General features: G+C 64.9%; 50 protein-coding genes, 1 tRNA gene and 2 riboswitches (1 of these 53 only partly in view). Of the genes, 30 read left to right on the forward strand and 21 right to left on the reverse strand.

Translation table 11 applies throughout. The annotated features are described in order from the left end of the window. Window positions 1-94 precede the first annotated feature (94 nt). From AB4Y35_RS07220 to flhD, 8 genes are all read right to left on the reverse strand, one after another. Entirely contained in the window at window positions 95-1942 is a 1848-nt protein-coding gene (locus tag AB4Y35_RS07220; protein WP_368703936.1) for a methyl-accepting chemotaxis protein, read from the reverse strand. A 217-nt stretch (window positions 1943-2159) separates the two neighbouring features. After that, the gene (gene cheW / locus AB4Y35_RS07225; RefSeq protein ID WP_028203349.1) at window positions 2160-2696 is read right to left on the reverse strand and encodes a chemotaxis protein CheW; all 537 of its coding nucleotides are present in this window, start codon (window positions 2694-2696) and stop codon (window positions 2160-2162) included. Window positions 2697-2753: 57 nt separating this feature from the next. Further along, a complete protein-coding gene (gene cheA / locus AB4Y35_RS07230) occupies window positions 2754-5030 on the reverse strand; it encodes a chemotaxis protein CheA (RefSeq protein ID WP_368703937.1) in 2277 nt (758 codons plus the stop codon). 57 nt (window positions 5031-5087) lie between these two features. Further along, window positions 5088-5462, reverse strand: coding sequence for a response regulator (locus AB4Y35_RS07235; RefSeq protein ID WP_069264375.1), 375 nt, complete (start codon window positions 5460-5462; stop codon window positions 5088-5090). A gap of 13 nt (window positions 5463-5475) precedes the next feature. Further along, window positions 5476-6552, reverse strand: coding sequence for a flagellar motor protein MotB (gene motB / locus AB4Y35_RS07240; RefSeq protein WP_368703938.1), 1077 nt, complete (start codon window positions 6550-6552; stop codon window positions 5476-5478). Between the two features lie 10 nt (window positions 6553-6562). After that, window positions 6563-7423, reverse strand: coding sequence for a flagellar motor stator protein MotA (gene motA, locus AB4Y35_RS07245; RefSeq protein WP_042265911.1), 861 nt, complete (start codon window positions 7421-7423; stop codon window positions 6563-6565). Between the two features lie 362 nt (window positions 7424-7785). Beyond that, the gene (gene flhC, locus AB4Y35_RS07250; protein ID WP_133183381.1) at window positions 7786-8328 is read right to left on the reverse strand and encodes a flagellar transcriptional regulator FlhC; all 543 of its coding nucleotides are present in this window, start codon (window positions 8326-8328) and stop codon (window positions 7786-7788) included. A 106-nt stretch (window positions 8329-8434) separates the two neighbouring features. Next, on the reverse strand, window positions 8435-8752 hold the full coding sequence (gene flhD, locus AB4Y35_RS07255) for a flagellar transcriptional regulator FlhD (protein ID WP_069264381.1): 318 nt from the start codon (window positions 8750-8752) through the stop codon (window positions 8435-8437). Between the two features lie 606 nt (window positions 8753-9358). Between flhD and AB4Y35_RS07260 the strand changes: the two genes are divergently transcribed. After that, complete coding sequence (locus tag AB4Y35_RS07260) at window positions 9359-10423, forward strand: glycosyltransferase family 4 protein (RefSeq protein WP_368689558.1); 1065 nt, start codon at window positions 9359-9361, stop codon at window positions 10421-10423. Between the two features lie 193 nt (window positions 10424-10616). Here AB4Y35_RS07260 and AB4Y35_RS07265 read toward each other — a convergent pair whose 3' ends face one another. Beyond that, entirely contained in the window at window positions 10617-10913 is a 297-nt protein-coding gene (locus tag AB4Y35_RS07265; RefSeq protein ID WP_028203342.1) for an H-NS family nucleoid-associated regulatory protein, read from the reverse strand. Window positions 10914-11200: 287 nt separating this feature from the next. Between AB4Y35_RS07265 and aqpZ the strand changes: the two genes are divergently transcribed. Both aqpZ and AB4Y35_RS07275 read left to right on the forward strand, forming a co-directional pair. Beyond that, complete coding sequence (gene aqpZ, locus AB4Y35_RS07270) at window positions 11201-11947, forward strand: aquaporin Z (protein ID WP_368703939.1); 747 nt, start codon at window positions 11201-11203, stop codon at window positions 11945-11947. A 219-nt stretch (window positions 11948-12166) separates the two neighbouring features. Further along, a complete protein-coding gene (locus tag AB4Y35_RS07275) occupies window positions 12167-12883 on the forward strand; it encodes a histidine phosphatase family protein (protein WP_368703940.1) in 717 nt (238 codons plus the stop codon). A gap of 70 nt (window positions 12884-12953) precedes the next feature. On the opposite strand, the gene AB4Y35_RS07280 is transcribed toward AB4Y35_RS07275, so the two are convergent. Both AB4Y35_RS07280 and AB4Y35_RS07285 read right to left on the reverse strand, forming a co-directional pair. Beyond that, complete coding sequence (locus AB4Y35_RS07280) at window positions 12954-13775, reverse strand: Cof-type HAD-IIB family hydrolase (RefSeq protein ID WP_368703941.1); 822 nt, start codon at window positions 13773-13775, stop codon at window positions 12954-12956. Between the two features lie 93 nt (window positions 13776-13868). Next, window positions 13869-14765, reverse strand: coding sequence for a BadF/BadG/BcrA/BcrD ATPase family protein (locus tag AB4Y35_RS07285; protein WP_368703942.1), 897 nt, complete (start codon window positions 14763-14765; stop codon window positions 13869-13871). 179 nt (window positions 14766-14944) lie between these two features. Here AB4Y35_RS07285 and AB4Y35_RS07290 point away from each other — a divergent pair, with 179 nt between their 5' ends. Both AB4Y35_RS07290 and AB4Y35_RS07295 read left to right on the forward strand, forming a co-directional pair. Beyond that, the gene (locus AB4Y35_RS07290) at window positions 14945-15541 is read left to right on the forward strand and encodes a DNA-3-methyladenine glycosylase I (RefSeq protein WP_368703943.1); all 597 of its coding nucleotides are present in this window, start codon (window positions 14945-14947) and stop codon (window positions 15539-15541) included. Window positions 15542-15832: 291 nt separating this feature from the next. Further along, on the forward strand, window positions 15833-16291 hold the full coding sequence (locus AB4Y35_RS07295; protein WP_368703944.1) for a hypothetical protein: 459 nt from the start codon (window positions 15833-15835) through the stop codon (window positions 16289-16291). A gap of 136 nt (window positions 16292-16427) precedes the next feature. Here the strand turns inward: AB4Y35_RS07295 and rpsU are convergent, their stop codons facing one another. Together rpsU and AB4Y35_RS07305 are read right to left on the reverse strand one after the other, a co-directional pair. Next, window positions 16428-16640, reverse strand: coding sequence for a 30S ribosomal protein S21 (gene rpsU, locus AB4Y35_RS07300; RefSeq protein ID WP_004198205.1), 213 nt, complete (start codon window positions 16638-16640; stop codon window positions 16428-16430). 381 nt (window positions 16641-17021) lie between these two features. Then, on the reverse strand, window positions 17022-17963 hold the full coding sequence (locus tag AB4Y35_RS07305) for an aldo/keto reductase (RefSeq protein WP_368703945.1): 942 nt from the start codon (window positions 17961-17963) through the stop codon (window positions 17022-17024). A 372-nt stretch (window positions 17964-18335) separates the two neighbouring features. Here AB4Y35_RS07305 and AB4Y35_RS07310 point away from each other — a divergent pair, with 372 nt between their 5' ends. The 4 genes from AB4Y35_RS07310 to AB4Y35_RS07325 all read left to right on the forward strand — a co-directional run bounded on the left by AB4Y35_RS07310 (window position 18336) and on the right by AB4Y35_RS07325 (window position 24949). Further along, complete coding sequence (locus AB4Y35_RS07310) at window positions 18336-19511, forward strand: flagellin (protein ID WP_368689549.1); 1176 nt, start codon at window positions 18336-18338, stop codon at window positions 19509-19511. Between the two features lie 145 nt (window positions 19512-19656). Next, complete coding sequence (gene fliD, locus AB4Y35_RS07315; protein WP_368703946.1) at window positions 19657-21234, forward strand: flagellar filament capping protein FliD; 1578 nt, start codon at window positions 19657-19659, stop codon at window positions 21232-21234. 23 nt (window positions 21235-21257) lie between these two features. Then, window positions 21258-21557, forward strand: a complete 300-nt coding sequence (fliT, locus tag AB4Y35_RS07320; protein WP_324142778.1) for a flagellar protein FliT — start codon at window positions 21258-21260, stop codon at window positions 21555-21557. A 278-nt stretch (window positions 21558-21835) separates the two neighbouring features. After that, window positions 21836-24949 carry a tetratricopeptide repeat protein gene (locus AB4Y35_RS07325; RefSeq protein WP_368703947.1) on the forward strand — a complete coding sequence of 1038 codons (3114 nt, stop codon included), beginning with the start codon at window positions 21836-21838 and terminating at the stop codon, window positions 24947-24949. 401 nt (window positions 24950-25350) lie between these two features. Here AB4Y35_RS07325 and AB4Y35_RS07330 read toward each other — a convergent pair whose 3' ends face one another. From AB4Y35_RS07330 to AB4Y35_RS07340, 3 genes are all read right to left on the reverse strand, one after another. Continuing rightward, window positions 25351-26091: a hypothetical protein gene (locus tag AB4Y35_RS07330; RefSeq protein WP_368703948.1), complete on the reverse strand. Its 741-nt coding sequence runs from the start codon at window positions 26089-26091 to the stop codon at window positions 25351-25353. Between the two features lie 12 nt (window positions 26092-26103). Beyond that, entirely contained in the window at window positions 26104-27342 is a 1239-nt protein-coding gene (locus AB4Y35_RS07335) for a class I SAM-dependent methyltransferase (RefSeq protein WP_368689545.1), read from the reverse strand. A 65-nt stretch (window positions 27343-27407) separates the two neighbouring features. Continuing rightward, window positions 27408-28193: a hypothetical protein gene (locus AB4Y35_RS07340; protein ID WP_368689544.1), complete on the reverse strand. Its 786-nt coding sequence runs from the start codon at window positions 28191-28193 to the stop codon at window positions 27408-27410. A gap of 567 nt (window positions 28194-28760) precedes the next feature. Here AB4Y35_RS07340 and AB4Y35_RS07345 point away from each other — a divergent pair. The 12 genes from AB4Y35_RS07345 to AB4Y35_RS07400 all read left to right on the forward strand — a co-directional run bounded on the left by AB4Y35_RS07345 (window position 28761) and on the right by AB4Y35_RS07400 (window position 37852). Next, window positions 28761-29912: a tyrosine-type recombinase/integrase gene (locus tag AB4Y35_RS07345; RefSeq protein ID WP_368703949.1), complete on the forward strand. Its 1152-nt coding sequence runs from the start codon at window positions 28761-28763 to the stop codon at window positions 29910-29912. Further along, the gene (locus AB4Y35_RS07350) at window positions 29909-30397 is read left to right on the forward strand and encodes a hypothetical protein (RefSeq protein WP_368703950.1); all 489 of its coding nucleotides are present in this window, start codon (window positions 29909-29911) and stop codon (window positions 30395-30397) included. Before AB4Y35_RS07345 ends, AB4Y35_RS07350 begins: the two co-directional genes overlap by 4 nt. A 143-nt stretch (window positions 30398-30540) precedes the next feature. Continuing rightward, window positions 30541-30747: a helix-turn-helix transcriptional regulator gene (locus tag AB4Y35_RS07355; RefSeq protein WP_368703951.1), complete on the forward strand. Its 207-nt coding sequence runs from the start codon at window positions 30541-30543 to the stop codon at window positions 30745-30747. Beyond that, window positions 30744-31121 (forward strand): hypothetical protein, encoded by a 378-nt coding sequence (locus AB4Y35_RS07360; protein ID WP_368703952.1) that lies wholly within the window; start codon window positions 30744-30746, stop codon window positions 31119-31121. The genes AB4Y35_RS07355 and AB4Y35_RS07360 overlap by 4 nt, the downstream gene beginning before the upstream one ends. Next, entirely contained in the window at window positions 31121-33400 is a 2280-nt protein-coding gene (locus tag AB4Y35_RS07365; protein ID WP_368703953.1) for a VapE domain-containing protein, read from the forward strand. The genes AB4Y35_RS07360 and AB4Y35_RS07365 overlap by 1 nt, the downstream gene beginning before the upstream one ends. A 168-nt stretch (window positions 33401-33568) precedes the next feature. Further along, window positions 33569-34279 (forward strand): hypothetical protein, encoded by a 711-nt coding sequence (locus AB4Y35_RS07370; RefSeq protein WP_368703954.1) that lies wholly within the window; start codon window positions 33569-33571, stop codon window positions 34277-34279. 2 nt (window positions 34280-34281) lie between these two features. Next, the gene (locus AB4Y35_RS07375) at window positions 34282-34542 is read left to right on the forward strand and encodes a hypothetical protein (protein WP_368703955.1); all 261 of its coding nucleotides are present in this window, start codon (window positions 34282-34284) and stop codon (window positions 34540-34542) included. Window positions 34543-34764: 222 nt separating this feature from the next. Next, on the forward strand, window positions 34765-35634 hold the full coding sequence (locus AB4Y35_RS07380; protein WP_368703956.1) for a phage major capsid protein: 870 nt from the start codon (window positions 34765-34767) through the stop codon (window positions 35632-35634). 12 nt (window positions 35635-35646) lie between these two features. Continuing rightward, on the forward strand, window positions 35647-36270 hold the full coding sequence (locus tag AB4Y35_RS07385; RefSeq protein WP_368703957.1) for an HK97 family phage prohead protease: 624 nt from the start codon (window positions 35647-35649) through the stop codon (window positions 36268-36270). A gap of 110 nt (window positions 36271-36380) precedes the next feature. Beyond that, the gene (locus tag AB4Y35_RS07390; protein WP_368703958.1) at window positions 36381-36758 is read left to right on the forward strand and encodes a hypothetical protein; all 378 of its coding nucleotides are present in this window, start codon (window positions 36381-36383) and stop codon (window positions 36756-36758) included. Window positions 36759-36874: 116 nt separating this feature from the next. Then, window positions 36875-37078, forward strand: coding sequence for a hypothetical protein (locus AB4Y35_RS07395; protein WP_368703959.1), 204 nt, complete (start codon window positions 36875-36877; stop codon window positions 37076-37078). A 141-nt stretch (window positions 37079-37219) separates the two neighbouring features. Then, window positions 37220-37852, forward strand: a complete 633-nt coding sequence (locus tag AB4Y35_RS07400) for a P27 family phage terminase small subunit (protein ID WP_368703960.1) — start codon at window positions 37220-37222, stop codon at window positions 37850-37852. Window positions 37853-37999: 147 nt separating this feature from the next. Here AB4Y35_RS07400 and AB4Y35_RS07405 read toward each other — a convergent pair. After that, window positions 38000-38075, reverse strand: a tRNA-Arg gene (locus AB4Y35_RS07405). Window positions 38076-38392: 317 nt separating this feature from the next. Here AB4Y35_RS07405 and AB4Y35_RS07410 point away from each other — a divergent pair. Then, entirely contained in the window at window positions 38393-39316 is a 924-nt protein-coding gene (locus AB4Y35_RS07410; RefSeq protein WP_368703961.1) for a cytochrome c5 family protein, read from the forward strand. A gap of 93 nt (window positions 39317-39409) precedes the next feature. Here the strand turns inward: AB4Y35_RS07410 and AB4Y35_RS07415 are convergent, their stop codons facing one another. Continuing rightward, window positions 39410-39991, reverse strand: a complete 582-nt coding sequence (locus AB4Y35_RS07415) for a hypothetical protein (protein WP_368703962.1) — start codon at window positions 39989-39991, stop codon at window positions 39410-39412. A gap of 84 nt (window positions 39992-40075) precedes the next feature. Then, the gene (locus AB4Y35_RS07420) at window positions 40076-42166 is read right to left on the reverse strand and encodes a UvrD-helicase domain-containing protein (RefSeq protein ID WP_254319173.1); all 2091 of its coding nucleotides are present in this window, start codon (window positions 42164-42166) and stop codon (window positions 40076-40078) included. Window positions 42167-42442: 276 nt separating this feature from the next. Here AB4Y35_RS07420 and AB4Y35_RS07425 point away from each other — a divergent pair, with 276 nt between their 5' ends. From AB4Y35_RS07425 to AB4Y35_RS07460, 8 genes are all read left to right on the forward strand, one after another. Further along, entirely contained in the window at window positions 42443-43498 is a 1056-nt protein-coding gene (locus AB4Y35_RS07425; RefSeq protein WP_368703963.1) for an oxidoreductase, read from the forward strand. 180 nt (window positions 43499-43678) lie between these two features. After that, window positions 43679-44053: a hypothetical protein gene (locus AB4Y35_RS07430; RefSeq protein WP_342920324.1), complete on the forward strand. Its 375-nt coding sequence runs from the start codon at window positions 43679-43681 to the stop codon at window positions 44051-44053. Window positions 44054-44268: 215 nt separating this feature from the next. After that, window positions 44269-44379, forward strand: a riboswitch (glycine riboswitch). Between the two features lie 57 nt (window positions 44380-44436). Next, window positions 44437-44574, forward strand: a riboswitch (glycine riboswitch). 89 nt (window positions 44575-44663) lie between these two features. Next, window positions 44664-45782, forward strand: a complete 1119-nt coding sequence (gcvT, locus tag AB4Y35_RS07435; RefSeq protein WP_368703964.1) for a glycine cleavage system aminomethyltransferase GcvT — start codon at window positions 44664-44666, stop codon at window positions 45780-45782. A gap of 75 nt (window positions 45783-45857) precedes the next feature. Further along, window positions 45858-46238 carry a glycine cleavage system protein GcvH gene (gcvH, locus tag AB4Y35_RS07440; RefSeq protein WP_028203325.1) on the forward strand — a complete coding sequence of 127 codons (381 nt, stop codon included), beginning with the start codon at window positions 45858-45860 and terminating at the stop codon, window positions 46236-46238. 72 nt (window positions 46239-46310) lie between these two features. Then, the gene (gcvP, locus tag AB4Y35_RS07445; protein ID WP_368703965.1) at window positions 46311-49274 is read left to right on the forward strand and encodes an aminomethyl-transferring glycine dehydrogenase; all 2964 of its coding nucleotides are present in this window, start codon (window positions 46311-46313) and stop codon (window positions 49272-49274) included. A gap of 118 nt (window positions 49275-49392) precedes the next feature. Continuing rightward, entirely contained in the window at window positions 49393-50577 is a 1185-nt protein-coding gene (locus AB4Y35_RS07450; RefSeq protein WP_368703966.1) for an alginate lyase family protein, read from the forward strand. Window positions 50578-50673: 96 nt separating this feature from the next. Beyond that, window positions 50674-52062, forward strand: coding sequence for an L-serine ammonia-lyase (locus AB4Y35_RS07455; RefSeq protein ID WP_368703967.1), 1389 nt, complete (start codon window positions 50674-50676; stop codon window positions 52060-52062). Window positions 52063-52136: 74 nt separating this feature from the next. Continuing rightward, on the forward strand, window positions 52137-53855 hold the full coding sequence (locus tag AB4Y35_RS07460; RefSeq protein ID WP_368703968.1) for a thiamine pyrophosphate-binding protein: 1719 nt from the start codon (window positions 52137-52139) through the stop codon (window positions 53853-53855). Window positions 53856-53966: 111 nt separating this feature from the next. Here AB4Y35_RS07460 and AB4Y35_RS07465 read toward each other — a convergent pair whose 3' ends face one another. Together AB4Y35_RS07465 and putA are read right to left on the reverse strand one after the other, a co-directional pair. Next, window positions 53967-55115 (reverse strand): branched-chain amino acid ABC transporter substrate-binding protein, encoded by a 1149-nt coding sequence (locus AB4Y35_RS07465; protein WP_368703969.1) that lies wholly within the window; start codon window positions 55113-55115, stop codon window positions 53967-53969. 97 nt (window positions 55116-55212) lie between these two features. Further along, window positions 55213-57445, reverse strand: partial view of a trifunctional transcriptional regulator/proline dehydrogenase/L-glutamate gamma-semialdehyde dehydrogenase gene (gene putA, locus AB4Y35_RS07470; protein ID WP_368703970.1) — the 3' portion only. The gene runs 1715 nt beyond the window's last position; the window shows 2233 of its 3948 coding nt (coding positions 1716-3948); its start codon lies beyond the right edge, outside the window — the gene reads right to left on this strand; its stop codon occupies window positions 55213-55215.

Here is a 57445-nt window from a genome sequence, read left to right on the forward strand (position 1 = left end):
CCGGCGCGGCAGGTCTTGCCGTTGTGTAGCGCTCATGTGCATTGCAGTTGCTCGTCGTGTTCAGTACTTCACTACTCTTCTATGCCGCGTTCGATCAGAACGTTTCCCAGTCCGAATCGTCCGAAGCGGATGCCGCCGTGCTCACGTACGTCTCGGCGCGCGCAGGCGCGGCCGGTTTCGCTGCGGGCTTTGCCGACACCTTTGCTGCCGGTTGTGCCGCGGGCTTTGCCGCAGCCTTCGCAGTGTCCGCAGGTGCCACTGACGCCGCCGACGTTGCCGCCACCGCGGCCTTCGTTCCCGCCGAAGCCGAAGACGGCGTCGTGCGTTTCGCGGCAACCGGCGCGGTCGGCGTGCCGCGTGCAGGACCTGCACCCACGCTGCGCGCCGCTGCGCCGCCCGTCGTCCACGTGCCGAGCACGTTCTGCAGCTGGCGCGTCTGCTCTTCGAGCGACGCCGCCGCGGCGGCCGCCTGCTCCACCAGCGCCGCGTTCTGCTGCGTGACGGTGTCCATCTGCGTGACGGCGCGATTGACCTGCTCGATGCCGCCCGACTGCTCCTCGGACGCCGCGCTGATCTCACCCATGATGTCGGTCACGCGACGCACGGCCTGAAGGATTTCTTCCATCGTCGTGCCTGCGCGGCCCACGAGCTGCGAGCCGCTTTGCACTTTCTCGGCCGAGTCGTTGATGAGTTCCTTGATTTCCTTCGCCGCGCTGGCGCTGCGCTGCGCGAGGCTGCGCACTTCGCCGGCCACCACCGCGAAGCCGCGGCCCTGCTCGCCCGCGCGCGCCGCTTCCACGGCCGCATTGAGCGCGAGAATGTTGGTCTGGAACGCGATGCCTTCGATCACGCTGATGATGTCGACGACCTTCGCGGAACTCGCCGCGATGCCCTGCATCGTGTTCACGACTTCGCCGACCACCTCGCCGCCGCGCGTCGCGATATCGGAGGCGTTGACGGCCAGCTGGCTCGCCTGGCGCGCGTTCTCGGCGTTCTGGCGCACGGTGCCGGTGAGCTGCTCCATGCTCGACGCCGTTTCCTGCAGCGAGGCGGCCTGCTGCTCGGTACGTTGCGAGAGATCGGTGTTGCCCATGGCGATCTCGCGCGCGCCCACGTCGATCGAGCTTGCGCCCGTATGCACCGCGCTCACCAGCGTGACGAGGCTTTCCTGCATGCGCTTGATGCCGCCGAACAGACGCCCGATCTCGTTGTCGCTGTAGACCGTGACCGGCTGCGAGAGATCGCCGTGGGCGATGCGCTCGAAGCACGACACCGCGTCCTCGAGCGGCTGCACGATGAGGCCGCGCATGGCGAAGCGGATCGCCACCACGAGCACGAGCGCCACGGCGATCACCACGCCGATCGCGATGCGCATCACGGCGATCTTGTCGTGGGCGCCGACCTCGCGCGCCTGTGCGCTGTCTTCCAGCGCTTGCGCGAGCGGCCCGGCGACGTTGTCGTAGTCGACGAACATCGGGCTGATCTTCGTGTCGGCGATGGCGTGATAGGCCGGTTGATCGTTTGCGCGCAGGGCCGCGAATTCGGGCTGCACGCCGTCCTGCATGAGCGTGGCGCGTTTGGCCGCGAGCGCGTCGAGCGTGGCGGCGTCGAGGCCGCTCTTCGGCGCGTTCTGGAAGGCCTGCCAGGCTTCGTTGGATTTGCCGAGCAATTCCTGGGCGCGATCGATCACCTTCTTCGCATCGTCGGCCTGGCCTGCTGCCGTGAGCGCGCTGGCGCGGTCGATCGCGACGCGCGTGCGCAGCAGATACGACGACGCGTCGTTCAGCGCATGCATCGCCACGAGATCGCCTCGCACGATTTCGGTGAACGCATCGCTCGCACGCCCGAGCGCGACGAGCCCGAGTGCGCCGACCAGCACGGTCAGCGCAACCAGAATGACCCCGACGCCCGTGAGCGTCGTGCGGATCGACCATCTTTGCATCTCGTTTGCTCCTGTCCTGTGCGAATCGGGGCGGGCTATGTGGGCGGGCGCGGGCAGCCAGCAAGGCGCGGCCAGCTACGGCCGGCAAGACGCGGCGACACCCTGGACCCGGTACGAAGCGCGCGCGAAAACGAAGGCGGCTTGCCGCTTCTTGGCGGCGGCTTTTCCGCTCTCTCTCACGCTGGCCTCGCGGCCCCCCGGTTTAACTTTCGGCGCGTTAGACCAGCGCCTCGATCAGAGCCATTTCGCGGCTCGTCATCAGTTTTTCGATGTCCATCAGGATCAGCATGCGGCCTTCGACGGTGCCGAGGCCCGTGAGGTACTCGGTCGTGAGCGTCGCGCCGAATTCGGGCGCCGGCATGATCTGCTCCATCTGCAGCGTGAGCACGTCCGAGACGCCGTCCACCACCATGCCGACCACGCGATGCGCGACGTTCAGGATGATGACGACCGTCTGGTGGTCATACTCGACGCGGCCCAGATGGAACTTGATGCGCATGTCGACGATCGGCACGATGATGCCGCGCAGGTTGATCACACCCTTGATGAAATCGGGTGCGTTGGCGATGCGCGTCACGCTGTCGTAGCCGCGGATTTCCTGCACCTTCAGGATGTCGATGCCGTACTCTTCCGCGCCGAGGGTGAAGACGAGGAACTCCTGGCCACCTGCGTCGGCCTGCAGCGCGTCGCGGCGTTGCGCGCCGGCAATCGCGCCGTGCGCGCCGTTGCCTTGAATCGATTGGACTTCTGCCACGTTAGCCCCTGAACGGTTGGGAGATGATTGGTTGAGTGCGTCCGGACTTCATCACGATTACGCGAATTCGGCGAACGCACCCGAATTTGCGCTGGCGCTTACGCCGTGTGTGGCGCGCGTCTCGCGATTGAGCGCGGCCACGTCGACGATCAGCGCGACGCTGCCGTCGCCGAGAATGGTCGCCGCCGAAATGCCGTGCACCTTGCGGTAGTTCGTTTCGAGGTTCTTCACCACGACCTGCTGCTGGCCGACCAGCTCGTCGATCAGCATGGCGAAGCGACGGCCCTCGGTTTCCATGATCGTGACGATGCCCTGGGTCGGGTCCGTGCGCGCGCCTTCGACGTTGAACGCCTGGTGCAGCGCCACGAGCGGGAGATACTCGCCGCGCACGCGCACCACGCGGTCGCCGTTGGTGACCGTGTAGATGTCTTCGTGGCGCGGCTGCAGCGACTCCATCACGAAGTTCAGCGGCAGGATGAAGATCTCGCTGCCCACCTTCACTGACATGCCGTCGAGAATCGCCAGCGTGAGCGGCAGCACGATGCGCGTGGTGCTGCCCTTGCCCGCGTGCGAGGTGATTTCCACGTGGCCACCCATCGCCTGGATGTTGCGCTTGACCACGTCCATGCCCACGCCGCGGCCCGACACGTCGGTCACCTGCTCGGCGGTCGAGAAACCCGGCAGGAAGATGAGGTTCCACACTTCGTCGTCGGACATGCTGTCGCTCACCTGCATGCCCTGCTTGATCGCCTTGGCGAGAATCTTGTCGCGGCGCAGGCCCGCGCCGTCGTCGCTCACCTCGATCACGATGTTGCCGCCGTGGTGCGCGGCGGACAGCACGAGCTGGCCCGTGGCGTCCTTGCCCGCGGCGCGGCGCGCTTCCACGGTTTCGATGCCGTGGTCGAGCGAGTTGCGCACGAGGTGGGTGAGCGGGTCGATGATGCGCTCGATCAGGCTCTTGTCGAGTTCGGTCGCCTGACCGAAGGTGACAAGCTCGACTTCCTTTCCGAGCTTCGCCGCGAGATCGCGCACGAGGCGCGGGAAGCGGCTGAAGACGTAGTCCATCGGCATCATGCGGATCGACATCACCGCTTCCTGCAGATCGCGCGCGTTGCGCTCGAGCTGCGCCATGCCGTTGTAGAGGCGGTCGTGCAGCGCCGGGTCGAACGTGCTGGTGGTTTCCGCCAGCATGGCCTGCGTGATGACGAGTTCGCCCACGAGGTTGATCAACTGGTCGACCTTTTCGACGCCCACGCGAATCGAGCTGCCTTCCGCCGATGCAGCGGCGGCGGCCGGACGCGCCTTGCGCTCGCCTTCGGCTTGCGCGGGCGCCGGGGCGCTCGCGGGCGGGCGCGGCATGTCGTGTTCGGCGAGCGCCGCGGGCGGCGCGGCCGGAATCACGGCGCTCGCCGCCGGGGCCGCTGCCACCGGTGCAGCGGGAGGCGCGGCCGGTGCAGCCGCAGGTGCTGCGGCCGGTGCGGCGGCAGCCGGTTGCGCGTCGCCCTGCGGCGCGGCGCCACGGCCGATCGAAATCTGTTTCTCGTCGATCACGAAGCAGCACACCGCGATGATGTCGTCGGAGGTCACATCGGTTTCGAGCCATAGCGTGAGGTCGTCGCCGGTCTTCACCTGGCCGAGAATGCGGCCGAGGTTGCCGAGCTCTTCGACGAGCAGCTCCTGGTCCTTCGCGTCGACGGCGCGCAGCGTGACGCGCAGGTGCGGACCTTCCGCTGCGGCGGCGGCGCCGGCGGCGGGCGCCGCGCCTGCCGCATCGATCGCCTCGCTCACGACGTGCTCGGGCGCGCCCGCGCCTGCCGCCGCCAGCGTGCTGTGCATTTCGAACGCGGCTTCGAGATCTTCTTCCGAATCGCCGGCGCTCGCCTGCGGCGCCGGTGCGGGCGCGGGGGCCGGCGCCGGTGCGGGTTCGGGCGCGGGTACGCCGCGGCTTTCCGCATAGAGGCGCTCGAGCTTGGTGCGCACGGCGGCAGCCGCCTGCGCGTCGGGCTCGGCGCTCGCGCGGTAGGCGCCGAGCTGGTCGGAAAGCACGTCCTTCGTTTCGAGGAACGTGTCGATCATGTCCTTGCGCAGCACCAGCTCGTTGTTGCGAGCGCGGTCGAGCAGCGATTCGAGAATGTGGGTCGTCTCGGTCAAGGCCGTGAAGCCGAACGTCGCCGCGCCACCCTTGATCGAGTGCGCCGCGCGGAAGATCGCGGCCAGATCCTCGGGATCCGGGCGACCGACGTTCAGGTTCAGGAGAAGCTGCTCCATCTGCGCGAGCAGCTCGTCCGCCTCGTCGAAAAACGTCTGATAGAACTGAGTGATGTCGAGAGTCATTGCTCTTTCACCGCGTTAATTGCCTGGGGGGTGCCTGGTCGTTCGCCGCACGGCACCTCAAGGGTGGGCCTCGCCGAGTGCGCTCGCCAGATCGACGAGCAGCTCGGGGTCCACCGGTTTTTCGATCCAGCCAGTCGCGCCTGCGTCGCGTACGGCTGCCTTGAAGCCTTCGTCCGATTCCGTGGTCAGCACGAGGATGGGCGTTTCGAAGTACGAAGGATTCGCCCTCAACTGCTTGATCAGGTCGAGCCCGCCCATGCGCGGCATGTAAAGGTCGGTGAGCACGAGATCGAAGCGCTGGGCGAGCGCATGCTCGAGCCCTTCTTCGCCGTCGCTCGCCACCGTCACCTCGTAGCCTGCCGAGCCGAGCGCCGCCTGCAGGATCTCCCGCATGGACACCGAATCGTCGATCGCCAGAATGTTCCTGATCATCCGTTCCTCGTTGTCATTGCGCTGCCGGCGCGACGGCTGGGGCAACGGCCGGCCCCGCCGGCGCCACCGTGGTTGCCACCTTCGGCGCGATCGCGACCGGCGCCGGCGCCGCCCGGCCCATGCCGGCGTCCGGCGTGAGCGCGGGCAGGCTCTTGCCCGAACCCGCTGCGTCGTCGGAGAGCGTGGTGGTGGTCGAGTCGTCGTGCATGAGCGCGTCTTCGGACTTCTTGTTCAATACGATGATGCTGATGCGGCGGTTCTCCGGGTCGAGCGGATCGGCCTTGTTCAGGTTCTGCGTGGAAGCGAGGCCGAGCACGCGCAACACCTTCGAATCGTCCATGCCGCCCGCGATCAGCTCGCGCCGCGAAGCGTTCGCGCGGTCGGCGGAAAGCTCCCAGTTGCTATAGCCCTTCTCGCCGCCGGCGTACGGCACGGCGTCGGTGTGCCCTTGCACGACGATGCGGTTGGGCACGTCGTTGAGTGTCTTGCCGATCGCCTGCAGGATGTCGCGCATGTACGGCTCGACCACGTCGCGCGCGGTCGCGAACATCGGGCGCTTCTGCGAGTCGACGATCTCGATGCGCAGGCCCTGCAGCGTGGAGTCGATGCGGATCTGCTGCTTGAACTGGCGCAGCACCGGGTTCGCCTCGATCGCCGCCATCAGCTTCACCTGCAGGTCGTGCAGGCGCACCTGCTCCTTGCGTTCGAGCGAGCCTTCGAGCTGCTTCGTGGCGTCGTCGTCGTTGTGCTTCGACTGGTTGCGCTCCGAGCGCTCGGTCGCGCCGTCGCTGCGGCGCGTAACGCCCTGGTCTTGCGACGAGATGTCACGGCCGCCGCCCTTCAGGATGCTCGAGTCTTCCGCACTGCGATCGCCGCCCCAGAGCGTGATCTTCATCGGCTGGTTGAAGTAGTCGGCGATGCCCTTCAACTGCACCGTCGAAGCCGACGACAACAGCCACATCAGCAGGAAGAACGCCATCATCGCGGTCATGAAGTCCGCGTACGCGAGCTTCCATGCGCCGCCATGGTGGCCGGCCTTCTTCGGCGCGGCGCGCTTGACAACGATTGCGCGGTCCTTGTTGTTGCTCATGGGCCGTCCCTTACTTCGCCTTCACGCGGCGCACGTGCTCTTCGAGTTCCGTGAACGACGGACGCTCGGTCGAGAACAGCACCTTGCGGCCGAACTCCACGGCAATCGCCGGCGCGTAGCCGTTCAGGCTCGCGAGGATCGTCACCTTGATGCACTGGAACATCTTGGTCGACTCGGTCACGCGCTGCTCCGCAAGGCTCGAGAGCGGTCCGATCAGGCCGTACGAAAGCAGAATGCCGAGGAAGGTGCCGACCAGCGCCTGGGCGATCATCTCGCCGAGCACCGCGGGCGGCTTGTCGGCGGACGCCATGGTGTGAACCACGCCCATCACCGCCGCGACGATACCGAACGCCGGCATCGCGTCGCCCACCTTCGCGAGCGCATGAGCGGGCGCCTCGCCTTCGGCGTGGTGCGTTTCGATTTCCTCGTCCATGAGGCTTTCGATCTCGAAGGCGTTCATGTTGCCGCCCACCATGAGACGCAGATAGTCGGTGAGGAATTCGACGATGTGGTGATCGGCCAGGATCTTCGGATACTGCGTGAAGATCGGGCTCTTCTGCGGATCGTCGATATCCGCTTCGAGCGTGAGCGTGCCTTCCTTTCGCGCCTTCGCGAGCAGGACATAGAGCAGCGCGAGCAGCTCCATGTACACGTCCTTGTTGTATTTGGCGCCCTTGAACAGCGTGGGAAGCACGCGCAAGGTGGCCTTGATGGTCTTGATGCCGTTGCCGAGGATGAACGCGCCGACGCCAGCACCACCGATCATGAGCAGTTCCATCGGCTGCATGAGCGCGGCCAGATGGCCGCCCTCGAGTGCATAGCCGCCGAAGACGCAAAGGATCGTCAAGAGGGTTCCAACGATAATCAGCACTGCCGGGTCCTCACTAGAAATGCGCCGCGAACCGCCGTCGGCCCGCGCCCTTAGCTGGGTTTACGGCAACGGCGCGAAAAACTTTGGGTTTGAATGGGCGCGGATCGCAAGCCGGCCGGGCATCTGCCGTCTGCCTGGCATCGGCATGACGGAGGAATCTGGGGCCGGTTCGCAAAGCCGCGCGGGAAGCGGTTGCAGTCCGTGCCTGCGGCTGCGTGTGACGATGCGGCCCCGCTGCGGCAGGCGCCATCCGGCGGAGCCGCGCGGCCGCTGCGCCGGGACGGGCCGGGTTTATCCGGAGTCCCGGCCTGCATGGACGGCAGCAAGCCGCATCGATCGAGGTCAAGCCGGGTTGATCTGCCTCAAGCGGCGATCTGCGAGGCAAGCGCGCTGCGCCGCGTGCGCCCCGCCCGCGACGGCGGCTGGCACAGCCCGCAGACGAAGCCGCGCTGCGGGTCGTGCGCATGCGCCACGTAGCGGCCGCCGCAACGGCTGCACGGCGTCATCTGCAGCAGGCCCGAGGTGAAATAGCGCACGAGCGTCCAGGCGCGCGTGAGGCTCAGCGCGGGCGTTTCGTCGTGCAGCCGCAAGTGCTCGAGATAGAGCCGGTAGCTCTTCACGATCGCGTGGATCGGCTCGCAGCGCGCGTGGCGGCTCATGAACATGAACGTGTTGTAGAACAGCGAGGAATGGACGTTGGGCTGCCAGGTCATGAACCAGTCGGTCGAAAACGGCAGCATGCCCTTGGGCGGCGACTCGCCCTTCACTTCCTTGTAAAGCCGGATGAGCCGGTCGCGCGAGAGCGAGGTCTCCGCTTCGAGCAGTTGCAGACGCGCGCCCAGTTCGATCAACTCGATCGCGAGCGCGATCTCTTTTACCTCCTGCACCACACTCTTTGTCGCCATAGACACCCGTTGGAAGCCGCAATGGAATGCGCCTGGCGCCTGCCGCCGTTCACGGGCAGCAAGGGCGCAATGCGCGGCCGCGCACGGCGGCGCGGGGCGAAGCGGTTCAGCCGATCTGCTCGACGTCCTGGCCCGCCATGATGATCGCCGAGTGCGTCAGCGCGGTTTTGCCCTTGTCGGCAAGCGCGCTCAGGATGGCGTGGTCGTCGAACCGGAAGCGGCAAAGCAGCTGGTTCGATGCGGCAAGGCGTACGGTCTGCGCGAAAGTGAGATTGGCGAGCACCTCGGCAGACTGCTCGGAGATGCCCATGCGGAACATACCCGTCGGCTTGTCTTCGCGCAAAAGACGTTGCGCGAGCAACAGGTACGACAGATTCACTTCCTTGATCTCATTGAGCATGTCGCTGTGCGTCGTCGCGCTCATGGATTCCCCCGAATCAAATCGCGGTGGCTGGTCAGACCGCCCGCGGAAAACGTTTGCTCGCCCAGATGCAACCCGAGTGCATCCGAACGGCCTGTTTATGGTCGTGGGTCCATTGTGGCTGGGGCGGGAACAAATGGAAATCGGACGGATGCCGCGACGCGTTGCGAGAAAAAGTTTCGCAAACGTGTAGGAATTTTTCTGACAAAGAGGCGGGAGCAGCGGCGGGAGGCGGGGCGCGCCATGTCATGCGCATAAGCCGCGAAATTATCTGTCGATTATAGGCTTTTTCATGGATGCGTCACGCGTGCGTGCTAATTAGCGCGCGCTCGACCGACTCACCCGGGCCTTTTGACCCTTGTTCGGGCGTCCGGGCACGCGGCTTGCGCAGTGCGCGCGCAAGCCGCGTCACGCTTTGCAATGGCCTCTTACACCTGCTGTATCCCGCTGTAACAACTTTAAGCGTTTGCAAAACCGCGTGTATCGGGCCGCGAAATGGCCATAATCGGTCTCAGGGATAACCCGATACCGTTGTACCGCCGCAGTGCCGCATCACCGAGTTCGTTGCACACGCGGCCTTTTTGGGCTTTTTGCCCAGGAGATCGAACAATGCGAATCGCACAAATTGCGCCACTTTATGAAGCCGTTCCGCCCAAGCTTTATGGCGGCACCGAGCGCGTCGTGTCCTACCTGACCGAAGCGCTGGTCGACCTCGGCCACGACGTGACGCTGTTCGCCAGCGGCGATTCGGTCACCTCGGCAAACCTCGAAGCCGCCTGGCCGCGCGCGCTGCGTCTGGACCCGACGATCCGCGACGCGCTGGCCCCGCACATGGTGCTGCTCGAGCGCGTGCGCCGCGTCGCGCACGAATTCGACGTGCTGCACTTCCACCTCGACTATCTGCCGTTCCCGCTTTTCACGACCATGGACACGCCGTTCGTCACGACGCTCCACGGCCGTCTCGACCTGCCGGAACTGCAACCGGTGTTCGAGCAGTTCCCGAACGCACCGGTGATCTCGATTTCGGACTCGCAGCGCCAGCCGTTGTCGCAGGCCGCGTGGCAGAACACGATCTATCACGGACTGCCAAAGAACCTGCTCACGCCGCAAGCCGACCGCAAGCCCGAGTACCTCGCGTTCCTCGGCCGGATCTGCCCGGAAAAGCGCGTAGATACGGCGATCAAGATCGCCGCGCTCTCCGGCCTGCCGCTGAAGATCGCCGCCAAGGTCGACAAGGTCGACCAGGACTACTTCAAGACCGAGATCGAGCCGCTGCTTTCGCAGGCCCACGTGGAGTTCGTCGGCGAGATCAACGAAGAGCAGAAGCCCGCGTTTCTTTCTGGGGCGAAGGCGCTGCTGTTCCCGATCGACTGGTCCGAGCCGTTCGGCCTCGTGATGATCGAGGCGATGGCATGCGGCACGCCGGTGATCGCCTTCAATCGCGGTTCGGTGCCGGAGGTGATCGACCCGGGCGTCACGGGCTATGTCGTCGAGGACGTGCAAGGCGCCGTGGCCGCGCTGCAGAATATCGATTCGCTTTCGCGCGTGGCGATTCGCAACCAGTTCGAACACCGCTTCACGTCGCACATCATGGCGGGGAATTATGTCGACACTTATACGGCGCTGATCGAAGCCGCACAGCGTCCGGTACTGCGTCGCGTCGCCGCCGGCTGAGTGCGAAGCATTCCGGCTTTCGCGATAAATCCAGACGAATGCACGACGTGAATCGTTTGCGAGTCGTCGAATAGCGCCATTACGCGCTGATTACAGAAGACGCACAAAAAAGAGCCGCATGAAACATGCGGCTCTTTTATTGCATTTGCGGTTACGCCGGTATGGCGGCCGGGCTGTTCTCCGGCGGCATGCGTCAGGCGATCAGGTAGCGTTCGCGATTCTTGCCCGCGATCCACTTGGGCGGCTTGCCGCGCCCGCTCCAGGTCGCGCCCGACTTGGGGTCCTGATAGCGCGCGGGCAGCGGCGCCTTTTTCGGCGGGCGTCCGCGGCGCGCGGCCTCGGCAAAGCCCAGGTCCTGGGCGGAAAGGCCATACTCGGCGATCTTTTCCCGGATCGTGGCGATGACGTCCGCGATCTCGGTGCGCCGCGCCTCTTCGGCCTGAGCCTGGAGTTTTGCGATCTGCGCCTTGATTTCTGTATATTGCGACATTTCTATTCCCCCTTCATTGCTCTTGAAACCGGCTCGATCGGAGATTAGACGCAAATAACGGAATTCGCAATCGCTATTAATACTGTTTTTTCACGCTATTCTTCGACTTAACGATCGACCGGCTCCAGCGCAATTGCGCACACATCGATCGCAATAATTCGATCAATTACGTCGAAATTGACAATCCTTGACAGCATCGAAAAGGGCGAATGCCTAGAATCTGGCATTTCCCGGTGCCGGTGCTTTACGCGGCCCCTTCAAAAATCGACTTTTCGAGGTGTCACGCAATGCACTTATCCAGGCGGCTCATCGCCGAACTGATCGGCACTTTCTGGCTCGTTCTGGGCGGCTGCGGCAGCGCGGTGCTCGCGGCCAACTTCGCCGGGCCGGTTCACGGACTCGGGATCGGGTTCGTGGGCGTGTCGCTCTCCTTTGGCCTGACCGTGCTCACCATGGCCTACGCCATCGGCCACATTTCGGGCTGCCATCTGAATCCCGCCGTGAGCGTGGGCCTGACCGTGGCGGGCCGCTTCCCGGCGCGCGACCTCGTGCCCTATATCGCCGCACAGGTGGTGGGCGCGGTGATCGGCGCTTTCGTGCTTGCGCTCATCGCGACGGGCAAGCCCGGCTTCGACCTCGTCGCGAGCGGCTTCGCGACCAACGGTTACGGCGAGCAGTCGCCGGGCCACTACGCCATGGGCGCCGCGTTCGTGTGCGAAGCCGTCATGACCGCGTTCTTCCTGTTCGTCATTCTCGGCGCAACCGACAAGCGCGCACCCGCAGGCTTCGCGCCGATCGCCATCGGCCTGTGCCTCACGCTGATTCATCTGATCTCGATTCCCGTCACCAATACCTCGGTGAATCCGGCTCGCTCGACCGGCCCCGCGCTGCTCGTGGGCGGCGAGGCGATCTCGCAGCTGTGGCTGTTCTGGGTCGCGCCGATCGTCGGCGCAGTGATCGCAGGCATCGTGTACCCGGCGGTGGCGGGGCGGCGCGAAGCGGTGGCGGCGGTCGCCGTGCGCGAGACGGCTTGACGGCCTCTGACGCGCGCTGACACGTCCGCGCGGCCCGAGCCGCGCCGCATTGCGACACGTTCTCCGTGCAGCTGCTGTTGCAAACGGGCGCTTCGGCGCCCGTTTGTCTTGCTGGCCGCGGCGCGCTCCGGGTGCGCTGCTGGCCGGGCCCGTGATGGCTGCGCTGCTAGAATCGGGCGACCTTCCCATTGTCTTGCGACCTGGAGCATCACGCCCAGCATGAAGCGCTCACGCCCCCGGCCAGGCCGGATCGCCTCGACGCTCGCCACCGCGCTGAGCGCACTGCTATGCGCCTGTGCGCCGCTGCCGCACGCCAACGGACCCGCAAACGCCGGCGAGACAGCGCAAACTAATGCGAGCAGCGCGCCAACTACGCGCAATGTCGAAACACTCATCTTCGTGAGGCACGGCGAAAAACCGCCAGAGGGACTCGGCCAGCTCAACTGCAAGGGGCTGAACCGCGCGCTTGCGCTGCCAGCCGTGATCGCGGCCAAGTACGGCAAGCCCGACGCCATCTATGCGCCCGACCCCGGCGAGCAAAAGGAAGACAACGGGCATTCCTACTACTACGTGCGCCCGCTCGCGACGATCGAGCCGACTGCGATCCAGTTCGGCATGCCGATCCAGACGCCGTATGGCTACTCGAAGATAGACGCGCTGCAAACCACGCTCGTCGATCCGCAGTGGCGCGGCCGCACCGTGCTCGTTGCGTGGGAACACCGGGAAATCGAGACGCTCGTGCGCCGCATCGTCGCCGCGCACGGCGGCAGCGCGAACGATGTGCCGCGCTGGGAGAGCGCGGACTTCGACAGCATCTATGTGGTGCGCATCGACTGGAGCGGCGGCGCCGCGCGTGCGCGTTTCTCCCACGAGCGCGAAGGGCTCGACGCACGTGCGGACGACTGCCCGTGCGCGCAATTGCCCGCCGCGCAGTAACCGTCCCGCGGTAACCGTTCGCATGGAAGCGCGAGAGCGGTGGCGGCGCTAGCGACCGCGACCGCGTGAATTACGACGCGAGTTCGTCGTCGAGCGCGAACAGCTTGCGAAGATGATGCGCGACACCGGCTTCGAAGTTGTTGCCGATGCGCGGCACCCGAGGCAGCCGCTTGATGAGATCGGGATTGGCGTTGTTCATCATGAACGGATGGCCCGCTGTTTCGAGCAGGTCGATGTCGTTCATGTTGTCGCCGAACGCGACGCAACCCGCCGCGTCCACGCCGAGCCGGTCGAGCACGACGCGCAGCGCGCGGCCCTTCGAAACGCCGGCCACCATCACTTCGAGACAATCGGGCAGGGAGTAGGTGACGTAGAGCGCGTCGCCGAACTCGCGCGCGAGATTTTGCGCGACGTGTGCGAGATCTGCCGGATCGCCGATATAGAGCGCCTTGGCAATGCCGGCGCCCGCGTAGTCACGCAGATCCGCCACGCGGTACTCGAAGCCCGAGTCCTGGTGATATGCGAGCAGTTCGGGCGCATCGCGGTCGATGAGCCAGGCGTCGTCGGTGTAGATGCTCACGATCACGCGGCCATGCTCGCCCACGGTGTCGGCAGCCACGAGACGCTCGACCATGGGCGCGCCCAGATTGCTCGCGTGGATCAGCGTGTCGTCGGGTGCGTGCACGCGCGCGCCGTTCGCGGTGATGAGATACGGCCGGATGCCGAGCACGTCGCGAATGCCGGCCACGTCGCAATAGTGGCGGCCGGTCGCAATCACGAACGGCAGCCCTTGCGCATCGAGCGCGCCCAGCGTGGCAACCGTGAACGGATCGACCTGATGGTCGCTATTGAGCAGCGTTCCGTCGAGATCGGTTGCAATGACCTTGTACATGGTGATCACACAGCTAGCGGGAAACCTCGAATCGTAGCATCTGCGGCATGGCTATGCCGTTGACCTACGTTCGTGCCCCTTCTCACATGCCACTCAGCTGTCCGCGGCGGCGCTTGCCAGCCGCTGGGCCTCCATCTGCGCGAGCCGCAGCGCACCGGTGGTGGAATCGGCGAGCGGCGCGCGCAGGCGATCGCGCACCGCTTGCGGCACCCATTCGCGCAGCGGCTGCCCAAGGCCGCCCGAGAGCGCGGCCGGCAGCTTGCCCGAAGGATCGAGCGCGATGATGAGTTTCGCAATTTCCACGCCGGCTTCGGCGAGCAGCCTGGCGACGAACGGATGTTCGCGATGCGCGAGGACGACCGGCGCGAGGCTGGCATACGCCGTCTGGTTGGCCGCGCACTGCCACACAATGAGACTGTCTCGATCGGTGGCGCACGCGTGTGCGAGCAGGGCCCGTGCGAAGTCGTCCATGGGCACGCGGGCATCGAGCGCCTGCTGCGCCCAGACGATCGCACGCAGGCCGAACCAGGCGCCACTCGCTTCGTCGCCCGAGGGAAAGCCGAAACCGCCCGCAATGCGGCACTGACCGTCCTCACCGAGAACCGCCGCGATGCTGCCCGTGCCGAGGGCGACCACCACGCCCGGCGCGCCGCCGTGCGCGCCCAGCAGTGTCGTGTAGGCGTCGCTTTCCACCGCAAGCCCGGCCACCGGGGGCGCGGCAGCGAGAAACGGCGCCAGCCAGTCGGGGTTGTTCACGCCTGCGAGCCCGCAGCCAAGCACGCATTGCGACCAGTCGAACGCGAGCCCCGCCTGTGCAAACGCCGCGCGGCAGCCTTCCTCGATCGATTGCCAGGCCCGTTCGATACCGAGCCCGAGCCCTGACGGCCCCGCAGCCGCGCGCGCGAGTTCGACGCCGTTCGTGTCGCCAAGCGCGATGCGCGTGCCCGTGCCGCCGCCGTCCACGCCAATCAACCAGGTGTATTTCTGCATGATGTCCGCCGCGCCGCGCGCGCCTGAGAGTCCGGTTCGAAAGCCAAAATTTTTGTCGTGCCGCAGAGACTAACGGCTTCCCAGGCTTCGCACAATCGGCCATCCGGCCAGGGTGGCGGCGCGGCACCGATCCGCTATGCTTGCGTGGCTCGAACGACGTCTCGCAAGGAGAACTCACCGTGACACACCGCTGCAACTGGGTATCGGCCGGCGCGTCGCCGCAGTATGTGCAATACCACGACGAGGAGTGGGGCGTGCCGTCGCGGGACGACCAGCATCTGTTCGAAATGATCGTGCTCGAAGGCGCGCAGGCAGGACTCTCGTGGTCCACGATACTCAACAAGCGCGAAGGCTATCGCCGCGCCTTCGCCAACTTCGACATCGCCAAGGTTGCGCGCTTTACGCCCAACCACGTCGAAACGCTCATGCAGGACGCCTCGATCGTGCGCAACCGGGCCAAGATCGAGGCCGCCATCGCCAACGCGCGCGCCGTGCAGCAGATCCAGGCCGATCACGGCTCGCTCGCGAAATTTGTCTGGTCGTTCGTGGACGACACGCCCATCCAGAACGACCTCGCCTCGTATCGCGACGCACCGGCCTCTACCGAAGTCTCGGACGCGCTTAGCAAGGCGCTCAAAAAATACGGCTGCAAATTCGTTGGTACGACGATCTGTTACGCGTTCATGCAGGCTGTCGGCATGGTCAACGACCACGAGCGCGACTGCATGCGCCGCAAGGCCTGCGCAGCGCTTGGCAAAAAGAAGCGTCGCGCCTGAGCGCAGCGAAGCTCGTGCGACTCGGGTAACTCCCGAGCGGAGCGGGACGCCGTGCAAACTCTTGTCCCGCATGGCTTTGTGACACGCCAGAGCGACTGCGCCCGGCGCCGGCCAGCCTGTTTTTTGATCGCTACCGTGCGCCGCCCCACGGTTTTCCACTGGCGTGCCGTTATAACGGGAAGTGAATGCAGGCGCGTCAGGGGAACGGGTAGTGATGCCGGCTGGGAGGCCGGCGGCGCCGCATTAGAAGGGAATTAACCTGTGCCTGGCACCTGGGCAACAGGGGGTGAAATGAAAAACGTCCACTTCCTGAGTCATCAGGAGATCTTCGACCGCGCAGTGGCCCATCTGTTTGGCCAGGGGCGCGCGGCACTTCTTCCACGCGGCGGCGGCGCCTATCGGGGCGGTGGCTGTGGCGGCGGCTCCGGCAGCGCGCACTGCTACGGCGGATGTCCGGTCGGCAGCTTCATCCGGCCACGCGACTACATGAGCGCCATGGAAGGCATACCCGTGCGCTTCATCGGCCGTGAAACGAACGACGTGCCGCTCTATATGGACGTGGGCGTTGCCGCGCTGAAAAAGGCGCTGCTGCGCGCCCATATCAACATATACGACCCCGCTACGACCAATCTGCTGAGTTGCCTGCAGAACGTGCACGACGTGTTTGGCGTGTGGGAATGGCGCGAACGCCTTTGCTCGATTGCCGCGCAGTTCGGCTTGTCGCCCGAGCAGCTGAAGGACGCCGCCTGAAATCGGCCGGCGCGCACAACGCGCGCCGCGCTTCGACGCGTAGTGCTACGCACGAACACGCGCAAACGCAAACGGCGGCGCAGCTTCTTGCGAAGCATGCGCCGCCGTCTGGCGGAACACCGAAAAGCGAAAAAGCTTAGTGGAGCTTCTTCGGCAGCATCTGGCTGCGCAGGCGCTTGTGCAGGCGCTTCACAGCAGCTGCCTTCTTGCGCTTGCGAACTGCCGTCGGCTTTTCGTAAGCTTGACGCTCACGCAGCTCGGCGATCAGGCCGTTCTTTTCGATTGCACGGCGGAAGCGGCGAATCGCCACTTCGAACGGCTCGTTTTCCTTCAGAAGAATCGTCGTCATGTATTTCCTAACTCAAATCGCTTAATACGGTTCAAAGGCGCGAGCGTCAAAGCCGCTCACGCGCCGGCCCTCCGGTCGTTCGCCACGCTGGGGCTAAACGAGAGGCAAGGCGGCCACGGAGGCCGGAAAAGAGAAGTAGGGGGTTCACAGCGGAACGCGATCAGGTCGACCTTGCTGCAACACACCTGACCGCCGGTTTGCGGCCGCCAACAGTAACGAACACGGCAACAAAACAGGCAAAGATCTCAATTCACTCCCAATGATATCAGGAAAAGATCCGCCTGACCAGGGTTTCTTGATTCTACTCAGGGACTTGCGCGGCTTGCCACGGCCGCCGCGCCCGCCCTGTCAATTAGGACACCTGGGTTAATGCCTTTGCCGTCAGGCGCTCGCGTCGTTGAGCGCCTGGATGTCGGCTGGATCGAGCTTCAGCCGTACCGCGGCAGCCAGGCTCTCCAGCTGATCCAGCGAGGTCGCGCTCGCGATCGGCGCGGTAATGCTCGGGCGCGCGATCAGCCACGCCAGCGCAACCGCCGCGAGCGTGCTGCCGTGGCGCTCGGCCACGTAATCGAGCGCCGCGAGGATCCGGATACCGCGGTGATCGAGGTACTTCTCGACGCGCGAGCCGCGCGTGCTCTTTGCGAGATCCTCGCGCGAGCGGTACTTGCCCGAGAGAAAGCCGCTCGCGAGGCTGTAATAGGGCACGACCGCGAGCTTCTGCGCCATCGCCACCGGTTCGAGATCGGCCTCGTAGCGGGCGCGGTCGTACAGGTTGTATTCGGGCTGGATGATCTGGTACGCGGGCAGGCCGGACCTCGTCGAAACCGCGAGCGCTTCCTCGACGCGCGCGCCCGTGTAGTTCGACGCGCCGATCACACGCACCTTGCCGGCCTCGATCAGCCGCTGGTAGACACCGAGCGTTTCCTCGAGCGGGACCTTCTGGTCGTCCTCGTGCGAGAAGTACACATCGATGTAATCGGTCTGCAGACGACGCAGCGAATCTTCCACGGCAGCCGCGATGTTGGCGGCGGAAAGTCCCGGGCGGCGCGCATCTTTTGCGACCTTCGTTGCGATCACCACCTTGTCGCGCTTGCCGCTTTTCGCGATCCACTTGCCGATGATCGTCTCCGACTCGCCGCCCTGGTTGCCGGGCACCCACGCGGAATACACATCGGCGGTGTCGATGAAGTTGAGGCCGGCGTCGGTGAAGGCGTCGAGGATCGAGAACGAGGTGGCTTCGTCAGCGGTCCAGCCGAAGACGTTGCCGCCGAACATGAGCGGGGCGACCTGCAACGAGGAAGTGCCGATCCTGCGTAGTTCCATGGGGCCTCCAGAAAAAAGGGCGGACGGGGAACCGCTGAGCATACGCCGCCTCGCGGGGCGCTGCAGCGGGCACGGGCACGCGGCCGCGGAAGTGCCCTGGCGGCGCTGCACTAAACCACGCGCGATACCTGCCGTAAACACGCTTGCAAACTGCAGGACGCAGGAATGCGTGAGGGAAGCGGGAAGCACGGAGCGCGGCGCAACAGGACTTTTTATGCACCGCGCAAATGAGGTCTCGATTGTCGGTGCTTCCCCTCAAGTTTTTTTTACCCACGCCGACAACCTTCACTGAGGCGGCCAGCAATGAAAGATTGCACCCGCCGCGGCCATAGTGGCTTGTAACGGGCTTTCAGCCCGCTTAGGAGAATTTCCATGCTCGGAATTAACAGCAACATCAACTCGCTCGTCGCGCAACAGAACCTGACGGGCTCGGGCAGCGCGCTGTCGCAAGCGATCACGCGCCTGTCGTCGGGTAAGCGCATCAACAGCGCAGCTGACGATGCAGCAGGCCTCGCGATCTCGAACATCATGCAGACCCAGATCAACGGTCTGAACCAGGGTGTGTCGAACTCGAACGATGGCGTTTCGCTGGTTCAAACGGCATCGAGCGGTCTGTCGTCGCTGACGAGCAGCCTGCAGCGTATCCGCCAGCTGGCCACGCAAGCGGCCAACGGCTCGATGACCGCAGACGACCGCGCAGCACTGCAGCAGGAAGTGAACCAGCAAGTTTCGGAAATCAACCGTATCGCGTCGCAAACGACGTACAACGGCATGAACGTGCTGAACGGTTCGCTCGGTACCGTGTCGTTCCAGGTCGGTGCAAACGTCGGTCAGACGATCAGCCTGAGCCTGTCGCAAAACATGTCGGCAGCCTCGATCGGCAGCGGCGTGCCGCAAGCCGGCCAGACGCTCGGCACGTTCAGCGGCCTGAGCCTGAGCTCGGCTGGCGCTTCGGTCGCCGCCTCGGCAGCAACCGTCACGTCGATCAATGTGGTTTCCGACGGCAGCGGCGGCTTCACGTTCACGGACCAGAACAACCAGGCACTGAGCAGCGGTGCGGTCGGTACGCTGTTCACGGCCACGGGCGCTTCGGGCACCAGCGGCAACGCCATCCAGGGCTCGGGCGGTGCGGTCTCGCTCAGCATTGCCGCAGCCTTCAATACGGCTGTCGGCTCGGCCGGCTCCGCTGCTGTCGCTTCTGTGGACGCTCAGGTCAACTCCTACAACGTGCCGACGGACGTTGCTAACGTCGACATCAGCACGGCAAGCGGCGCAAGCATGGCCATGGAGTCGATCGACAACGCGCTGAACACGCTGAACAACCTGCAGGCAACGCTCGGCGCAGCACAGAACCGCTTCACGGCAATCGGCACGACGCAGCAAGCTCAGTCGACCGACCTGTCGACCGCCCAGTCGTCGATCCAGGACGCCAACTTCGCAGAAGAAACGGCAAACCTGAGCAAGGCGCAAGTGCTGCAGCAAGCTGGTATCTCGGTGCTGGCACAAGCGAACTCGCAGCCGCAGCAGATCCTGAAGCTCCTCCAGTAATACGAGCTTCTCTAGCCCAAGCGTTGCGCGCCCGGCCGCCATACCCGTGAGCGCAACGCAAGCCAATCGGGAGGATCGCCTCCCGATTGGCGTTTTCCAGACTTGAACCGATTCAAACTGCAACGCCGACGCACGGAGCCCCTTCATGTCCACCGTAACCAGTTCGACAGCCAGCACGATCGCAAGTAGCGTCGCCGCTACGACCGCAGCGAGCAACGCCGCTCTGCAGCAAGCAGCCCAGTCGATCGTCAGCGGCTCGACCGGCAACTCGTCGATGGACGTGAATTCGCTCGTCACGGCGCTCGTCAACTCCAAGATCGCCGGCCAGGCCGCCACGATCAGCGCCGAGCAGACGCAGGACAACACCGAAATCTCCGCGTACGGCGCGCTTTCCGCCGCGCTCTCCGCACTCCAGGCAGGCCTCTCGCCGCTCTCGGACGGCACAACCCTCAGTGCGTTCAGCACGACGCTCAGCGGCACCGGCCTTACGGCCACTGCAGGCAGCGGCGCGGCAGCAGGGACGTATTCGCTCGACGTCAAGCAAGTGGCACAAGCTCAGGTGCTCACCTCGACCGGCTACGGCGCAACAACGGCACTCGCCTCGGGCTCGTCCACGATGACGCTGACGGTCAACGGCGCCAGCACCACGATCTCGCTCGACAGCACCAACAGCACCGTCGCGGGCATTGCATCGGCGATCAACTCGGCCACCAACAATCCGGGCGTGACGGCAACGGTCGTCAACGGCGCCGACGGCGCGCACCTCGTGCTGCACGCCACCTCGACCGGCGCATCGAACGGCATCAGCATCGCGATCAACGACTCGAATTCCAGCGATGCCTTGAACAACCTCGCCGTGACGACCACGGCGGGCACGGCGATCACGAGCGCAAGCGCGACTTCCGCCAACCTCACCGCCAACCAGTCGACGATCTCCAACACGACCAACTGGACACAGTCCACGGCCGCACAGGACGCCTATTTCACGATCGACGGCACGGGCGCGACCAGCACGACGAACACCGTAAAAACCGCGCTGTCTGGCGTCACGCTGACCCTCACCGCAGCGGCAGTCGACACGTCGAGCACGGGCAGCGGCGCACAAACGCTCACGGTTTCGCAGAACACCAGCGCCGAATCCAGCGCGATCAACAATTTCGTCACGCTCTACAACACGCTCGTGACGACGATGTCGACGCTCACGTCGTTCAGCTCGACCTCGACGTCGCAAGGCGTGCTGCTCGGCGACTCGACGCTGAACATGATTCAGAACCAGCTGGCGACGATCGTGGCAACCGGCGTGAAGAGCGGCAATACGACGACCAGCCTGGCATCGATTGGCGTCACACTGAATTCGGACGGCTCGCTCTCGGTCGACAGCGACACGCTGAATACGGCACTGCAAAACAATCAGTCGACCGTGGCAGCGCTGTTCAATTCGACCAACGGCGTCGCCGCCCAGTTGAATAACAACATCACGAGCTATTCGTCGAGCACGGGCGTCATCACGACGCGTACCAACTCGATCCAGACTGACCTGACGAACCTCTCGACGCAGCAGTCGAATCTCGCGGAATACCAGTCGCAGCTCACCAGCATGTACACCGCGCAATTCACCGCGCTCAACACGCTGATGGCGACGATGAACAACAACCAGCAATACCTCACGCAGCTCTTCGGCGGTACGAACAGCGCAGGCGCGCTGGCCACCAACAAGAGCTGAGCGCATCCAGCAGGAGAGACGACATGGAATTCGCAGCGCCCATCGATCGCATCTGGCAGATCACGAAAGACATCGAACAGGCGGCGGCCGTCGGCGAATGGGAAAAGGCGGCCGCGCTCGCCAACGAGCGCTCGCCGTTGCTCATGTCGCTCTCCGCGAAGCAAACGGACGCCGCGCTCGACGTGCTCAAGCAGGTTCACGCGATCGACGCGCGCATCGCCGCAACGGCAGGTTCGGCACAGTCGGCGCTGAGCGCCGAATACCGTTCCGCCATGCAGGCCACGCGCAACGTGAACCAGTATCAGCGCGTCGCGCAGTTCTGAAGTACGGACTTTGCAGCGCGTACAGGAATAACAAACAACCATTGCGCCCTCGAGGGCGCATTCGCGTACCTCGGCCCGCCTCGTGCGGGCTTTTCTTTGTGCGCCCTCATTGCGCACGGCCATGGCCGCAACGGCCAACTACCCCGACCCCATCTCCGCCCTTCGTTCGCACCACCGAATTGGCGGGCGTTTTGACGTCAACTCGGCAATTCGTCCCGACTGGGCGCCCTCGATAATTGCCCTACTTCTGCTACTTGCGGCGCAAGCACGCCTTCGTCATGACCGCTTTCCAAACTCCGACCGACATCACCGCGCTCGTCCCCCAATCGCAAATGGGGAACGACATCCAGCTCGTCATGGAAGCCGGGATCGAACATCATCGCAAGCAGGAATACAGCGAAGCCGAAGCGCTCTACGCCATTGTGCTGGAAGCGGATAGCGATCATGTCGACGCCAATTACCATATGGGCGTGCTGTACATGCAAACGGACCGGCCAGCCGAGGCCGTGCCGCACTTCGAGGCGGTGCTCGGCCATACGCCGAACTTCGCGCAACTCTGGGTCTACTACTTCAACGCCCTGACCGCGAGCAACCAGTTCGAAGCCGCACGGATGGCGCTCGACGTGGCGCGGCAATGCGGTGTTCCCGCAGACGCCATCGAGACGTTGAAGGCTCGGCTGCCGCAGCCTGACGCCGCGGCGGCATCGGCGCCCTCGCCTGAACCTATGCGCGCGGCCGCGGAAGCCACGCCGCAGCAGAAGACTTCGGACACGCCCGCAGCGATAGCCGACCTGCGTCGCGCCAGCATGACGGATCTGCGCCAGTTTGCCGATCTGTTCAACGGCGGAAAAACTGAGGCCGCGCTGAAGCTTGCCCGTCGCTTGACGGAGCAAAACCCGGCGCACGGCGAATGCTGGCTGACGCTCACGCACGCCCTGCAGCGCGCAGGCAAGTATGCGGAATCCGTGATGTCGGCCGAGCGGGCCACCGGCCTGCTGCCCAACAGTCTCCCCGCGCAGTCTATGCTGGCCGACGCGCTGCATATCACGCGCCAGCATCAGCGAGCCATCGCGCACTGCACCCAGGCGCTCGAAAAACATCCCGAGAGTGCAGCACTGCATCGCACATTGGGTGCCGCCCTTCAGGCGACCGGCCGCGCCGGCGAGGGCATCGCCCAGATGCGCCGCGCCGTTGAACTGGAGCCGAACAATGCTCTCGAGCTCGACGCGCTGGCTAACGCACTGAACGAGGATGGCCAGTACGACGAAGCGGAAAGCGCCTTTCGCAAGGCGCTCGCACTCGCGCCCATGCAGGCGGCCACGCACAGCAACCTGCTGTTCTGCCTGATGCACAAGACCGACCTCGATGCAGAAAGCGCCTTCGCGGAGTTCAGCGAGTACGGGAAGCGCCAGGAAGCCTCCCTGCGTCCACACTGGCCGCAGCACACGAACGATCGCAACCCATCGCGGCGCCTGCGGATCGGCTTCGTTTCCGGCGACCTGATCAATCACCCGGTCGCCTACTTCTTCCAGTCGATCGTGGAGCATCTGGCCCGCGACTCAAGCCTGTCACTGCACGTTTACTCGAACTACGTGGTCACCGACGCGTTCACGAAGACGATCCGGGAGCACGCGCAAGAGTGGCACGAAATCTTCGGCATGACCGACGCCGCGGTCGCGCAAAAAATGCGCGACGACGGCATCGATATCATGATCGATCTGTCCGGCCATACCGGCCGTAACCGTCTCGTGGCCCTCGCGCACAAGCCCGCGCCCATCCAGGTGAGCTGGATCGGCAATCCGGCCACGACCGGCCTGACGGCCATCGACTATTACATGTCGGACCGGTTCGTTACACCGCTCGAACAGTTCTCCAGCCGTTTCTCGGAAAAGCTCGTGTTCCTGCCGGCTCTCGCGCCGTTCAAGCCGTACGCGCAAGCGCCGGAGGTGAACGAGCTGCCCGCCTTGAAAAACGGCTACCTGACCTTCGGCAGCTTCAGCCGTCTGGTCAAGATCGGGCCGGAAGTCGTGGCGCTCTGGGCGCGCGTGCTGCGCGAGATACCGACTTCGCGCATGCTCATTGGCGCGATCACGTCAATCGAACAGATGAACAGAGTGGCCAAACTGTTCGCGAGCGAAGGCGTGGACGTGAGCCGCATCAGCTTCATGCAGCGCAAGGGCACCGATGTCTACCTGCAACAGCACCAGCAGGTCGACGTCTGTCTCGACGCGTTCCCATTCGCCGGTTCGACCACGACCATGCACGCCCTCTGGATGGGCGTTCCCACCATGACGCTGCCCGGCGTTTCGATGGCGAGCCGGGGCAGCACGGGATGGCTCTCGCACCTCGGGCTCGACGAGGCGTTCGTCGCAAACGACAAGGACGACTTCGTGAGCAAGTGCGTCGCGCTCGCCAGCGACATCGAGGCACTCGCAACGGTGCGCCGCGAGTTGCGCCAGCACTGCATGCAGTCGCCCATCATCAGCGCAAGCACGATCGCCAACGCCGTATCGCGTGCGCTGCGAACCATGTGGCAGCGCTGGTGCGACGGACTTGCGCCGGAGCATTTCGAGGTCCTGGCGCAGCCGCAGGATGCTTCGGCGGAACCGGTTGCGGAACCGGTGCGCGAGCCGCAACAACCGGGTATTGCGCCAACAGCCGGCTCGATCACGTCGATCGACGCGGTGACCGGCATCCCCGCAGCGACGAAACCGATCCGTATCATCTGCGGCACCCGCCGCACCCGTGAGCAGTTCTCGAATGAAACGGCGCTTGGCCAGTCGCTAAAGCTCTACGCCCAACTGCCTAACATCGAACTCCAGCTGTTCGACAACAACACGCGCGGGCTGTCCAGCATCTACAACGCGGCGATCGAAGAGGCGAAGCAGCGTCCGGCGATCCTCGTATTCGTTCACGACGACGTCTGGCTCAACGACTTCTTCTGGACCGAGCGCATCCGCGAATCCCTCGCCCGTTTCGAGGTGGTGGGGCTCGCCGGCAACCTGCGCCGCGCGCCGCGCCAGCCCGCATGGGCCTTCGCGACGCCCGATCTGCAGTGGGACGAGCGCAAGTATCTGAGCGGAACCGTCGGCCACGGCAAGGGCTTTCCGTGCAACATCGCGTCGACCTTCGGGCCTTCCGGACAGGAATGCAAGCTTCTCGACGGTCTGCTGCTGATTGCGGATAGCGAAGTGCTCGCGAAGAGCGGCCTGCATTTCGACGAGCAGTTCAAGTTCCACTTCTACGACATGGACTTCTGTCGCCAGGCGGAACTCAAGGGGCTGCGCATGGGCACCTGGCCGATTTCGGTGGTGCACGAAAGCGGCGGCGCGTTCGGCACGCCGAGCTGGCGCGAAGGCTACGAAAACTATCTGCGCAAATACGGCGATTGAGGCCGTTCTCCCAACAGCCAGGCGACGCTCCGGCGTCGCCTGCTGGCAGTCAATAAACGGTTCGTCGGGCAGCGGTCCAGCCCTGACGGCGGCCATATCGGCGCAGCGCCCGTCTCGCGTTGCACGTTCCTCTTCCGGTAGATCGAATGGCGCTCAATGAGACGCTGTTGACCCGGCCTGTCATGGCTTGCCGATTCGCCAAACACACGTAACGAAGACAGTCCGAACAGGCGTCGAGCAATTGCGGCGGGGCGCCTCCGGGTTGTCATTCTGTCCAGCGGTCGTGTCATGGACACGACCTGCCTGCCGCGCCGTCCGCGCACCCTGCTCACATCGCTTCGAACAAAAAAAGCCTGCTCACGGGATAGTCCCGGAGCAGGCTTTGACTCGTCCCGTGACACTCAGGTCACAGCGAACAGAATGTCCTGCGGTAACAGCGGTGACTTGTCGATCGCCTGCAGCGCGCGAATCCTTTCACGCGAGACGACCTGCGGATCGACCCACCAATCCTCGAACGGAATCGGATGCGGCGAAACGGGCGGGAACAGCACGGACACGTCTCGCCCGACGAGTTCATAGCCGTGGCGAAGCAGAATATCGCGACTCTCGCTGCGGGCGCGAAAATCGCCCGAATACGCATCGGTTTCGAATGTGATCACTGAGAACCGGTAGCGATCCAGCGGCAACTTCTTCAGGACCTGCAGCGTGTTGTAGCTCGGATCGATGTCGAGTTGCAGATAATCGATTCGCTGCGTGTCTTGACCGAACCATACGGGCAACGCCTTCGCGTAATCGAGTGCGAGCGCGTCTGCGAGCACGAGCGTATGGTCGGGCCGGTCCTTGAGCCAGCTGCCGAAAAATGCCGGATCGAACTCGATCGACACGCCTTGCCAGCTGTAAAGGAGCGCCAGCAACGCAGTGTTGTTGTTCGACAGCGGATAATTCGCGCCGACTTCCAGATAGCGGCCGTTCGTACGGCCCTCCAGCATCGACAGCACGAAGATGTCCTGCCATGCCTGCGAAGCGTTGCGATTGAGCGTGCCAGCACCCGCGAACGGGAAGCGCAAATGCTGCTGCATCTGCGGCTGCCACGTCCACGCTTGCTGCAATGACTGAATATCCATAGAGATGGCGTCTTGCATGCGAATCCCGGCTTAGACGATTTCGATTTCCGGGAACGGGAAAATCAGTCGCCCGCCACTCTTCAGATACTCGCTTTCACGGCGCAGGATGCCGTTCTTGAAGTGCCACGGCAGGACGAGGAAATAGTCCGGCTTCATTGCACGCGCCTTCGCTTCGGAGATGATGGGGATATGCGTGCCCGGCGTCACGCGGCCGAATTTCTCCTCGTTCACTTCGGCGATGGCCGGAATGTCTGCCGCAGTGAATCCGCAGAACTGCAGCACGACGTTACCCTTCGTCGAAGCACCGTAACCGAGCACCTTCTTGCCGTCCGCATTCAGCGCGCGGATCAGTCGCGTCAGGTCGTCGCGATGGCGGAACACGCGCTCCTCGAATTCGCGATAAGGACGCGGCGTATTCAGGCCCATCCGGTCTTCCTGCTCGAGCAGCCAGTCGATCACCGGATGATTGACCTTGATCGAATGGTCGCCGGCTTTCGCGGCCGTCACGGCGAAGCTGCCGCCGTTGACGGCATTCATCACGACGTCCACCAGCTTGAGGCCGGCCGCTTCCAGAATGATCTTCACGACGGCGAGCGAATAGTACTCGAGGTGCTCGTGGCAGATCGTGTCGTACGAATTCAGACGCAGCATCGACGGCATGTAGCTTTGCTCGAAATGCCAGACACCGTCATCGGCGAGAATCGATTCGATCTGTTTCGCGAATTCAATCGGCGCTTCGAGGTCGTAGAACATCGCGATCGACGTGACGATCTTCGCCGGGCGACTTTCGACCGAGCGGTAAGCGTCGGCGGAAAAGAAGTCGGGGACGAGGCGCACGTCTTCCGGATAGTATTCACGGAACTTGTTGCCCGTCGGATCGATGCCGATCCGGCGCAGACCGTTGGTGCGGTAAGCCCTCAGCGTCGTGGAGTCGTTGCTGCCGATGTCGAGCACGACGTCGCCGGCCGAGAGCGGCTTCAGGCGTTCGAGGTACGCGATCTTGTCGGTCAGGTGATCGACCATCGACTGGTTCAGCCCCGATCGATAGCCGTAATTGTCGCCATACATCTCCGACGGCTCGTACGAATGCGCGAGCTGCAACAAGCCGCTGCCCGGCGACCACACGAGCTCGAGCGGGCCCTGCGTGACCGGCTCGTCAGCCGATTTCGGAAAAACGCCGGTAAGTGCCTGGTGGCCGAGATTGAGCACCGGGATCTGATGCGTGCTGCCGCTCACACGGCAACCGGGAATGGCACGATATGAATTCATGGATGGCTCCGGAACGAAGCGATTTCGGTGGTAAACGATTTCGGTGGTAAACGGATGGAATGGAGTCACTGCACGCGATCTGCCGTGTGCGTGGCGACCGCCGAATCCGAGATCAACATGTTGTGGCCGAACACACCGGCGTTCCTGAAGTGTTCGACGATCAGATAGCTGTGCAGACGTTCGAGCAGGAAGCCGACCGAGCGCCGTTGATAACCGTCGCGCGCAACGAAGCGCGGCGAGTTCATGAACTCCGAGGCGCGCTCGAGCACCGCGAAGATCGAGCGGAACAAATCGACGTGGTAGAGACCGATGCTGCAGGAGGGCACGAAGTGCTGCTGGCTGATGAATTTAAGCGCGTCCGAGGAATCGAACAGCTTCTCGCCCATCATGTACTGCGTGAAGCTCAGGAAATCCTCGAGTACGTGGGCGCCCTGGTATTGCGCAATGACGCCCGCCGCACCGAGGGTGATCGGCGTATTGAAGCAGCTGTTCGTACGCTGACGCTCGAAGCAATATGCGTAATTGCCCAGCTCCGCTTCCTGAACCACGGAAGCCCACGGCAGATTGCTTGCTTTCGGCGCATTGACTGGCGTGGGCGAAATGAACCGGCGGTACTGAAAGATATTCAGATACTCGTAGCCCGACGCGATCGAGTCGAGATTGCGAAACAGCCAGAAAAGCTGCGCGTATTCCGACAACGCGTGCCCGTGCTCGCCGTACAACTCATCAGGCACGATTGCCTTTCTCCGGATGTTGCCCGGCACGGCATTCGGCGAAATCAACAGATCGACGAAATGCGCGTGCTCGGCCGGAAACGGCACGTGCCCGATGCACACATTCAACGTATTCATTTTGACGGGCCCACAAAGCCTTTTGCGAAGCTAAAGGCTAACGGCTGTGCCTTCCCGTCAATCGGGCGAACAGACCGCGGTTAGCGGTGCAATTCTTTGGATGCGCTGTTGGCACTGGCGCTTCGTCGTGCACACCCGGGCAGGCGCGGTCAGGAGCACGATCGAAGGCATCGAGTTCCAGATGGACATCCTTACGGATTGCCTGGTATCGGGCGCATGCAACGCATTGAGCGTGTCAAGCCACGCTCGACAGCGGAGGACACGAACGCCTTGCGGAGGTCATGGAGCCAGAGGTGTGACGGGATATGACGCTGATGTGTCGAGTTCTGAAGGCGTCCCGCGGCAGGACTCTCGACTTTGCAGTGGTGAGAATTTTTGGCGCGCCCGGCTGGGATCGAACCAGCAACCCCTGCCTTCGGAGAGAAGAATAATCTCTCTAACACCCTCCACCATTGTCTATAAATAACTGATTTTATTGAAATATCGATTCCCACAGAGGCAACTAGAGACCCCTGTTTTCTAGTATAGTTACGTATTGGTTACGTACTTTCTGGAGGGCACGGGGCCATGACAGCAGCCGACATCACGACCAAAAAGGGACGCGCGGCGCTCGCGACCCGGCGTGATCCCCACTGGTACAAACTCGGTGAGGGCGTCCATCTCGGGTTTCGCAAGATGACGACGGACTCGGGGACGTGGATCGCTCGCCGTCGCCACGACGACAAGGGTTACGACTTTCGCTCGCTCGGTGAACAATCTTCGTTCGATGAGGCGAAGCGCGCCGCCGAAGAGTGGGCGCTCGGCGTAAATCAGGGCGCGAGCGCGAAACCCACGACCGTCAAGGAGGCTTGTGCGCTCTACGTCACCGACATTACGCATCGCAAGAGCGCTACGACGGGCAAGGACGCCGCCGGCAGGTTCCGTCGACTCGTTGATGACGTGCCGATTGGCCGGGTCGCGCTCGACAAGCTGCGCACTTCGCACGTCGAGACGTGGCTCCACGCTCAGGTCGACGATATTGAGGCTGACGACCCCGACGCATTGCGTCGCGCGAAAGCGTCAGCCAATCGAAACCTCGCAACGTTGAAGGCAGCGCTTAACAAGGCGCTGAAGGATCGACTGGTCGCAACCGACGCGGGCTGGAAAACGGTCGCAAAGTACAAGGGCGTCGGCAGGCGGCGAGAGACCATTCTGACGCCCGCCGAGTCGGCTCGCCTGCTCTCGGCGATGTCCGATGCGGCGCGCCCCTTCATGACGGCAATCGCGCTTATCCCGTCGCGACCCGGCGAGATTGCCGCGCTGCGCGTTCGCGACTTCAACGCGAAGGCGGGGACGCTCGCGCTCGACGGCAAGACCGGTCGGCGCGTCGTGCCAATCTCAACGGATGCCATCGCGTTCCTGGGTGGCGAGGTTAAGGACAAACTTCCGGGTGCGCTCATCTTCGCGCAAACCAACGGCGTACAGTGGACGCGCTTCGAGTGGCGCGACGCGTTTCGTGAGGCGGCGACCGCTGCTAGCTTCGGACCGGATGTTGTGACCTACACGTTGCGGCATACCGCGATAACCAACCTGCTAGCCGCTGGTATGGATTCGGTGCTTGTTGCGCGTCTCGCCGGTACTTCGGTCGAGATGATCGCGAAGCACTACGAGCATGCCGACTCGGGTACGCTGCGCGCGATGCTCGACGCCGTGCCTTCGCTTGTGCGGGGGACCGCATGAGGGACATTGCCGATCTGATGCGGCAGTTCGAGCAGGCATACGCGCGCGTGCGGGGTGACGGCGGCACGTGGGGCACGGTCGATAAGGACATGGGCGAGACGGCTGCAGAAATCGCCGCGTGGATCGGCACAAACCGGCTCCCCGCCGATGACGCGTCAATCGAGACGCGCGTGCTGTGGGTGCTCGGGCGCTGGCTTGTCTCGCCCGCCGTGGACGCATACGAGCGCAAGCATGGTGTGCGTTGTCTGCCCTACGTGGGCGAGGCTGACGGACTTTTAACTGATGTGCAGCGGCGCAACTGGTCGGCGCTCTGTGAGGTAGTGGAGCGCGTTCTCGACGGTGCAACGGTGGACGCCGCGTGCGCCCTAATGGACGAGCGGCACGGCATGAGTCCCGGCTTTTTCCGCGCCCGGTACTATAGCAAGGAATATCGCGCTGATCTGGCGGAATACGAGGCGCTATTAAAGGCCGAAGGCGAGCAGTAACGTTTTTTCAAAAGCCTGTACTGCGGGTAATCGAGCGATACAGGTTTCCTGAAAACCTGCGCTTACGGAACACGCGCGCACTCTCAATACTCCTCTCAACCGCTCTATTAATCACGAGCGGGGTCAATCTACAGAGAGGGAGTATGAATACTCAATTTATCGGGCAGTACTTCACGATCCCTGAAACAGCGCAGCGTGCCCGCGTCTCTGTTGCTCATCTTCATAACCTGTGGGCGGCAGGCAAAGGTCCGGCACGCACGCGCATCGGTCGACGCGTTTTTGTGACCGAAGAAGCCCTGCGCGCCTGGGTCGCGAGCATGACGGAACCCGCCGACAGGGAGGTTGCATGATGGACGCCCTCGAAAGCGGACCGGAATTCAATCTCACGCCCCCGCCGCAAGTCGTGCCGCGCGATGCGCGCATGCGGGACATCGCCGACTACCTCGAAACGCGCTATCGCCAGGGCGACAAAATGGCAGGCAACTGCATCGACCTCGTGCACGAACTGCTGGACGGGCGCGGCAACCTGCGCGCGAACGTTGATGCGCTCGCCATGGCCGCGAAACGCGTGGCGTTCAACCTGCGTGCGCTCGAATGCGGTGACGAGCAACCGCGCCGAAATGAGGCCACATTCGCTGCACTCGCCGGGCTGCTCGAAGAGGCACTCGATCTCATGGACGGTGACGGGGGCGCGCAATGCGACGCGCCAGCAGGGGTGAAGTGATGCGCGCGCTCAACGCCATCGACCCGGACTGCTCGCGGCCCGAATGGTTACGGGTAGTGTTCGCGTTGCACGCGCTCGGCATGCACGGCGAGGCCCGCGAGTGGTCGGAGCGCGGCGCCAAATTCAACGGGCGGGATTTTGAAACGACATGGAGGAACGCCGACGAAGGCGGCAACTACGCGGGGGTGGTGACAACCCGCACGCTCTTTTTCATCGCGCGCGACTACGGCTACACGGCGCCGAAAAAAGTGGCACGGGTTCGACCTGTGCCCCGTGCCGCCTCACTTCCAGTGGAGGTACATGCAATGGAAAACGATAGTACATGCAAGCCGGGATTCATACCCGATCCACCAACGCCAATGTTGCGCTATGTGCACGGCACGAGCGCGGACGGGCATCCGTACATTGCGCGCAAGATGATGCAGGGCGCAGGCAACGTGCAACTCGCCGAGTGGGACGATGGTGAACTGCGCGCCGTGTTCCTGCTGCTGTCCATCGCGGACGGCTCGCCGGTGACGTTGCAGGCAGTCAGCGGCAACGGGGACAAGCTCAACCTTGAAGGGGTACAACTGCGCGACAGCGCATGGCGTGCGGACTCGCGCTCGACCTCGATGCAGGCGGACGGTGCCAGGGGGGTGATTGTCTGCGAGGGGTTTGCGAGTGCCTGGGCGACGGCGTGCGCCACACGTCACGAGTACATGGTGCTCGCTGCCACGAGCAAGGTACGGCTTGGCGCCGTCGTGAGAGCGGCGTGCGCGAAGTGGCCGGGCCTGCCGCTGCTCGTGCTGCCGGATCGCGACGCGCTCGCCGAAGGGCGCAAGGCATGCAGGGGCGGTGCGAAGCTCGTGGCGCTGCCTGCCGACATCGAGCCGGAAAACGTGGGCTTCGATCCGTGGGACTGCTGGACGTGGCCGTTGCGCGGCGCCGCGCTCGCGGGCGTGGCGAACGCCGAAGCGCTCAACGATACGGGCGGCGCGCGCATGCTGCGCGAGGCGATTGACGCCGCGCACGAGCCGGGCAACGGCACGGACGCCGCACAACCCGCACAACCGCAGGAGCCGGAAACCGATCCGCGCGAGCAGAAAATGCTTGACGTGTTCGACAAGATCACGATGTTCGAGCATCGCCTGCCGTTCGGATTCGATGGCATGCGCCAGCGCATCGTGTGGACGGGCGAGCGTCCGTGGAACCTCGGGCACCTGCCGGACACGTGGCAGGACTGCGACACCACGGGCCTGATCCTGTTCCTCGAAAAGCAGATTGGTCTGAGTGCAGGCGTCGAGACGGTCGAAAAGGCGGTCGAGTATTACGCACGGCAGCATGCTTTTCACCCATTGCACGACTGGCTCGATGCGCTCGAATGGGATGGTGTGTGCCGCGTCGATACGTTTTTCTCGGCCTACATGGGCGCCGTGGACACGCCCTATAACCGCGAAGTCGCGCGCGTGCTGCTGCTCTCGATGGTGGCGCGCGTGATCGGGCCGGGCTGCAAGGTGGACACCATGCCGATCCTCGAAGGGGCGCAGGGTGTTGGCAAATCGATGTCCCTGCGCGCCCTCGCGAGCGACGCCTATTTTACGGACTGCCTGCCTAATCCGGGCGACGTGAAGGAAGCCGCCGAAGTGCTACCGGGCACCTGGCTCGTGGAGGTGCCGGAACTACACGCGATCCGCAAGGTGGAGGCGCCCGCCCTCAAGTCCTTTCTCTCGCGGCAGGTGGACACCGCACGCGTGGCCTACGGTCGCACGAAAAGCGACATCGCCCGGCAGTGTGTGTTTGTGGGCACAACCAACGAGCGCGCTGGCTACCTGCTCGACACGACCGGCAACCGGCGATTCCTGCCGGTGTGCGTTGGCAGGTGCCGCCCGGATGTGATTGACCTCGAACGGGGCGACCTGTTCGCCGAAGCCATGCACCGCTTCAGGCAGGGCGAGGCATGGTGGACGGGTGATGAAACACTGATCGGCCTGACTGTGGCCGAACAGGGCGCACGAGCCGCAGAGAATCCGTGGATGGATCGCGTGGCGCGCGTGGTGCGCTTCAAGAAGCCAGGTGACGTGCTCACGGTCGCGGGCCTGTATTCCCATATCACGGACTCACACTACACCCGGAAAAACACGCCGGACGCTCACGACATTGCCGATGCACTGCGCCTGCTCGGCTGCACGGTCACGAAATCCCATAACGCGAGCCGGTTCCTCGTGACGGCAGGGGTAATTGCTGAAGCTACCTCATTTTCTGAAGTTACCCTCGGCGAAGCAGGCGCGGCAAGGGTTTGATAAGAGCGTAACTAGGACTAACTGGACTACTACTAACTGCTACAAATACAGGAGTACATAGGAATACAGGATTACAGGAGGTACATAGGCGACATGTCCCCCGTATCCCCCGGACCTGGCGCCTCAAAGCTTGATGAACACGCCCATGAACGGGCATAGGAAATAGCCATGAAAGCCAGAAAGCCAGACTACACCCCACCGCCGGAGGGCACCTACCTCACCGCGCTCGTGCAGGCGGTGTTCTGTGGACGCTCGCAGAGGTTCCCCGATAACGAGAGCGGTGACATTGCACAGCAGTTCGAACTGCGCGCCCTCGACGGGCAGCCCTCACTCGATGACAACGGACGTGGCAAGCCGCCGCTCGTCTGGATCATGCCGTGGACGTTCAGTCTGTATTACAAGGCGAAATTCGCGCAGCTATGGGCTGGCGCGCTCTCGTGCGACGTGGCGGACCTCGCAGACGAACTCGATCTCGAAGATTATCTCGGCACGTGGTTCCGTTGCGAGGTGCGGCACAGCGTGAGCGATAAAACCGGGCGCACGTATCTGAACATCGCCCGGCTCATGCCGCTCGAAAAGGGCGACACCATCGGTCTGCCGCGCCACTGCTACAACAAGCCGCAAGCGTATGAAATCGCGGATGGGCGCGGCAAGGTGTTCGACAGCCTGCCAGGCTGGCTGCAGGAACGTCTGATGGACAGTCCCGACTGGCCGGACGCGGGCAACGTCACCGAAGCGGCAAAAGCGAAGCATTCCGACGCGAAACGCAAGGTGAAGCCCCATCCGGTGCAGCGTGTTGCACAGGTTGACAAGGCCGGACGCACGGCCCCGGCAGGCGGCACCGGGTTTGATGACATGAACGAGGACGTGCCGTTCTGAGCATGGAATCATGCGAGGCCATCGAAGCGCGGTTACGCACGTGGTGCGTCGAACACGACCGCCTGATAACACCAGTGGGCGACGTGGACGAAGCCACCGCTGCCGCCCTGCTCGGTGTGGCCGATTGCACGCTGCGCGCATGGATTCGCGAAGGGCGCTCACCCGTGCAGCCTTCGCGCATGATCGCCGGGCGGCGCAGGTATGCGCTGCGTGAGATTGTGCAGTATCTCTGCGATTCCCAGCATTTCGAGTATCCACCGTAGCTCCAGTTTGCAGCCGGAACGAATCCGCCCTATCCCTCTAACGGGGCAAGGCGGGTTGCTTTTGACTGGGGGTGAACCATGCTCGAACAGGACATCGCGGCGGCACGCGCCGCGCGCTGCCTCGCGGTGTGCCGGGGTGAACCGGTGGCGGCACGGCAGTATTGCGTTGCACAGTATGGTGCAAAGGCGCTGGCCGCGACGCTGCTCGAACGCATCATGACGATGGACACCATGCCGGACGGCGATGCAACCATTGATTACGGCGCGCGCATCGTGACCATGATCGAGCGGCGTTCCGTCGTGGGCCTCGTGAACGCCATCCATGCGTTCTATCGTATCGGTGCGCTCGAACCAATTCTCACGGCAAGCCCTAACGCGGTGGCGCAATGGGTGGCCGAAGGTGCACAAAAGCCGGTGGTGAACGGTCCGACACTGGACGCACTGCGCGTTCCGGCTCGCAAGGTGACCGTGACCGTTCCGTACAGCGTCGAATTCTTGCGTCTTACCCATGCCCGCGTGGACCTCGCGGTTAACGCCGATATGACTCATGCGCTGCGCGTCGCGGAAGATTCCGCATTCTGCGACGCTGCACCGGGCGATGCAGCCCGCCCTGCGTCAATTTTCTACGAGCACGTGATAACGGGCACCGGTGACCCGCAAACCGATTTCGCAGCGCTGATCGCCCGCATTCCCGAGGAATATCTGGCCGATGTTGTGCTGCTGCTCAATGCAGCCGACTGTGTGGCGCTGCTCACCGCTGGGCTCGCGGACAATCAAACCCTGAGCGTTGCCAGTGGTGGCCTCGTGGCGGGGCTGCCCGCCGTGGTGAGTGGCGGCGTGCCACGCGGCGCAATCGGCTGGTGCGTGCCGCGCCTGATCGCGCTCGTGGACGAAGGAAGCCGGATTACCAGTTCGGACGAAGCGACGCTCGAAATGACGGACGGCACGCTCGTAAGTCTGTGGGAATCCGATCTGGCGGCGTTGCGCGGTGAGCGCTGGATTGCCTGGGCACCACTCGCGAATAACGTAGCGGGCATGATGACAGGCGTCCTTGCCTCGAACCTCGCGCCGACGAAGCGCGCGAAAGCATAGGAGGGTGGAACAATGGAACCGATCATGGATCGCGGTCGTGTGGTTGACGTGGTGCGCGGTTCGACACTGTTGCAGATTGACAGAGCAATTGAGGAAGCGCGCGAAATTTCCGGTGTTGCAAGCACGCCCGCCCCGGATCGTTACGGCGACGTTGTCAACCCGCTCGGCGTGCGGTTCAGGACCCCGCTGCCGCTGCTTGTAGGACATGACCATCAAAAGACTGTGGGTTCAGTGATACTCGGCAAGCCTTCACAATATGGCATTGCGTTCCGGGCAGTAATTGCAAAGATCGCGCAGGACGGCCCGCTCAAAACGCTCTGTGACGATGCGTGGCAAGCGGTGAAAGCGGGACTGCTGCGCTCGGTATCAATTGGCTTTCGCCCTCTGGAATCTGAACCTATCGATGGCGGTAGCGTGCGCTACACGAAATGGGAATGGTTGGAACTATCTCTGGTTAGCATTCCTGCGAACGTCGATGCCGCAATCACCGAAATGAAATCGCTCACGCTGGCGGAACAGGTTGTCGAACGGCAACTCGCGCAGTGGCGCGCAGAGAACCCGCGACCGCAGCGCAAGCCGTGCGTCGTGGTACGGCTCGCGGATCCGCCCGGCGCTTCGCGTATTCGGCAAGGTTAAGGGATACGCCCACAGCCCGGTACGTGCAGCAAATCGAGGATGGACGGCCTTGCCCGCACTAGCCGCGTGTCCGAAATTTCATCCTTTCGGACGACCTATCTGCGTTTGGGTTGAACTATCCTCGTCGAATAACGGCTGTCGCGAGCCTGCTGGGGGAAATGGCGATGGGCGGTATCAGGACCAACATCGGACCAAGCGATTACCTTGTCCTGGCCACCGCACTGCGGCGGCGGGCGATGGAATGCCTGCCTGAGGATCGAGGTGCCCTGCTTGAAGAAATCACGCAGTTCGTTGAATTTGTGGCACCGGCTGTATCCGAGCACAGATACTTCGAAACCCATACAGCCTTGGCTCGCTCGCTGATTTTGATACACGATCCGATATCGGCTCTCGACCATATCGATGCGTTGCTCGTGAGTTGTGGTGCAGTTCGGACACGACCGCCGCGCCTTTTACTTGTCACCAGTGTGTCCGCGCCGCTACCGTGAACCCAGGCGCGCGCGAACAGCACGGCAGGTAGATGGTGAGGTGCCCTGGTCCGTGCCGGTTTGGCGCCCGCGTTCTTTTCTATACTGATGGCACACGTACGCAACGGAGGTGTGCCGTGGCCTCAATCCCTGCTATCGCGTGGATATCGGACGATACCGCGCGTCGCGTCGATGAACTGCTGCCGATGTATGGCGGTGTGCGCGAGAGGTTGCTAGGCACGCTGATTGAAAAGGGATTGACGGTGCATTCGCGCGGCGCACCTCGCGACACGGTGATGAAGGCGGCGACGGTAACGCGAAAGGCGTCGCGCGAAGATTGACCGACATCATTAGTGGGGCGGGATCATTTGGATTCTGGCGCTCGACCCGGAAACCGCCCGTAGTCATTCGCTTGCCCGCAGACCCCCAACCTTCCATACCGCCACCCGCTTCACACCCCGGCAAAACCCAACGCGCACACCATGGAACGACAGAAACCCGACGATGCCACCCGCGACGCCACGGGGCGACTGCTGCCGCCTGCCACGCTCGACGCTCGCGCGAAAGAGATTTTCAACTCGATTGTTGGCTCGTGGCCGGGTGCCAAGTTCAAGCGAAGCGACTTGCTGACGCTCACCGCGCTCGTGCATGCGCACGTACTGCATGCGGACATGGTGGTGACGATTGCGCGCGAGGGTGCCATGCTCAAGGGGCGAGGCGGCGGACCGCGCGAGCATCCCGCCTGCCGCACGCAACGGCGTGCAGCGTCAACCATTGCAAACCTGACCTCACGGCTCGGACTGAGTGGCGCGACCGACCATCGCAAAAGGGATGCAGCCCGGCGTGACGATCCGGTGGACGTGCTGCGCGATGACCTGCACCATGAAGGAATTGACCTCGACGCCCTGCCGCGCGACGGCCTCACCGGTGGGCTGCTGGTCACGGCGGAACTCGGCGCACTGGCGAAGCGGCACCCCGGACTGTACTTCGTGACAGCCAGTGACTTGAGCGAGGATATACGTGGCCCGGTGGAATCGTGGCCGCAAAAACGCAGGCGGCTCGAACGCGAGATGAAACGCACCGTGGCCCGCGTCGGACACGACGGCGCTGGGTGACCGGTGTCAACACATGGGCGGCGGTGCCGCGCGGTCACGTTCAGTTAGTACGGAAAAGTTCGTCGAAGAATTTCCGTGCAGTTACGTACTCGTTACGTACTTTGCTGCGTTGCGTACTCGGAAAATCCCGGGAACCCTTGTCAGACCTGGCGCGCCCGGCTGGGATCGAACCAGCAACCCCTGCCTTCGGAGGGCAGTACTCTATCCATTGAGCTACGGGCGCGTTGACTTGCTGGCGCCGCCGACTGACCGAAGAATACGGAAAAGGCAGCGCCGAAGAGAGACCGAGAGAATAACCGGTTTCGGTTAAACCGTCCACCGCACAGGTTATTAAGGGTCGCATCTCCACGAGGCACAACCCAGGCGAAACAGCGCAGGCCGCCACCGGTCCGCTCCGGGTAAACGCCCGCTGAACTCCCTCCGCGCCCACCCACCAGCCGCAAACCCTTCCGTCTATAATCGTCGGTGTTTGATCTGCCGCATGGCCATTGCCGTCCTGCTGTACCGCTCACCATAAAACCAACGGGAGTCGAGACAAGCATGAGCGAAGCACCCCACGGAGCCCCGATCAAAACGCCCGGCCAGCTGATCGCCGCTGTCATCGCCGGGTTTGCCGTCCCCATCGTCATCATCATTCTGCTCGCCTATTACGTCGACAACACGACGCGCACCGGCGCGGGCACCGACGAACTCTCCACCCAGCAGGTCGCCGCGCGCATCGCGCCGGTCGCGCAGGTCAACGTGCGCGACGCCAATGCGCCGCGCGTCTACAAGACCGGCGAGCAGGTCTTCCAGGCCGTCTGCTCGGCGTGTCACGCCTCGGGCGCCGCCGGCGCGCCGAAGTTCGGCAACTCGGGCGACTGGGCACCGCGCATCGCGCAGGGCTTCGACACGCTCTGGAAAACGGCGCTCTCGGGCAAGGGCGCGATGCCCCCGCGCGGCGGCACGAGCCCCGACGACTACAGCGACTACGAAATCGGCCTCGCCGTCGCCTATATGGCGAACCACGCCGGCGCGAACTTCCAGGATCCGCCCAAGCCCGCGCCAGGTGCGGCCAACGCCGCCAACGCGGCGTCGGGCGCGGCGGCCGCTGCACCGGCCTCGGGTGCAGCGGCCGCCGATACGAACGCCGCCCAGGCGCAAGCCGCCGCGGAGGCGATCGCGGCCATCCCGCAGGCTTCGACCGCTCCCGCGGCCGGTGGCGGCTCGCAAAGCGCCGACGCCTCGCAAGCGGGCAAGGCGCTCTATCAGCAGGTTTGCCAGGCGTGTCACGCCGCGGGCGTGCTGGGCGCGCCGAAATTCGGCAACAAGGCCGACTGGGCGCCGCGCCTCAAGGACTCGATGGACACCGTCTACAACTATGCGCTGCACGGCAAGGGCCAGATGCCGCCCAAAGGTGGCTCGACCGCCTCCGACGCCGACGTGAAGGCCGCCGTCGATTACATGGTTAGCGCGGCGAAGTAAGCGCCGAAGGTGCGCCAAAGCGCAAAACGATCCCCGCCCGTAGCGATACGGCGCGGGGATTTTTATATCCGTCGATGAAACAGCGGTCGCGCGTCAGCGCACGGGACGCGCAAATTCGCGGGCAAAGGCGAACGCACCCGAATCGTCACCGGCAAGCGCGCCGTAGCGCGCAGCCAGTTCGGCGGCAGCGAGCCACGGATAGCTCAAGCCCTGTTGCAGGCGCTCGAGCCGCGTACCGTCCGGGTCGTCGATCACGTCCATCCGGGCAATGTGAATGTGGAGTGCCGCAACACGCGGCGCGATGTCGTTCGCATCGAAAGTCCAGCGATACGTGCCGTGACCGATGCGCAGCGCGCCCGCCGCGTCCTCGCGCATCACGACGAGCCAGGGCAGCGCGTCGATCGTGCGCTCGCGCACCACGAGCGCAGCGGCCTCGCAAAGGTAGTAGGTGCGGCAGCGCGAATAGCGCTCACCGAAATCGCTCACCAGCGTCTTCGCGATCGCCTCGGCGCCGACGCTGCGCGCCGGAAACGCGATGTTGGGTGTGGCCAGCGAGAACGTCAGTTCGGCGTCCGGCGCGAACGCTTCTTGAATCCGTGCGGGCTTCGTGTTGTCCTTCGCGTCGATATACGTTTCGAGCGCGTGACGGTAATGCGGCAGTAATGGATCTTCCATCGGCGGCAGCGAGCAGGACAGGGGCGTTCACTCTACTGCCGCCCGCGTCCCAAACAAGCAAACACCCGCTGCACGCCAGGGTCATCACCCCTTCTGCAACAACGCCTTCAAACTCGCCAGCCGGTCCTTCGGCGTCATCGGCGCTTCTTCGGCGGTCGGCGGCGGCGCATCGTCGAGGCCCATCTCCGGAATGAAGCGCGACGCCTCGCACACCACCGTCTCGCGCGCCCGCTTGCGCTTCTTGCACCAGTTCAGATGCAGGCTGCGCTGCGCGCGCGTGATCGCCACGTACATGAGGCGGCGCTCTTCCTCGATGCGCCCTTCGTCGATCACATCGTCTTCCGAGCCGCCGCGGTGCGGCATGATCCCCTCTTCCACGCCCACCAGGAACACGTGCGGATACTCCAGCCCCTTCGACGCATGCACGGTCGAAAGCCGCACGGCGTCCGGGTCCTCTTCCTTGCCTTCGAGCATCGACATCAGCGCGACGGTTTGAATGAGGCCCATGAGGTTCTTGCCGGTATCGGCGAGGCCGTCGGCGTTGTCATAACCGGTGGCTTCGCTGTCTTCGCCGATCTCCTGCTCGGGCTTCGTGCCCTTGCGCTTGAGCCACTCGAGGAATTCGAGCACGTTCTGCCACTTCGATTGCGCCTGGCGCTCGTCGAAGGCGTCGTAGAGATACGCCTCGTAGTGAATCGCGTCCATGAGGTCGTCGAGCACGACCGTCGCGGGGTCCTTCTGCGCGCGCTCGGCGAGGCGCTGCATGAAGTCGCAGAACACGCGCATCGGCTCGACCTGGCGCGCCGAAAGCCGCGCCTCGATACCGCCCATGTAGACGGCCTCGAACAGCGACACCTTCGCCTGCCCCGCGAACGAGCCGAGCGCTTCGAGCGTGGTGTTGCCCACACCACGGCGCGGCGTGGTGATCGCACGGATGAACGCGGGATCGTCGTCGTGATTGGCGATCAGGCGCAGGTAAGCGCAGATGTCCTTGATCTCGGCCTTGTCGAAAAACGACTGGCCGCCCGAGAGCACGTAGGGAATGCGCTCGCGGCGCAGCACCTGTTCGAAGATGCGCGCCTGGAAGTTGCCGCGATACAGAATCGCGTAGTCGCGAAACTGCGCGCGGCGCTCGAACTTGTGCGCCGAAAGCCGGAACACGACCGACTCGGCCTCGTGCTCTTCGTCGTTGCAGGGCGTGACGGTGATGGTGTCGCCCATGCCGTGCTCGGACCACAGCTTCTTCTCGAACAGCTTCGGATTGTTCGCGATGACGTTATTCGCGGCCGTCAGGATGCGCACCGTCGAGCGGTAGTTCTGCTCGAGCTTGATGACGTGCAGCTTCGGAAAGTCCTTGCCGAGCTGCGCGAGGTTTTCGAGCGTGGCGCCGCGCCAGCCGTAGATGGCCTGGTCGTCGTCGCCCACGGCCGTAAACGCCGCGCGCGGGCCCGCCAGCAGTTTCAGCAGTTCGTACTGGCAGGCGTTGGTGTCCTGGTATTCGTCGACGAGGAGGTAGCGCAGCTTGTTCTGCCAGCGGTCGCGCACCTGCTCGTTTTTCGCAAACAACTCGGCGGGCAGGCGGATCAGGTCGTCGAAGTCCACCGCCTGATACGCGTGCAACGTCGCCATGTAGTTGCGGTAGACGATGGCCGCCTGGTGCTCGTCCTCGTTCGAGGCCGTGGCCAGCGCCTGCTCGGGCATCACGAGACCGTTCTTCCAGAGCGAGACGATCGACTGGATCTTGCGGATGAAGCCTTTGTCCGTCGAGCCCACCTGCTCCTGGATCATGGCGAAGCAGTCGTCGGCGTCCATAATCGAGAACTGGGGCTTCAGGCCCAGGTGTTCCGCCTCCTGGCGCAGGATCTGCACGCCCAGCGAGTGGAACGTGCAGACCGTCAGCTGGTTGGTCGGCACCTTGCGGCCTTCCTTGCCGGGCGTGGTGAGCGTCTTGCCTTCGAGCAGCTTGCCCACGCGCTCGCGCATTTCGGCGGCGGCCTTGTTCGTGAAGGTGACGGCGGCGATATGGCGCGGCTCGAAGCCTTTCGCTTCGATGAGGTGCGCGATCTTCTGCGTGATGACACGCGTCTTGCCGCTGCCCGCGCCGGCGAGCACGAGACAGGGACCGTCGAGATAGCGCACCGCTTCGTTCTGGGCGGAATTGAGGCCTGCGGACATCGTTGGCTGGATTGGAAAAACGGGTGGTACGGCTGGGAGGCGTGCGGACGAGGCGCCTGGCCTTTCGTGACGCCGCACGGCGCGAGGCGTGCGAACGTCGCAGCGGCCTCTCACGCGGGAGGTGCGATGTTAACACGGCACAGCGATACGCCGATGGCGCCCCCGATGTTCCTTTCCGCCGGTCATCCGTCCCTCGCCGCGTTCCGCTCGTTCTACGCGCCGTGCCACAATAACGGGCTCCCGCCACCCGCACTCGCTGGAAAGAGGACGCGCTAAATGACTGCACCGCAACCGCTGCAAATCGGCCTGATGGGCTACGGCTTCGCCGGCCAGACTTTCCACGCCCCCGTGATCGCGCATAGCGGCGCCGCGCAGCTCGCCGCCATCGCCACGAGCCAGGCCGAACGCGCCCAGGCTGACTACCCCGATGCCGCGATCGTGCCCGACCTCGACGCGCTGCTCTCGATCGACGCCATCGAATGCGTCGTGATCGCCACGCCCAACGACACGCACTACGACCTCGCGCGCCGCACGCTCGAGCGCGGCAAGCACGTGCTGGTCGACAAGCCGGTCACGCTCACGGCCGAGGAAGCGCGCACGCTCGCGGCCATCGCAAAGCAGCGCGGCCTCGTGTTCGCGCCGTTCCACAACCGCCGCTGGGACGGCGATTTCCTCACCGTGCGCGAGCTGATCGAGCGCGGCGAACTCGGGCGCATCACGCACTACGAATCGCATTTCGACCGCTTCCGCCCGCAAGTGAAGCAGCGCTGGCGCGAAGACGCCACGCGCGGCGGCGGCCTGCTCTACGATCTCGGCCCGCACCTGATCGACCAGACGCTCGCGCTGTTCGGCGCGCCCGAGTCGATCACCGCGTTCGTTCACACGCGCCGCGAAAACGCGAGCGCACCGGATTACGCGCACCTCGTGCTGCGCTACCCGCACCACGACGCCGTGCTGCACGCCAGCGCGCTCGCCGCGTACGCGCCGCGCTTCGCGATTCACGGCACGCACGGCAGCTATCTGAAGAACGGGCTCGACACCCAGGAAGATCAGCTCAAGGACGGCCTGCGCCCGGGCCAGCCCGGTTTCGGCGCGGGCAACGAGACGGGCCGCCTGCATGTGCTGCGCGATGACGGCCAGGAAGCCGATCTCGACGTGCCCAACGCCGCGGGCAATTACGCCGATCTGTACCGCGCGCTGGCCGCGGCGATCCGCGAAGGCAAGCCGTTCCCGGTGAGCCCGCAGGACGCCATCGACGTCATGACGCTCATCGAACTCGCCATGCAAAGCGCGCAGGACGGGCGCACGCTGGCGTTCGTGCGCCAGCCCTGAGCGCACCGGCGCGCGCTTTCGGCTGCGGCGTCGACCTTGCATTGCGCCGACGCCGCTGAAAGGTCCATACAAATGGTTACATCTGGTTGCCGCGGTAGGGTCGTCACGCGGCAATCGCCAGACGTTTGTGGACATGCAAGACCAAAAAAGGCAGCAACGACAAGACAAAGGAGAGTCTGAATGACCCGCTACACCCGCGCTCTACGCCTGATCGCCGCTGGCGCACTCGTCTCGACCCTTGCAGCGTGCGTGGTCAACCAGCCGGCGCACCACCCTGCTGCGCCGCCCCCGCCCGGCCCGAATCCGCACGAGGTCGCCGTCGATCGCCTGCATCAGGTCGACAGCCGCATCGACAACCTGGGCCATCGCATCGACATGCGCGTGAGCCAGGGCTACTACCCGCCGCCCCAGGGCAGCGCACTCCATCACCGCCTCGACACGATCCGCGGCGAAGCGCACGACATGGCCGCGCAGCACGGCGGCGGCATCTCGCCCGACGAGCAACGCGTGCTGAACGAGGAACTCGACACGGCCGCTCGCGCCATCGGCGAGTAAGCGCCACGCGCCTTGGCCTGTCGGCACGGACCGCGCGCTCGCGGTTCGTGCCGCGCCTTCCCACCGATCCGAACCGCCCCCGTTTTTCCCCGGGGCGATCCATGGCGCGCCACCGATCCGCGCAAGCCAATACCAGCAAGCCTCACGCCCCTTTGCTGGCGCCACGCGCAGAATTTTTCCGCATTGACATAGCCCCGAGGCGTCGCGCACAATCGCTGCGCGCGCCGGGAGAGCGCGCCGTTTGCTTTAGCTTGCTTTCGCTAGTGCAACCGGCGCCGCCGAAGGGGCAACCCACAAACTCTCAGGCAAAAGGACCGTGCGCGCCGGACCGCTGATTCGCTGCATTTGCGCTTTTTGCGCGAGATGACGCGAAGCGGCACACAGTCCGCAACTCTGGAGAGCGGCAGTAGAACGGGCGGCGGCGGATCGTAACCCCCACGCGTTCAGGCTGCCCACCGAAGGGGCGCGCGCCAACCGCAACAGGGCGCAATCTCTCAGGTACCGAGGACAGAGGGGCCATGCAAGAACCGACCACGGGCATCGTGCCTGCGGCGCTTCCTGCATGGCCTTTTTCGTTTTCGCGCGAATTTTCGCGATCGCCTGAGGCCCCATGACCGAACTCAAACGCACCCCGCTGAACGACACGCACCGCGCGCTGAACGCCCGCATGGTCGACTTCGGCGGCTGGGACATGCCCGTCAACTACGGCTCGCAGATCGACGAGCATCGCGCCGTGCGCACCGACGCCGGCATGTTCGACGTTTCGCACATGTGCGTCGTCGACTTTTCGGGCCCGAAGGCGCGCGAGTTCTTCTCCCGCGCGCTCGCCAACAACGTCGCCAAGCTCACCACGCCGGGCCGCGCGCTCTACTCGTGCATGCTGAACCCCGAAGGCGGCGTGATCGACGACCTGATCGTCTACTTCTTCGCCGACGACCAGTTCCGCACCGTCGTCAACGCCGGCACGGCCGAGAAAGACATCGCCTGGTTCGAGAAGCTCAACGCCGAAGGCGGCTTCGGCCTCACCATCACGCCGCGCCGCGATCTCGCGATCGTCGCCGTGCAGGGCCCGAACGCGCGCGAAAAAGTCTGGCAGGTCGCGCCCTCGTCGCGCAGCGCCACCGAAGTTCTCAAACCCTTCAACGCCGCGAAGGTCGAAGCCACGCCGTTCGGCGAGCTGATGATCGCGCGCACGGGCTACACCGGCGAAGACGGCTTCGAAATCGTGGTGCCCGCAGCCGCCGTTTGCGAACTTTGGGACGCCCTGCAGCGCCAGGGCGTGAAGCCCTGTGGCCTCGGCGCGCGCGACACGCTGCGCCTCGAAGCGGGCATGAACCTCTACGGCCAGGACATGGACGACGGCGTCTCGCCGCTCGACGCCGGCCTCGCCTGGACCGTCGACATGAAGGAGCCGCGCGACTTCGTCGGCCGGCCGGCGCTGGAGGCGAACGGCTCGCGTTCGGCCTTCGTCGGCCTGATCCTGCAGAAGGAAAACGGCAAGGCCGGCGGCGTGCTGCGCGCCCACCAGAAAGTGCTCACGCCGCACGGCGAGGGCGAGATCACGAGCGGCACGTTCTCGCCGAGCATGCAGGAATCGATCGCCTTCGCGCGCGTGCCGCAGGGCGTGCAGCCGGGCGATGTCGTGCAGGTGCAGATCCGTGACAAAGCCCTTCCCGCAAGCGTGGTAAAACTGCCGTTCGTGCGCAACGGCAAGGTGCTCGCCGCCTGATCCGCGAGGGTCCTGCTAGCGCGTACGCCCTCCCCCTTTTAAGCAACAAAAACCGAACCACGCACTGGAGCAACCATGAGCATCCCGGCCGATCTGAAATACACCGAATCGCACGAGTGGATCCGCACCGAAGCCGACGGCACGCTGACCATCGGCATCACCGACCACGCGCAGGAAGCACTCGGTGACATCGTCTTCCTCGAACTGCCCGAAGCGGGCCGCGCGGTCACCGCCGGCGACGCCGTTGCCGTGATCGAGTCGGTCAAGGCCGCCTCGGACATCTACGCGCCGGTCGCAGGCGAAATCATCGAAGCGAACACGTCGCTCGTCGACACGCCCGACCAGGTCAACGGCGCGCCGTACGAGTCGTGGCTCTTCAAGATCAAGCCCGCCGCCGACGCCAAGCTCGACTCGCTGATCGACGCCGCCGCCTACGAAAAGGCGATCGGCGCTTAAATCGCAACCTTGCCTTAACCGCCACGGCGCGGCGGCGCGCCCAGAACGCCGCCCGCGCCCGCAGGAATCCCTATGAAGCTCGAACACCCGGATCGTCTGATGAACTCCCCGCTCTCGCTTGCTGCACTTGAAGCGCACGACGCCTTCGCCGCCCGCCACATCGGCCCCGACACGGCCGACCAGCAGGCGATGCTCGACGCGCTCGGCTTCGCCTCGCGCGCCGCGCTGATCGATGCGGTGATTCCGGCGAAGATCCGCCGCAACGAGACGCTGCCGCTCGGGCCGTTCTCGCAGCCGCGCTCGGAAGCCGAGGCGCTCGCCGCCCTGCGCGCGCTCGCGGACAAGAACCAGGTGTTCCGCTCGTATATCGGGCAGGGCTACTACGACACGCACACGCCGGCCGTCATCCTGCGCAACGTGCTCGAAAACCCGGCGTGGTACACCGCGTACACGCCGTACCAGCCGGAAATCTCGCAGGGCCGCCTCGAAGCCCTCTTGAACTTCCAGCAGATGATCACCGACCTGACCGGCCTCGCGATCTCGAACGCGTCGCTGCTCGACGAAGCCACCGCCGCCGCCGAAGCCATGACGCTCGTGCAGCGCGTGGGCAAGTCGAAGTCGAACGTGTTCTTCGTCGCCGACGACGTGCTGGCGCAGACCGTCGAAGTCGTGAAGACGCGCGCCAAGCCGATCGGCATCGAGGTGAAGGTCGGTCCGGCTGCTGAAGCAGTCAATGCAGGCGCCTTCGGCGTGCTGCTGCAATATCCGGGCGTCAACGGCGACGTGCGCGACTACCGCGCGCTCGCGCAAGCCGTGCACGCAGCCGGCGGCGCGGTGATCGCCGCCGCCGACCTGCTCGCGCTGACCATGCTCACGCCGCCAGGCGAATGGGGCGCGGACGTGGCCGTGGGCAACTCGCAGCGCTTCGGCGTGCCGATGGGCTTCGGCGGTCCGCACGCCGCCTACCTCGCGGTGAAGGACGAATTCAAGCGCCAGATGCCGGGCCGTCTCGTCGGCGTGACCGTCGACGCGCAAGGCAACCCGGCGCTGCGCCTCGCGCTGCAAACGCGCGAACAGCACATCCGCCGCGAAAAGGCGACCTCGAACGTCTGCACGGCGCAGGCGCTGCTCGCGATCATGGCGAGCATGTACGCCGTCTACCACGGCCCGCAAGGCTTGAAGCGCATTGCGCAGCGCGTGAACCGCGTCGCCGCGATCCTCGCCGCGGGCGCGAAGCAGCTCGGCTACACGCTCGTGACCGAAGCATTCTTCGACACGCTCACGTTCGAAGCCGGCCCGCGCACCCAGGCGCTGCACGACGCAGCGCTCGCACGCGGCATGAACCTGCGCCACGTGAGCGAGACGCGTGTGGGCGTGTCCGTCGACGAAACCACCTCGCGCGCCGACCTGGCCGACCTGCTCGCCGTGTTCGCGCAAGCCGCGTTCGCCGGCGAAGTGCCTTCGGTCGACAAGCTCGACGCCGAACTCACGCAGGCCGCCGCGTTGACGTTTCCGGCCGCGCTGGCGCGCGAAAGCGCGTACCTCACGCATCCGGTGTTCAACCGTCACCATTCGGAAACGGAAATGCTGCGCTACCTGCGCAGCCTCTCCGACAAGGACCTCGCGCTCGACCGCTCGATGATCCCGCTCGGCTCGTGCACGATGAAGCTCAACGCGACCTCGGAAATGCTGCCGGTCACGTGGCCCGAGTTCGGCCGCATCCACCCGTTCGCGCCGGCCGAGCAGACGGTGGGCTATCGCGAGATGGTCGATCAGCTCGAACAGATGCTCGTGGCCGCAACGGGCTACGCCGCCGTCTCGCTGCAGCCGAACGCCGGCTCGCAGGGCGAGTACGCGGGTCTGCTCATCATCCAGGCGTACCACGCCTCGCGCGGCGAAGCCGCTCGCAACGTCTGCCTGATTCCCGCTTCGGCGCACGGCACGAACCCCGCATCGGCGCAGATGGCCGGCATGCAGGTGGTCGTGGTCGCTTGCGACGCGCAGGGCAACATCGACGTCGCCGACCTCAAGGCCAAGGCCGAACAGCACGCGGCGAAGCTCGCGGCGATCATGATCACGTATCCGTCCACGCACGGCGTGTTCGAAGAGAACGTGCGCGAAGTCTGCGAGATCGTGCACGCGGCGGGCGGCCAGGTGTACGTGGACGGCGCGAACATGAACGCCATGGTGGGTCTGGCGGCGCCGGGCCAGTTCGGCGGCGACGTCTCGCACCTGAACCTGCACAAGACCTTCTGCATTCCGCACGGCGGTGGCGGCCCGGGCGTCGGCCCCGTCGCGGTGGGCGCGCACCTCGCGCAGTTCCTGCCGAACCAGCTTTCGTCGGGCTACAAGCGCGACGATCACGGCATCGGCGCGGTGAGCGCGGCGCCTTACGGCTCGGCCTCGATCCTGCCGATCTCGTGGATGTACATCGCCATGATGGGCGCGGCCAACCTGACCGCTGCGACCGAGAACGCGATCCTCAACGCCAACTACGTGGCGAACAAGCTCGCGCCGCACTTCCCGGTGCTCTACAGCGGCCCGGGCGGGCTCGTCGCGCACGAGTGCATTCTCGACCTGCGCCCCATCAAGGATGCAAGCGGCATCACCGTGGACGACGTCGCCAAGCGCCTGATGGACTACGGCTTCCACGCCCCGACCATGAGCTTCCCGGTGCCGGGCACGCTGATGGTCGAGCCGACCGAGTCGGAGTCGAAGGAAGAACTCGACCGCTTCATCGACGCGATGGTTGCGATCCGCGAGGAAATCCGCGCCGTGGAAGACGGCCGCGCGGACAAGGAGGACAACCCGCTGCGCCACGCGCCGCACACGGCCGCCGTGGTGGTCGCCGACGACTGGCAGCACGCCTACTCGCGCGAGCAGGCCGCCTACCCGGTCGCGTCGCTCGTCGCGCGCAAGTACTGGCCGCCGGTCGGCCGCGCCGACAACGCTTACGGCGACCGCAACCTGTTCTGCTCGTGCGTGCCGCTTAGCGAATATGCGGGCGAACATGCCGACGCGACCGCCGGCGAATAAGCCGCTGCGAAGCCGCTGCGTTATCTTCGGTTAATGCAGCGGCGGTCATCCCCCTCACATTTGCCGCCGCAAACCGCTAACATCACACACCTGTCAGCCTTGAATCAGGGAGTCGCGCATGGCGCGGAAGGTGCGAATGGTTCCATTGCGGGACTCGGTGCGGGACTTACCGCATGCCGCAACGCGGAATTCGGTCCGGCAGACCCGGCACGCGCGCGGTGCGCTGCAACGCCGCCCGCAGCGCCTTGCCGCCGCGCTGGCGCTGGCCTGCGCCACCTTCGCCGGCACGGCCCATGCGGCCATGAACTTCTGCGCGGCCCCCGCGCTGCAATCGAGCGAACGCACGAACTCCGACCCGGGCGTGAAGGCGCTCGTGGCCGAGGTGCTGACGCACGTGAACGACACGCCGCGTCCGCTGGCGCGCCTGCACACCGAGGGCACGCTGCCGCACGAGGGCATCTACGACCAGAGCGTCGAGGCGGCGAAAGAGCTCGACCTCATGCGCAACGCCGCGCTCGCGTGGCGCGCGACGAGCGACGAGCGCTTCCTGAAGCTCGTGGACCGCTTTCTGCTCGCCTGGGTCACCACGTACAAGCCGAGCTTCAATCCCATCGACGAAACGCGTTTCGAGGGGCTGATACTCGCCTACGACATGACCGCGAGCGCGCTGCCCGTGAAAACGCGCAACGCGACCATGCAGTTCCTGAACAGCTTCGCGACCGGCTATATCGCGCAGATCGACGCGCAGCCGCGCCCGCTCAAGGGAAATTTCGCGAACAACTGGCAGAGTCATCGGGTCAAACTGATAGCGATGATCGCGTTCACGCTCGACAACCGGAAGATGATCGCGACGGCGCAGCGGCTCTTCGTGGAGCATCTCGGCGACAACGTCGCGCCCGACGGCTCGACGCTCGACTTCTCGGAGCGCGACGCACTGCACTACGTGACCTACGATTTGCAGCCGCTCGTGACCGCCGCGCTCGCCGCGCGCCGCCACAACCGCAACTGGCTGACCGAACGCGCGGCCAACGGCACGACGCTCGCCAACGCGCTCGACTGGCTCACGCCGTTTGCGCTCGGCCAGAAAACGCACGAGGAATTCGTGCATTCGAACGTACCGTTCGACGCGAAGCGGCGCGAAGCGGGCCTGCCGGGCTACACCGGCCAGTGGGACCCGAAGAACGCCGCCGAACTGTTTCACCTCGCGGCGCGACTCGACGGCCGCTTTGCGCCAGTCGCGCTGAAACTCGCGCCCACGCCGCCCGCGTGGCTCGCCGTCTGTCTGCCGTTGCCGGCGCGGTAAAACGCGCGCGGGTTGCGGCGGCGGCACGGAAATGACGATGCCGCGAATCACGCCGCATCCCCACAAACCAACGTCAGACAAGCAGGAGCAGTACCCATGGCAGTAAGCGTCTTCGATCTCTTCAAAGTCGGCATCGGGCCCTCCAGCTCACACACGGTCGGGCCGATGCGCGCGGCACTGATGTTCGCCGAAGGACTCGAGCGCGACGGTCTGCTTGCGAGCACCGCCGCCGTCAAGGTCGAGCTGTACGGCTCGCTCGGCGCCACCGGCAAGGGCCACGGCACCGACCGCGGCGTCATGCTGGGCCTCATGGGCGACGCGCCCGACACCGTCGATCCCGACACCATCGGCGAGCGCCTCGAAGCCGTGCGCACCTCGCGCCAGCTCGCGCTGCTCGGCCGCCATCCCATTGCGTTCGTTCCGAAGGAGCACGTGGCGTTCTACCGCCAGGCGCTGCCCGAGCACCCGAACGGCATGAAGCTGCGCGCGCTCGACGCGAACGGCGATACGCTGCGCGAAAGCACCTACCTCTCGGTGGGCGGCGGCTTCGTCGTCACGGCCGGCGCGCCGAACACGAAGGTGCTCGCCGCCGCCCAGCAGTTGCCGAATCCGTTCACCACGGGCGCGGAGATGCTCGCGCTGTGCGCCTCGACGGGCAAGAGCATCGCGCAGCTGATGCTCGAAAACGAGCGCGTCTGGCATAGCGACGAGCAGATCCGCTCAGGTCTCCTGCACATCTGGAACGTGATGCAGTCGTGTGTGTCGCGCGGCTGCGGCATCAACAATCCCGACGCCGACGGCACGCTGCCCGGCCCCTTCGCCGTGAAGCGCCGCGCGTCGCAGCTTTATCGCGCGCTGACCAGCAATCCCGAGCGCGCGCTGCAAGACCCGCTCTCGATGATCGACTGGATCAATCTGTACGCGATCGCCGTGAACGAGGAAAACGCCGCGGGCGGGCGCGTGGTGACCGCGCCGACCAACGGCGCAGCGGGCATCATCCCGGCCGTGCTGCACTACTACGTGCGCTTTACGCCGGGGGCGAACGAACAGGGCGTGATCGACTTCCTGCTCACCGCGGCCGCCATCGGCATTCTCTACAAGCTCAACGCGTCGATTTCGGGCGCCGAAGTGGGCTGCCAGGGCGAAGTGGGCGTGGCCTGCTCGATGGCCGCGGGCGCGCTCGCCGCCGTGCTGGGCGGCACGCCGCTGCAGGTGGAAAACGCCGCCGAAATCGGCATGGAGCACAACCTCGGTCTCACCTGCGACCCGGTGGGCGGCATGGTGCAGATTCCCTGCATCGAACGCAACGCCATGGCCTCGGTGAAAGCCGTGAACGCGGCGCGCATGGCGCTGCGCGGCGACGGCGCGCATTACGTCTCGCTCGACTCCGTGATCAAGACGATGCGCGAAACCGGCGCCGACATGAAGACGAAGTACAAGGAGACCTCGCGCGGCGGCCTCGCGGTGAACATCGTCGAGTGCTGATTCGCTGAAGCGCTGTCGCCTTGCCTGAAGCATCTGAACGTAATCACGTAACGATTGAAGGAGACTTGACCGCCATGCAGCAGCCGAACGCATCCGCTACCACCGAAGCCACTACCACCGGAGCTCGCCTCGTCGTCGATGCGCTCGTCGCCAATGGCGTCGAGCGCGTGTTCTGCGTGCCGGGCGAGAGCTATCTTGCGGTGCTCGATTCGTTGTCCGACGAAACCGCGCAGATCGAAACCGTGGTGTGCCGTCACGAGGCGGCGGCGGCGAACATGGCGGAAGCGATCGGCAAGCTCACGGGCAGGCCCGGCGTCGCACTCGTCACACGCGGGCCGGGCGCCACGCATGCCTCGATTGGCGTGCATACGGCGTTCCAGGACTCCACGCCGATGATCCTCCTGATCGGCCAGGTGGCGCGCGAGCAGATGGACCGCGAGGCGTTCCAGGAAATCGACTATCGACGCATGTTCGGCCAGATGGCAAAGTGGGTCGCGCAGATCGACGACGCGCGCCGCGTGCCCGAATACCTGAGCCACGCGTTCCATATCGCGATGTCGGGACGGCCGGGTCCGGTCGTGCTCGCGCTGCCCGAAGACATGCTGAGCGGCGCGATTCCCGCATCCGAAGCGCAGCCCATCGCGCCGCCCGCGCAGCGCGTGCAGGCGTCGCCTTCCGCTGCGCAGATGGAGCGCGTGCGCGAGCTGCTCGCGGGCGCGAAGAAGCCGTTCGTGATCGCGGGCGGCCATGGCTGGAACCCGCAGGCTTGTGCGGACTTCCAGCGCTTCGTCGAGAACTGGCAATTGCCGGTCGGCCTCGCGTTCCGCTTTCAGGACACGCTCAACAACGATCACCCGAACTATGCGGGCGACGTGGGCCTCGGCGTGAATCCGGCGCTTGCCAAGCGCATCCGCGAAGCCGACGTGCTGCTCGCACTCGGTCCGCGCCTGGGCGAATCGACGACGGGCGGCTATACGCTCTTCGACATCCCCAAAACGAAGCAAACGCTCATTCACGTGCATCAGGGCGCGGAGGAACTCGGCCGCGTCTATGCAGCCGATCTGCCGATCGTTTCGGGCCTCGCGGAATTCGCCGCGCTGCTCGCAGCGCTTCCGGCGCCCGCGCAACCCGCGTGGGCCGGCAGCGCCGCGGAAGCACACGAGGCGTGGCACGCATGGCGCAGGCCGCTGCCGATGCCCGGCGACGTGCAGCTCGGCGAAGTCATGCAGCAATTGCGCGCACGCCTGCCCGACGACGCGATCGTCACGAACGGCGCGGGCAATTACGCCACGTGGCTGCATCGCCATTTCGCGTATCGCCACTTCCGCTCGCAGCTCGCACCCACGAGCGGCGCGATGGGCTACGGCGTGCCCGCCGCAATCGCCGCGAAGTCGCAATACCCCTCGCGCACCGTGGTCGCGCTCGCCGGCGACGGCTGCTTCATGATGGCGTCGTCGGAGCTCGCCACCGCGATGCAGTACGGCCTGAATGTCGTGTTCATCGTCGTGAACAACGCGCACTACGGCACGATCCGCATGCATCAGGAGCGCCACTATCCGAACCGCGTGCACGGCACGCAGCTCACGAACCCCGACTTCGCGGCGTTTGCGCAGTCGTTCGGCGCGCACGGCGAAGTCGTCACGACCACGGCGCAATTCGCCCCCGCGCTGGAGCGTGCGCTCACGGCAGGCAAGCCCGCGCTGATCGAGATCCGCGTGACGAAGGAAGCGAGCACGCCTGCGGCGACGCTCGAACAGATTCGCGAAGCGGGCAGGAAAATGCGCGGAGAATGACTGAGAAGGAATCCTGAACAAGCTCACCTTTAAGGGTGAGCGCACAAACAAAAGCCCCGCAGGCTCAACACCTGCGGGGCTTTTTAACAACTACGGTGCGACGTCAAACGCTTACTTGCCGCCCACGCTTTGCAGCGTCGTCCACTTGCCGTCGACAACCTTGTACAGCGTGATGCCACCGTTCTTCAGGTCGCCGCGCGTGTCGTACGCGAGGTCCGCCGTGGTGACTGCCGGCATGCTGGTCTTCGCGAGGAACGGCAGGTACTTCGCCGGATCCGTCGAGTTGGCCTTCTTCATGGCGTCGAACATCGCCATCGCGCCGTCGTAGGCGTACGGCGAGTACGTCTGCACGTCTTCGCCGAAGCGCTTCTTGTACTTCGTGACGTAGTCCTTGCCACCGGGCATCTGGTCGAGCGGCAGGCCGGCGAGCGACGCCACCGTGCCGTTCGCCGCGTCACCCGCGATCTGCAGGAAGGTCGGCGTGTGAACCATTTCGCCGCCCATCAGCGGGGCCTTGATGCCCAGCGACTTCATCTGCTTGACCATCGGTGCCGCTTGCGAATCCGCGCCGCCGAAGTAGACCAGGTCGGGGGCCATCGCCTTCGCCTTCGTCAGGACCGACTTGAAGTCGACGGCCTTGTCGTTGGTGTATTCACGGTCGATGATGGTGCCGCCGGCAGCTTTCGCAGCCTTCGAGAATTCGTCGGCGAGACCCTGGCCGTAAGCCGTGCGGTCGTCGATCACGACGATCTTCTTCATGCCGAGGTTCTTCACTGCGAACGTGCCTGCGACCGAACCCTGCTGCGTGTCCGAGGTCATCATGCGGAACGTCGTCTTGAAGCCTTGCTGCGTGTACTCAGGCGCCGTCGCCATGGCGATCTGCGGGATGCCTGCGTTCGCGTAGATGCGCGAAGCCGGGATCGTCGTGCCCGAGTTGAAGTGACCGAGCATGCCCTTGATGCCGTCGTCGACGAGCTTCTGCGCGACCGTCGTGCCCGTGCGCGGGTCGGCCTGATCGTCGGCCGCGTCGAGCACGAAGTGAACCGGCTTGCCGCCGATCACGGGCTTCGTCGCGTTGATGTCTTCGACTGCGAGCGTGATGCCGTTCTGGAAGTCCTTGCCGTAGTGCGCCTGCGCGCCCGTCATCGGACCGGCGAAACCGATCTTCACCTCTTCGGCTTGTTGTGCGTGCGCAGTCCCCGCCAGCGACAGGGCGGCAACAAGCGTTGCGCCTGCCAGCTGCTTCATCGTGTGTTGCATTGCTTCTCCTTGGTACCAGGTATCAAACGAGCGGCTTCGGATTTCATTGGGCCTTGCCGCTTCCTTGTCTTGAGACGACCGACAGTATGGCTTGTGCTTAACCGATCGTCATCAAATTTGCATTACCGCCTGCTGCTGCCGTATTTACGCTGACCGAACGTTCCGCGAGCAGTCGTTCGAGCGCGTAATCTTCGTCGCCGTTGGCGAGCGCGTGGGCTGCCACGCCCTGCACCGAGACGATCGGGCCAGGACGCTTGGCCACTTCCTTCACGAGTGCGAGCAGCTCGTCGCTGTCGCCTTCGAAGAGGACTGCATCGAAGTCGGCGTCGGCCGTCTTCTTGATCGCTACGTGCGCCTTCAGTGCCGCCGGCAGTGCGCTCACCAGCGCTTCGCCCGCCGCGCCCTGGAACAGCGCGCGGTTGCCCGTTGCGAGCGCAACGGCGAGTTGCGCGCGAGCGCCCGTGGCCGTCGAGGGCACGCACAGCACCGTGCCGCGCGCCGAAAGCGTATAGGTGTTGCGCTCGCCCGTCGGGCCCGGCAGAACTGCCGTGGCGCCCGCGAGCACGTATTCGAGGTAGCCGTCGCAGCGTGCCGCGAGCGCGGGCTCGCGCTCGGCGATGAGCCAGTCGCGCAGCGTCGTGAGCGCGGCCTGTGCCGATTGCGGCGCGCCGTTGTTGGCCTCGGCACCTTGCGGCGCATCGACGACGAGCACATCGGCGAGCGACTTCGGCAAACCGGCCGGACGCTTCGCGAGCAGACGCGAGAGATACAGCGCGCCGCCTGCCTTCGGACCCGTGCCCGACAGGCCTTCACCGCCGAACGGCTGCACGCCCACCACCGCGCCGATCACGTTGCGGTTCACGTAGATGTTGCCCACGTGCGCGCGGCCGATCACGTGCGCGATCGTTTCGTCGATACGCGTGTGAATGCCGAGCGTGAGGCCGTAGCCCGTGGCGCGGATCTGCTCGAGCAGCTTGTCGAGCTGGCTGCGGCGATAGCGCACCACGTGCAGCACCGGGCCGAACACTTCGCGCTTGAGTTCGTCGAGGCTGTCGAGCTCGACGAGCGTGGGCGGCACGAAGGTGCCTTGCGCGCAGGTGTCGGGCGTCGGCATCTGCTGGACCTTGCGGCCCTTTTCGCGCATGCCGGCGACGTGCGTATCGATGCCGCGCTTCGCGTCGATGTCGATCACGGGACCGACGTCGGTCGAGAGGCGGTCGGGGTTGCCCACCGCGAGTTCCTTCATCGCGCCCGTGAGCATTTCGAGCGTGCGGTCCGCCACGTCGTCCTGCAGGCACAGCACGCGCAGCGCGGAACAACGCTGGCCGGCCGAGTCGAATGCGCTTTGCAGCACGTCGGCCACGACCTGCTCCGCGAGCGCCGACGAATCGACGATCATCGCGTTCTGGCCGCCGGTTTCGGCGATCAGCGGAATCGGGCGGCCTTCGGAGTCGAGACGCTCGGACAGCGTCTTGTTGATGAGGCGCGCGACTTCGGTCGAGCCCGTGAACATCACGGCACGCGTGCGGTGATCGGCGACGAGCGCCGCACCCACGGTTTCGCCGTTGCCCGGCAGCAGTTGCACCGCGCCCGCCGGCACGCCGGCTTCGCGCAGGATGCGCACGGCTTGCGCGGCGATCAGCGGCGTTTGCTCAGCGGGCTTCGCGAGCACCGTGTTGCCGGCTGCGAGCGCGGCGGCCACCTGGCCCATGAAGATCGCGAGCGGGAAGTTCCACGGGCTGATACACACCACGGGGCCGAGCGGACGGTGCGTGTCGTTCGAGAACTCTTCGCGGATCTGCGTCGAGTAGTAGCGCAGGAAGTCGATCGCTTCGCGGATTTCGGCCACGGCGTTCGGCAGCGACTTGCCCGCTTCGCGCACGATCAGGCCCATCAGCGTATGCATTTGCGCTTCGAGCAGATCGGCGGCGCGTGCGAGGCAATCGGCGCGCGCTTCGACGGGCGTGGCCTGCCAGATCGGCGCGGCGGCCACGGCGTGCGAGAGCGCGGCGCTCACGTGCTCGCTCGTCGCTTCCACCACGGTCCCGACGAGATCGCGATGATCGGCGGGGTTGCGCACGTCGCGTGCGGCGCCATCGGCGATATCGCTGTCGGCGAGCATCGGCGCGGCGCGCCACGGATGATGCGCGCTCGCCAGCAGCGCCGACGACAGCGACGCGAGTCGATGCTCGTTCGACAGATCGAGGCCCATCGAATTGAAGCGCTCGCTGCCGTACAGTTCGCGCGGCAGCGGAATCTTCGCGTGCGGTGCGCCGAGCGGCACGACCTTGGCGGCGTCGTCGATCGGGTTCGTGACCAGCTCCGCGACC

This window comes from Paraburkholderia sp. EG286A (genome assembly GCF_040965375.1).
Taxonomy (GTDB): domain Bacteria; phylum Pseudomonadota; class Gammaproteobacteria; order Burkholderiales; family Burkholderiaceae; genus Paraburkholderia.

Bases quoted from the DNA above. Each gene is read 5' to 3' on its own strand.
- AB4Y35_RS07220 (WP_368703936.1), bottom strand. From the start codon at position 1,942: ATGCAAAGATGGTCGATCCGCACGACGCTCACGGGCGTCGGGGTCATT.
- AB4Y35_RS07465 (WP_368703969.1), bottom strand. From the start codon at position 55,115: ATGCAACACACGATGAAGCAGCTGGCAGGCGCAACGCTTGTTGCCGCC.
- AB4Y35_RS07355 (WP_368703951.1), top strand. From the start codon at position 30,541: ATGAATACTCAATTTATCGGGCAGTACTTCACGATCCCTGAAACAGCG.
- fliD (WP_368703946.1), top strand. From the start codon at position 19,657: ATGTCCACCGTAACCAGTTCGACAGCCAGCACGATCGCAAGTAGCGTC.
- AB4Y35_RS07425 (WP_368703963.1), top strand. From the start codon at position 42,443: ATGACTGCACCGCAACCGCTGCAAATCGGCCTGATGGGCTACGGCTTC.
- AB4Y35_RS07430 (WP_342920324.1), top strand. From the start codon at position 43,679: ATGACCCGCTACACCCGCGCTCTACGCCTGATCGCCGCTGGCGCACTC.
- AB4Y35_RS07455 (WP_368703967.1), top strand. From the start codon at position 50,674: ATGGCAGTAAGCGTCTTCGATCTCTTCAAAGTCGGCATCGGGCCCTCC.
- AB4Y35_RS07285 (WP_368703942.1), bottom strand. From the start codon at position 14,765: ATGCAGAAATACACCTGGTTGATTGGCGTGGACGGCGGCGGCACGGGC.
- fliT (WP_324142778.1), top strand. From the start codon at position 21,258: ATGGAATTCGCAGCGCCCATCGATCGCATCTGGCAGATCACGAAAGAC.
- AB4Y35_RS07330 (WP_368703948.1), bottom strand. From the start codon at position 26,091: ATGCAAGACGCCATCTCTATGGATATTCAGTCATTGCAGCAAGCGTGG.
- gcvH (WP_028203325.1), top strand. From the start codon at position 45,858: ATGAGCATCCCGGCCGATCTGAAATACACCGAATCGCACGAGTGGATC.
- AB4Y35_RS07295 (WP_368703944.1), top strand. From the start codon at position 15,833: ATGAAAAACGTCCACTTCCTGAGTCATCAGGAGATCTTCGACCGCGCA.
- AB4Y35_RS07260 (WP_368689558.1), top strand. From the start codon at position 9,359: ATGCGAATCGCACAAATTGCGCCACTTTATGAAGCCGTTCCGCCCAAG.
- AB4Y35_RS07420 (WP_254319173.1), bottom strand. From the start codon at position 42,166: ATGTCCGCAGGCCTCAATTCCGCCCAGAACGAAGCGGTGCGCTATCTC.
- AB4Y35_RS07310 (WP_368689549.1), top strand. From the start codon at position 18,336: ATGCTCGGAATTAACAGCAACATCAACTCGCTCGTCGCGCAACAGAAC.
- AB4Y35_RS07410 (WP_368703961.1), top strand. From the start codon at position 38,393: ATGAGCGAAGCACCCCACGGAGCCCCGATCAAAACGCCCGGCCAGCTG.
- AB4Y35_RS07375 (WP_368703955.1), top strand. From the start codon at position 34,282: ATGGAATCATGCGAGGCCATCGAAGCGCGGTTACGCACGTGGTGCGTC.
- AB4Y35_RS07380 (WP_368703956.1), top strand. From the start codon at position 34,765: ATGGACACCATGCCGGACGGCGATGCAACCATTGATTACGGCGCGCGC.
- rpsU (WP_004198205.1), bottom strand. From the start codon at position 16,640: ATGACGACGATTCTTCTGAAGGAAAACGAGCCGTTCGAAGTGGCGATT.
- AB4Y35_RS07275 (WP_368703940.1), top strand. From the start codon at position 12,167: ATGAAGCGCTCACGCCCCCGGCCAGGCCGGATCGCCTCGACGCTCGCC.
- AB4Y35_RS07235 (WP_069264375.1), bottom strand. From the start codon at position 5,462: ATGATCAGGAACATTCTGGCGATCGACGATTCGGTGTCCATGCGGGAG.
- AB4Y35_RS07385 (WP_368703957.1), top strand. From the start codon at position 35,647: ATGGAACCGATCATGGATCGCGGTCGTGTGGTTGACGTGGTGCGCGGT.
- AB4Y35_RS07365 (WP_368703953.1), top strand. From the start codon at position 31,121: ATGCGCGCGCTCAACGCCATCGACCCGGACTGCTCGCGGCCCGAATGG.
- AB4Y35_RS07370 (WP_368703954.1), top strand. From the start codon at position 33,569: ATGAAAGCCAGAAAGCCAGACTACACCCCACCGCCGGAGGGCACCTAC.
- AB4Y35_RS07400 (WP_368703960.1), top strand. From the start codon at position 37,220: ATGGAACGACAGAAACCCGACGATGCCACCCGCGACGCCACGGGGCGA.
- flhC (WP_133183381.1), bottom strand. From the start codon at position 8,328: ATGGCGACAAAGAGTGTGGTGCAGGAGGTAAAAGAGATCGCGCTCGCG.
- flhD (WP_069264381.1), bottom strand. From the start codon at position 8,752: ATGAGCGCGACGACGCACAGCGACATGCTCAATGAGATCAAGGAAGTG.
- AB4Y35_RS07265 (WP_028203342.1), bottom strand. From the start codon at position 10,913: ATGTCGCAATATACAGAAATCAAGGCGCAGATCGCAAAACTCCAGGCT.
- AB4Y35_RS07340 (WP_368689544.1), bottom strand. From the start codon at position 28,193: ATGAATACGTTGAATGTGTGCATCGGGCACGTGCCGTTTCCGGCCGAG.
- AB4Y35_RS07350 (WP_368703950.1), top strand. From the start codon at position 29,909: ATGAGGGACATTGCCGATCTGATGCGGCAGTTCGAGCAGGCATACGCG.
- AB4Y35_RS07360 (WP_368703952.1), top strand. From the start codon at position 30,744: ATGATGGACGCCCTCGAAAGCGGACCGGAATTCAATCTCACGCCCCCG.
- gcvP (WP_368703965.1), top strand. From the start codon at position 46,311: ATGAAGCTCGAACACCCGGATCGTCTGATGAACTCCCCGCTCTCGCTT.
- aqpZ (WP_368703939.1), top strand. From the start codon at position 11,201: ATGCACTTATCCAGGCGGCTCATCGCCGAACTGATCGGCACTTTCTGG.
- AB4Y35_RS07325 (WP_368703947.1), top strand. From the start codon at position 21,836: ATGACCGCTTTCCAAACTCCGACCGACATCACCGCGCTCGTCCCCCAA.
- AB4Y35_RS07305 (WP_368703945.1), bottom strand. From the start codon at position 17,963: ATGGAACTACGCAGGATCGGCACTTCCTCGTTGCAGGTCGCCCCGCTC.
- gcvT (WP_368703964.1), top strand. From the start codon at position 44,664: ATGACCGAACTCAAACGCACCCCGCTGAACGACACGCACCGCGCGCTG.
- AB4Y35_RS07450 (WP_368703966.1), top strand. From the start codon at position 49,393: ATGGCGCGGAAGGTGCGAATGGTTCCATTGCGGGACTCGGTGCGGGAC.
- AB4Y35_RS07280 (WP_368703941.1), bottom strand. From the start codon at position 13,775: ATGTACAAGGTCATTGCAACCGATCTCGACGGAACGCTGCTCAATAGC.
- AB4Y35_RS07460 (WP_368703968.1), top strand. From the start codon at position 52,137: ATGCAGCAGCCGAACGCATCCGCTACCACCGAAGCCACTACCACCGGA.
- AB4Y35_RS07415 (WP_368703962.1), bottom strand. From the start codon at position 39,991: ATGGAAGATCCATTACTGCCGCATTACCGTCACGCGCTCGAAACGTAT.
- cheA (WP_368703937.1), bottom strand. From the start codon at position 5,030: ATGACTCTCGACATCACTCAGTTCTATCAGACGTTTTTCGACGAGGCG.
- motB (WP_368703938.1), bottom strand. From the start codon at position 6,552: ATGAGCAACAACAAGGACCGCGCAATCGTTGTCAAGCGCGCCGCGCCG.
- AB4Y35_RS07345 (WP_368703949.1), top strand. From the start codon at position 28,761: ATGACAGCAGCCGACATCACGACCAAAAAGGGACGCGCGGCGCTCGCG.
- AB4Y35_RS07335 (WP_368689545.1), bottom strand. From the start codon at position 27,342: ATGAATTCATATCGTGCCATTCCCGGTTGCCGTGTGAGCGGCAGCACG.